This is a genomic window from Streptomyces sp. NPDC050856, from assembly GCF_040653855.1.
Classification (GTDB): domain Bacteria; phylum Actinomycetota; class Actinomycetes; order Streptomycetales; family Streptomycetaceae; genus Streptomyces.
Map to the genome: position 1 here is coordinate 57,198 of NZ_JBFAGV010000015.1, position 56,857 is coordinate 114,054.

Here is a 56,857-nt window from a genome sequence, read left to right on the forward strand (position 1 = left end):
CGATGCTGCACGGCGCCCTCACCATGCTGGTCACGGGGATCGCCCTGGTCGGCCTCAACCAGGCCGACGGCCAGACCGTGAACAACGTCAAGATCGGCGTGAAGCTCGCCCTGCTGGTCGTGATCCTGGCCCTGGTGTATGTGAAGCGGGACGAGGAGACGGTGGACAAGGGCGCCTTCGGCGCGGTCGGCGGCCTGACCGTGGTGAACATCCTCATCGCGACGCTCTGGACCTGACACCCGCACCGGCGCGTCGCTCAGGCGGGGCGCACGCTGCCGTGGACGGGCATGTAGTAGATCGACTCCTCACGGACATTGGCGCCCGGCGCCGGGGCGTGGATCATCATCCCGTCACCGAGGTAGATGCCGACGTGACGGATGTCGTCGTAGAAGAACACCAGGTCCCCGGGGCGCAGATCCTCCGTGTCCACGCGCGTGCCGACCCGCGCCTGCTCCCAGGCGGTGCGGGGCAGGTCGACGCCCGCCGCTTTCCAGGCCGCCTGGGTCAGCCCGGCGGAGTCGTACGAACTCGGGCCGGTCGCGCCCGAGACGTACGGCTTGCCGATCTGGGCGCGGGCGAAGGCGATGACCTTGTCGGCCTTGGCGACCCCGGCGGGCTTGTCGGGCGTGGCGGCCCCGGCCGGCCGGGCGCGGTCCTCGCCGGGGTGTTCCGGCTCCTGGTGCCGGTGGGCCTGGCCGGCGGCCCGCGTCGCGTCCCGGTGGCGGGCGCCTCGCGCCGGTCCTCGCTCCGGCCGGGCCGGGCGGGCGAGCTCCTCGGCGGCCAGCCGTGACAGCAGCGCGCGGGCCTCGGCCAGCTTGTGCTGCGCGGTCCGCTTGGTCACCCGCAGGGAGGCCGGTGAGGTGGTGAGCGCCTCCGTGCCCGCGACCGCTGCGTCCGGCCGGGCGGACACCGTCGCGGGCACCGCCCGAAGCGCCGGTACCGGCGCGGGAGGCTGCGCCGGGGCGACCGGGGCGACCGGGGCGACCGGGGCGACCGGGGCGACCGGGGCGACCAGGGCCGGGGCCTGGGCCAGTAGGGGGGCCTGCGCCGGTACCGGCGCGGGAGGCTGCGCCGGGGCGACCGGGGCCGGAACCAGTACCGGCGCGGGTGCCCGCCCGGTGGAGGACCGGGGGACGCCGGTGAGGCGCAGCGCCGTGGTCGGCGCGCCGGTCGGGGCTCCGGCCGCGCGCCGCTGCCGGTCGGGGGCCGGCCCGGCCGCGTCGTACGGCCGCGTCCCGCCCGTTCCGGCCTGCCGGTAGAGGTCCTCGACCTTCTTCCGTACCTCGTCGGCCGTCGGCCCGCCCTCGATGTCGCCGGCCTCGGCGGGCGTGACGGACATGGCGGACGCGCTCTGCGAGGACAGCAGGGTGACCGAGGCTATGGCTGCCGTCGTGACCCCGACGGCGGGGGCGTGGTTACGCAGGGTGGTGCGCGTGCGCGGCTTGCGATGCGACGCCAAGGCCGGCATCTCCTTCCGTGGACCGCCTACCGGGTTAGCTGTCGGGTTCGGGCGGAACGGAAGAAGTCGCCCTACGGCCGTCGCTGCTGCGTGCCGGCCGATTCACCCCGGTCGTGCGTGTGTGGGTCCCCGGTTCCGAACTTCCCTGCTGGGAAGCCGGATTCGGCGTGGACGGCCCGCTCGGCGTGGTTCACCGAAGAGGGTACGAGCCGCCTGGACGAGACGCTAGCCAAACTGTGGCGGTGCTGTGAAGGACGATGTTCGATATGCCGGATACATTTCCGTGACCTTGGCGTGATGTCGTTGTGCGGTAGCACACCGTGACGACGACGGAACGGCCACGGGTGTCAGTGGGGCGGCCTAGACTCGATAGGCGATGAGCAGCCTCTTTGACGACAGCTTCCTGGCGGGCCTCCGGAACCACACCGGAGAGGAGCCCCCGCCCCCCGAGGACTCCGAGGGACACGCCCCGGCCGCGGAGGAGGTCCCGCACGACCTCTTCGGGGACCGCTTCGACGTGCCCCCGGCCAGGGACTCCTACTACCGCGACGGCGCCCCGCGTCCCGTCGTGGACCCCGCCGCGCTGCTGGAGGGGCTGAACGAGCAGCAGCGCGCCGCCGTCGTGCACACCGGCTCACCCCTGCTCATCGTGGCCGGAGCCGGGTCCGGCAAGACCCGGGTGCTGACCCACCGCATCGCCCACCTGCTGGCCACCCGCCATGTGCACCCCGGCCAGATACTGGCGATCACCTTCACCAACAAGGCCGCCGGTGAGATGAAGGAGCGGGTCGAGCAGCTCGTCGGCCCGCGCGCCAACGCCATGTGGGTCATGACCTTCCACAGCGCGTGCGTCCGCATCCTGCGCCGCGAGTCGAAGAAGCTCGGCTTCACCTCGTCGTTCTCGATCTACGACGCCGCCGACTCCAAGCGTCTGATGGCGCTGGTCTGCCGGGACTTGGACCTCGACCCCAAGAAGTTCCCGCCGAAGTCCTTCAGCGCCAAGATCTCCAACCTCAAGAACGAGCTGATCGACGAGGAGGCCTTCGCCGACCAGGCCGCCGACGGCTTCGAGAAGACGCTCGCCGAGGCGTACCGGATGTACCAGGCGCGGCTCCGCGAGGCCAACGCCCTGGACTTCGACGACATCATCATGACCACGGTGCACCTGCTCCAGGCGTTCCCGGACGTCGCCGAGCACTACCGGCGCCGCTTCCGCCACGTCATGGTCGACGAGTACCAGGACACCAACCACGCCCAGTACACCCTCGTCCGCGAGCTGGTCGGCACCGGGTACGAGGACCTGGACCCCGCCGAGCTGTGCGTCGTCGGTGACGCCGACCAGTCGATCTACGCGTTCCGCGGCGCGACCATCCGCAACATCCTCCAGTTCGAGGAGGACTACCCGAACGCGACGACGATCCTGCTGGAGCAGAACTACCGCTCCACGCAGACGATCCTGTCCGCCGCCAACGCGGTGATCGAGCGCAACGAGAGCCGCCGCCCCAAGAACCTGTGGACCAACGCCGGCGAGGGCGCCCGCATCACCGGGTACGTGGCGGACACCGAGCACGACGAGGCGCAGTTCGTCGCGGACGAGATCGACCGGCTGACGGACGCGGGCGAGGCGAAGGCCGGCGACGTCGCCGTCTTCTACCGGACCAACGCCCAGTCCCGGGTCTTCGAGGAGATCTTCATCCGGGTCGGCCTGCCGTACAAGGTCGTCGGCGGCGTGCGCTTCTACGAGCGCAAGGAGGTCCGCGACGTCCTGGCGTACCTGCGCGTGTTGGCCAACCCCGAGGACACCGTCCCGCTGCGCCGGATCCTGAACGTGCCCAAGCGCGGTATCGGCGACCGCGCCGAAGCGATGATCGACGCCCTCTCGCTGCGCGAGAGGATCACCTTCCCGCAGGCGCTGCGGCGCGTCGACGAGGCGTACGGCATGGCGGCGCGCTCCGCCAACGCCGTGAAGCGGTTCAACGCGCTGATGGAGGAGCTGCGCACCGTCGTCGACTCGGGCGCGGGTCCGGCGGTGGTCCTGGAAGCGGTGCTGGAGCGCACCGGATACCTCGCCGAGCTCCAGGCGTCGACCGACCCGCAGGACGAGACCCGTATCGAGAACCTCCAGGAACTGGCCGCCGTGGCGCTGGAGTTCGAGCAGGGGCGGGCGGAGGAGGAGGGCTCGGGCACCCTGGCCGAGTTCCTGGAGCAGGTCGCCCTGGTCGCCGACTCCGACCAGATTCCCGACGAGGACGAGGAAGGCTCCGGTGTCATCACGCTGATGACCCTGCACACCGCCAAGGGCCTGGAGTTCCCGGTGGTGTTCCTGACGGGCTTGGAGGACGGTGTCTTCCCGCACATGCGCGCCCTGGGCCAGACCAAGGAGCTGGAGGAGGAGCGGCGCCTGGCGTACGTCGGCATCACGCGCGCCCGGGAGCGGCTCTACCTGACCAGGTCGTCCATGCGCAGCGCCTGGGGACAGCCCTCGTACAACCCGCCCTCCCGCTTCCTGGAGGAGATCCCCGCCTCGTACGTGGAGTGGAAGCGGACGGGCCGGATGGCCGCGCCGGCCGGCCCGACGTCCGGGATCGCGACCTCGCTCTCGTCGTCGCTGTCGTCCTCCCGGTCGCGGTCCGGCCCCTCGGGCTTCGCCACCCGGCGCACCACGGACAAGCCGGTGATCTCGCTGGCGGTCGGGGACCGGGTGACGCACGACCAGTTCGGCCTGGGCACCGTGATGGCGGTGACGGGGCACGGCGCGGACGCGCAGGCCACCATCGACTTCGGGGACGAGAAGCCGAAGCGCCTGCTGCTGCGGTACGCGCCGGTCGAGAAGCTGTAGCGAGAGAGACGGAAGCGGTAGCGGCGGCGTCCGGCCCGTGGGTCCACCACCCGCGGGCCCCTGCCCGTGAGCCTGCCCGCCCGTGAGCCTCCCCGCCATGGGGCGGCCGGTGGTGGCTCCGCCGGCCCGCGGGGTGCGGTCCTGGAGCGGTGTCAGCCCATGGGGTAGCAGCGCACTGGGGCGTGGCCCGTGGGTGTGTCAGCCCGTGGGGTCCACACCGTGGCTGCGCAGCCACGGCAGCGGGTCGATCGCCGCGCCGCCGCCGGGCCGTACCTCGAAGTGCAGGTGCGGTCCGGTGGAGTTGCCCGAGTTGCCGGAGTAGGCGATCACATCACCGGCCTTGACCTCGCCGGAGCGGATCTTGGTGCTGCTCAGGTGGCAGTACCAGGTCTCGGTGCCGTCCTTGGCGGTCACGATCGCCATGTTCCCGTAGGCGCTGTTCCACTGGGTGCGTACGGTGCCGTCGGTCGCGGCCATCACGGGCGTGCCGTACTGGACCGGGAAGTCGATGCCGGTGTGCAGGGACATCCAGTTGACGCCCGCCTGCCCGTAGTACGCGCTGAGCTGGTGGAGCTTGACGGGAAGCATGAACTTGGGGCGCATCGCCTCCCGGCGCGCGGCCTCTTCCTCACGCTTCTTGCGCTCCGCCTCCTGGCGCGCCTTCAGGTCGATGCGCTCCTGGGTGCGGCTGGCCCGGTCGCCGAAGTCGCGGGCGTCGGCGCTGAGCGCCGCGAGCTGGGTGTCCAGGGCGCTGTTGGCGACGACCGGCTGCACAACGCTGGCCGTATCGGCGGCGGTGACCGCCTTGCCGTCGTCCTTCTGCCCGGCGGCACCGTCGGTGAGACCGCTGACGGACGCGGCGGCGATACCGGCGACGCCCATGACGCAGGCCGACGGCACGGCCACGGTGAGCAGCGCGGAACGCTTGGCGGGGGTACGGCGACGGCCCCGGCTGCCGCCGGCGCGGCGGTTGGCGCGGGCGGCGGGCGCCGCCTCGTGCCCGGCACCGGCCTCCTCGTCGGACACGACCGGTGCGACCGCGGTTTCCGTGAACGCGGCCTCGGCGTCGGCTCCCTCGGGTTCGCCGTCGGCTCCGGCCGGATGCGACTCGGCGTGCGGGTCGGGGAATTGGTGCCCGGAAGCCGGGTAGTCGTACTGCTCCGGGACGGTGAACGTCTCGGTGGGCGCGTAGTGCCAGGCGGTGGCGTCATGGGCACCGGTGTCGAACGCGGACGTGGCCCACTCGCCGGTGGTGCCGTACCCGGTGGTCCGAGCCTGCCCTTCGGCCCGGTGCTGGGCGTCGGCCCGCACGTCGGCCTGGGCCTCGCTCCAGGCGGTGGCGTCCCACTGGCCGGTGTACTCGGAGTACTCGACGTATCCGGTGTCCCACTGCTGCGTGGTGGCGTACTGGCCGCCGTGGTCGGTGGCGTCCCCCGGCCGGCCGGTCCCGTGGCTCGCGTCGTACCCGGACCCGGCCGGGTAACCGGTCTGGTAACCGCCGGGAAGGGCGCCGAAGAGGGGGTCTGTCGCGAAGGTGCCGGTGTCGAGGCTGCCGGTGTCGAAACTGCCCGTGCTGTAGGCGTCGTCTCCGACGTACCCGGCGTGGGGGTGCTGGTCGTTCACCAACTTCTCTCTCGCCTCGGCAGCAGGACCAGTTCCGGGGCCGGCCCCGGAAGGGAGCCCCAGAGGGGGAAAGCAGTGGGCGCGACTGTACCCGGCGGTACGCGCAACCGACAATCTTCCGCGAGGTTTGGCTCTGCCTGAAACGGGCATTCGGCCGTCTTTCGCCGAAGTGTGTGCCGAGCCTTGGCTCTACGTTCGAGAGTTGTTCGAGTCCTTGTGGGTGAACGTCACGCCACGGACGCGGAACCGGTCGTTCCTGAGGGGGTGTCCCGGGGTGCGAGCGCCTGACGGATGGCGGAGGCGATCGCGGGATGGACCGGCAGGGCCAGATGGCCGATCCCGCTGACCCGTACGTTCTCCACCGTGAGGTCGGGGTGGTCGAGCCGGGCCGTCTCGACCGGGACCATCAACTGGTCCAGGTCGCTCCAGAAGCTGACGAAGCGGGTACGGCACTGCGGCGCTGGTTCGCCCAGCTCCCTCAGCAGGCTGGAGCCGGGCCGCATCTGCCGTACCAGCGGATGGGCGCCGGCGAACGGCGCGAAACTGGTGCCCGCGTGCGGGGTGCCGAGCGTCACCAGGACCCGCACCCTTCGGTCACCGCCCAGTCGCTGTGCGTAGTAGCGCCCGATCAGGCCGCCGAGACTGTGTCCGACGATGTCGACCTCGCGGTGCCCGGTGCGCGCGCAGATCTCCTCCACATGGCGGCCGAGCAGCTCGGCGGCGGTTCTGACGTCACAGGTGAGCGGGGAGTAGTTGAGCGATTCCAGGTGGTGGTGCCCGTTCCGGGCGAGGGAGCGGCGCAGCAGGACGAACACCGAGCGGTTGTCGCCGAAGCCGTGCAGCAGGACGACGGGCGGGTGGCTCAGGTCGGTGGGGACGGGGGGCCTGGTGAGGGTCCCGGCGGGCGTGCCCGTGTCGGCGTCGGTGAGCTGCGCCGGCACGGCGCCCCGGCGCTCCTGGACGATGCCGGTGGGGTAGAGGACCAGGTGACCGGCGAGGATCGCCAGCTCAAGAGCGGTGGCCTTCAGCAACGGGAGGGGCAGCGGCAGCGGCAACCGGAGCGGGAGGAGCGGCGAGAGCGAGCTGAAGGTCAGCACCCCGGTACCTCCGAACGGCATACGGGGGGCGGCTCTGCCCCCCGTATGCCCTCATGGGGCGCCGTATCGAGGGGTGGGGATGAGGCCGTACCACCGTCCCGCGCGGCTGGCGGCGCGGTGATACGACGACCTCGTTCGGCTCCCCTTTGCGATCGCCTCCGGGGACCAAGTGGCCCCTGATCCGGGGGACGACGCTCAGCGGATATGTCCCACGTGTGATTTCCCCCTCGCTGGCCACCGCGAAACGGCTGGTTGCGGGATGCTGTCGATAACGTTCGTTCACCTCCCCGGGCAAACAGGTACGGGGGACGCATGTGGAGGCACTGATGGGTGTGACCGGTCCGATCCGCGTGGTGGTGGCCAAGCCGGGTCTCGACGGCCACGATCGCGGGGCGAAGGTGATCGCGCGAGCGCTGCGTGACGCGGGTATGGAGGTCATCTACACCGGCCTCCACCAGACGCCGGAACAGATCGTGGACACGGCGATCCAGGAGGACGCGGACGCGATCGGGCTCTCGATCCTCTCCGGCGCGCACAACACGCTGTTCGCGAAGGTCCTGGACCTGCTGAGGGAGCGCGACGCGGAGGACATCAAGGTCTTCGGCGGCGGCATCATCCCGGACGCGGACATCGCGCCGCTGAAGGAGAAGGGCGTGGCGGAGATCTTCACGCCGGGCGCGACGACGGCGTCGATCGTGGACTGGGTCAACGCGAACGTCCGCCAGTCCGCCGGCGCCTAGCCCGCTGCTCCGGACGCCCCGCCGGACGGAGTGCGGCCGCGGCGCTGGGCGTGCCTGAGGCGCTGGGTGCGCCTGCGGGGCGGGCGTCCCTGAGGCGCTGGGTGCGGCTGCGGGGCGCGCGTCCCCGCGGGACCCGGCATCCCCGCCGGCCCTGGCATGCCTGCCGGACGAGCGCCGCTCCAGGAGGGAGCGTCCTTGCGGGACCGGGCGTCGTCGAGGCGCCGGGCGTCTCTGCCGGACCAAGCGTGCCTGCGGGTGTGGGCGCCGCTTCCGGACCCGGCGTCCTTGCCGGACCGGGCGTGCCTGCGGGTGTGGGCGCCGCCCCGGGAGCGTGCGTCCCTGCGGGGCCGGGCGGGCCGACTGGGCGCCCTGTGTCAGCCGGATCCGTCGCCGCTTCCAGGATCGGGCGCCTTGGCGGGACCCCGTAGTCCCGCCGGACGCGGTGTGCCTGCCGGACGGTCGCCGCTCCAGCTCCCGGTGTCCCTGCGGGACCTCCCTGCGGACCCGGCATCCCCGCCGGACCGGGCGTCCGGGAGTGGGCGCCGGCCCGGGAGAGGGTGTCTCCGAGCACGACCGGGCGTCCCTGCGGGGCCGGGCGTGCCTGCGGGAGCGGGTACCGGTCCGCGCCGGTCGCCGGCCGTGCCCGGGCGGCCGTACCTCCCGGCCCGGCAGCCGGTCCCCGGGCCGGGAGGTACGGCCGGGATCCGGGGCCGGGTGTCAGCCCGCGGGTGCCGGGCCGAGCTCCGTTCGTATCGCTTCGCGCAGCCGAAGTGTCGCCACCAGCCGGCGGAACGCCTCCGACCAGTACCCGCCCGCCCCCGGTGACGCGCCCTCGGGTTCGTCGGGGAGCGCGGTGAGGAGTTCCAGGCGGGCCGCCTCACCGGGGTCCAGGCACCGCTCGGCCAGGCCCATCACGCCGCTGAAGCTCCACGGGTAGCTCCCCGCGTCACGGGCGATGTCCAGCGCGTCGACCACGGCGCGGCCGAGCGGTTCCGCCCAGGGCACCGCGCAGACGCCCAGCAACTGGAAGGCTTCCGTCAGGCCGTGAGCGGCGATGAACCCGGCCACCCAACCGGCCCGTTCACCGGCCGGCAGCACCGACAGCAGCTTGGACCGTTCGGCGAGCGAGGAGGTGCAGGGGCCCGTCGCCGGGGGCGTGGAGGGCGGTCCGAGCAACGCGCGGGCCCATGCGGCGTCCCGCTGCCGTACCGCCGCCCGGCACCAGGCGGCGTGCAGCTCGCCGCGCCAGTCGTCGGCGACCGGCAGGGCCACGATCTCCTCGGGGGCACGGCCGCCGAACCGGGCCGGCCAGACGGTGAGCGGCGCGGCCTCCACCACCTGGCCGAGCCACCAGGACCGCTCACCGCGCCCGGCGGGGGCGTTGGGCACGACACCATCGCGCTGCATGGCCGCGTCGCACTCGTGCGGTGCCTCCACGGTGATCGCCGCACCGCCCCCTGTGAGGTCGGGGCCCACGCAGCTCACCGCGCGCCCGGCCATCCGGGCGGCGAGCGCCGAGTGCGGCAGGGCGGACAGCAGCTCGGCCGCCGTGGCGCGGACGTTGCGGCTGCGGTCGCCGAGCGCCTGTTCCAGGAAGGGTTCGTCCGCGTCGGAGAGCCCGTCGCGCAGCGAGTCCAGGAACATCAGCCGGTCCTCGGCCCGTTCGGTGGACCAGGTGGAGCGGAGCAGGTCCAGCGCGGCGGCCGGGTCGTGGGCGCGCACGGCGGACAGCAGGGCGACCCGTTCGGCGAACAGGCCCTCGTCCCACAGGCGCCGCACGGCGTCGGCGTCGTCCGGCGCGGGCAGCGTGACGCCGCCGGACCCGCCGCGCAGGGCGAACTTCCACTCCGGGTTGAGCCGGGCGAGCCACAGCCCGCGCGGCCCGGCGAAGGTGAGTGCCTGCGTCCGCAGGTCGGTGCGGGCGCGGGCGGCGTCCAGCAGGGCGGGCAGGACGGCCGCCGGTGGCCGGTAGCCGTGCTGGTTGGCCGTGGCCAGCCATTGCGGGAGCAGCTCGGTGAGGTCGGGTGTCGCCCCGCGCCGGCCGCCGCCCTGAGCGGGGCCCGAGCGGTCGGCGAGCAGTTGGACGAGCCGGCGCCCGGCCGGTTCGGGCAGTGCGGGCCGCTCGTCGGGCGGCGCCGGCGCGGGCCGCTCGGCGGCGGGCGCGGGGAGCAGCCCGGCCCTGCGCCGTACGGTGTGCAGCGCGGCCGCGTCCAACAGGGCGGCGGGCGCGTCCTTCCCGGGCGCGGCGGCCATGACGCCGGCGTCCGGAGCCCGCCGGTCGGTGCCCAGGAGTGCCGTGGTGACGAGCTCTTCCCAGGGTGTCGTGGTCATCGGGGTCCTCCGTACGTGTCAGGTGAGCGGGACCGTCCCGGACGTGTCGGCCGCCCAGGCGGTGAGCGGGTCGAAGCCGCGGTGACCGCACTCCCCGAAGACGGTGACGGGGCCGCCGCCGGACAGGGCGACCAGCCGCCACAGCCCTGGCCGGGTGAGCGCCGCCGGGGCCAGCGGCAGCGCGTTGCCGCCGTCCGCGTCCGCCAGCTGCCAGCAGCCGTCCCCCGACGGCACGGGTATGACCTCGGTCAGGGTCACCGGCCAGGAGTCCAGCCAGGGGTCCTCGCGCAGTGCCGCGCCGTACGCGCTGAGCGCGTCGGTGACCGGTCCGCCCGGGGGCGGGGTGCCGAGCGCGACCGGTACGGTGAACCGCTCGCCCAGCTCCGCGCGCAGCTGCCCGGCCCCCGGGTGGCGGGTGACCTCCGCCTCGACGACCGTCCCCACCGGCAGCGCCAGTTGGGGCGCGCGGCCGGCCGCGCCGAAGGACAGCAGCAGGGCCGTGCGCCGGCTCGCCCGCCCGTGCAGCCAGACGCGGCGGGTGGTGAGCTTGCCGTCCGACGTGTCGTACTGGGCCAGCACCGCCCAGTGGTCCCGTACCGCCGGGCCTTCGGCGGGCGCGGTCAGCCCGACCCGGGTGCGGACCGTCGCCGCCAGTGGATCCGGCAGCCGCTCGACACCCAGCCACACCTGGTCCAACAGGTGTGTCAGGGCGCACTCCTCCAACAGCCGCGCCGGCCAGCCCGGCCCCGAGCCCGGGATCGCCCCGAGCTCCCTGACCCGGCCGGCCAGGCCGGGTGCCTGCGCGTCCACCATCCGGGCCGCGGTCTCCTCCCACAGCCCGTACCCCGACCGGTCGGCCCCGGCCAGCCCGCCGCGCAGCAGGTCGGCCAGCCGCTGCTCCAACTCCCGCGCGCCCGCGGTGATCCTGGCCGCGCGCCGCTCGGCCCTCCGCCGGGCCGCCTCCGGGTCACCGCCTCCCGCGGAGGCCGCGGCGCCCGCGCCCGCGCCTTCCGTCCCCGCCGCGCGCCGCCGCCGCCCCGCCAGCCACTGCTCGACCCAATCGGGCGCCTCGCAGCCGCGCACCGTCTCCTCGTCCGCCGCCCAGAGGAGCAGCAGCCCCAGCGCGTGCTTGCACGGGAACTTCCGGCTCGGGCAACTGCACTTGTAGGCGGGCCCCGTGGTGTCGACGACCGTCTGGTACGGCTTGGTGCCGCTGCCCTTGCACAGCCCCCAGACGACCCCCGCGCCGGTGCTGCCCGCGTCCGACCACGGCCCGGCCGTGCCGAGTTTGCTGCCCGCTTTGCGTGAGGCGGCGTCAGGAGCCAGGGCCAGCACCTGTTCCGCCGTCCAGCGCACCCCCTGCTGATTCATGGGAACGACGGTACGACCCGGCACTGACAATCGCCCTGACGTGTGGATTCCCCCCGGGAGTGGCCAATTGGCTTTACGTTGTCTTTACTGTGGTGATCAGTGCGTCACCACATCCCTCTGGGGGGAACCATGAACCGCTTCAGCCGCTCCGTCGTGTCCGTACTCGCCGTCGGCGGGCTCGCCTTCGGCCTCGGCGCCTGCTCCGTCGCCGAGGAGGCCGCGAAGCAGGCCGAGAAGGAAGTGAACGAACCGTACGAGGTCACGTACGAGATCACCGGGAAGGGCATCGACTCGATCGACTACCACACCGACAACGGCGGCGCGGCCAAGCCGAAGGTGGAGACGGTGCGCAAGCCCACGCTCCCCTGGACGAAGACGGTGAAGCTCCGTGGCCTGCTGCCGCCCGGTGTCATCCCGGTCGCGGCCGACCCGGACGGCGTCGAGATGACCTGCAAGATCATTTACCAGGGCAAGGTCATCGAGGAGTCGTCCGCCAAGGGGATGGCCGCCGCGACCGGCTGCATCGCCACCTCACCGGTCGCCGGCTGACCGGCAACTGCCCCGCCGACGCGGCCGTTTCCGCTCCTGCCTGCGGAAACGGCCGATTGTCAGTGGCATGGTGCACGGTGGTTCCCACACCCGGTCGCACACGATCAGGAGGGGGAACCATGACCGTGCCCGAAACCACCCGAGCCACCCCGGACACCGGTGGCTCCACCGGCGCCGAGGCCCTGCGGCCGCATGCCGAGGACGCCTTCGCCGATGAGCTCGCGGCGCTCGCCGCCGCCGACGACCGGCCGCGGCCGGCCCGCTGGCGACTGTCGCCCTGGGCCGTCGCCACCTACCTGCTCGGCGGCACCCTGCCCGACGGCACCGTCATCACACCGAAGTACGTGGGGCCGCGCCGGATCGTCGAGGTCGCCGTCACCACGCTGGCCACCGACCGGGCGCTGCTCCTCCTCGGCGTGCCCGGCACCGCCAAGACCTGGGTGTCCGAGCACCTCGCGGCGGCCGTCAGCGGTGACTCGACGCTGCTCGTCCAGGGCACGGCCGGTACTCCCGAGGAGGCCATCCGGTACGGCTGGAACTACGCCCAGCTGCTCGCCCACGGCCCCAGCCGCGACGCCCTGGTGCCCAGCCCCGTCATGCGCGCCATGGCGGAGGGGATGACCGCCCGGGTCGAGGAGCTCACCCGCATCCCCGCCGATGTCCAGGACACCCTGATCACGATCCTGTCCGAGAAGACCCTGCCCATCCCGGAGCTGGGCCAGGAGGTCCAGGCGGTCCGGGGCTTCAACCTCATCGCCACCGCCAACGACCGCGACCGCGGGGTCAACGACCTGTCCAGCGCGCTGCGCCGCCGCTTCAACACCGTCGTCCTGCCCCTGCCCGCGACCCCGGACGCCGAGGTGGACATCGTCTCCCGGCGCGTCGACCAACTGGGGCGCTCGCTCGACCTGCCGTCCGCGCCCGAGGGCGTCGACGAGATCCGCCGCGTCGTGACCGTCTTCCGCGAACTGCGCGACGGTGTCACCACCGACGGCCGCACCAAGCTGAAGTCGCCCTCCGGCACGCTGTCCACGGCCGAGGCGATCTCGGTCGTCACCAATGGCCTGGCCCTCGCCGCGCACTTCGGCGACGGGGTGCTGCGCCCCGGCGACGTGGCGGCCGGCATCCTCGGCGCGGTCGTCCGCGACCCGGCCGCCGACCGGGTCGTCTGGCAGGAGTACCTGGAGACCGTGGTCCGCGAGCGGGACGGCTGGAAGGACTTCTACCGCGCCTGCCGGGAGGTATCGGTGTGACCGGACCCCTGCTGCTGGGCGTGCGCCACCACGGCCCCGGTTCGGCCCGTGCGGTACGGGCCGCGCTGGAGGCGGCCCGGCCCCGGGCCGTCCTCATCGAGGGACCGCCCGAAGGGGACGCGCTGCTGCCGCTCGCCGCCGACGAGCGGATGAGACCGCCGGTCGCCCTGCTCGCGCACGCGGTGGACGACCCGGGCCGGGCCGCCTTCTGGCCGCTGGCGGACTTCTCACCCGAGTGGGTCGCCCTCCGCTGGGCGCTCGACCGGGGCGTCCCCGTCCGCTTCATCGACCTGCCCGCCATCCACTCGCTGGCCATGGCGGCCGATCCCACCTGGGGCGACGAGGAGGACGAGTTCGACGGGGGCGAGCCGGACACCGGGCGGCACGGACTGCGCGTCGACCCCCTGGCGGTGCTCGCCCGGACCGCCGGATACGACGACCCCGAGCGCTGGTGGGAGGACGTCGTCGAACACCGCGGCGGCGGCGGTGACGGCACGGCCGACCCGCTGGCGCCGTTCACCGAACTCGCCGGCGCCATGGCGGCGCTGCGCGAGACCTACGGCCACGGCGGGCACGACCGCGACCTGATCCGCGAGGCCCACATGCGCCTCCAGCTGCGCGCCGCGCGCAAGGAGCACGGAGACGACGTGGCCGTCGTCTGTGGCGCCTGGCACGTGCCCGCGCTCCAGGCGAAGACGGGTGTCACCGCCGACCGGGCGCTGCTCAAGGGCCTGCCCAAGGTCAAGGCCGAGACGACCTGGGTGCCCTGGACCCACCGCAGGCTGGCGCGGCACAGCGGTTACGGCGCGGGCATCGACTCGCCCGGCTGGTACGGGCACCTGTTCAGCGCTCCCGACCGGCCGGTCGAGCGGTGGCTGACCAAGGTCGCCGGGCTGCTGCGGGAGGAGGACCGGATCGTCTCCTCCGCGCACGTCATCGAGGCCGTGCGGCTCGCCGACACGCTCGCCGCGATGCGCGGCCGGCCGCTCGCCGGGCTGACCGAGACGACCGACGCCGTACGGGCGGTGATGTGCGAAGGCTCCGACGTGCCACTCGCGCTGATCAGGGACCGGCTGGTCATCGGCGACGTGCTGGGCGAGGTGCCCGACACGGCACCGGCCGTGCCGCTGCAACGCGACCTGGCCCGGCACCAGCGCACCCTGCGCCTCAAACCCGAGGCGCTGGAGCGGGAACTCGACCTGGACCTGCGCAAGGAGACGGACGCGGCGCGCAGCCGGCTGCTGCACCGGCTGCGGCTGCTCGGCATCGGCTGGGGCGAACCGGCCGCCGGGCGCGGCGGCACCGGCACGTTCCGGGAGAGCTGGCGGCTGCGCTGGGAACCGGAGCTGTACGTGCGGGTGGCCGAGGCGGGCGTCTGGGGCACCACGGTGCTCGCCGCGGCCACCGCCAAAGCCGAGTCCCAGGCCCAGGCCGCGACCGCGCTCGGCGAGGTCACCGCGCTGGCCGAGCGGTGCCTGCTGGCCGAACTGCCCGACGCGCTGCCCGTGGTGATGAAGGCGCTCGCCGACCGGGCCGCGCTCGACGCGGACGTCGGCCACCTGGCCCAGGCGCTGCCCGCGCTGGCCCGCTCCCTGCGGTACGGGGACGTGCGGGGCACCGACACGGCCGCGCTCGGCGAGGTGGCGACCGGGCTGGCGCTGCGGATCTGCGTCGGCCTGCCGCCCGCCTGCACGGGGCTCGACGCGGACGGCGCCGCCGAGATGCGCGGCCACCTGGACGGCGTCCACACCGCGATACGGCTCCTCCCTGCCGCTGAGGGTGCCCCGGAGGCGCCGGACGTCCCACAGGCCCCGGACGTCCCGGACCCGGAGGGCACCCAGAAGGCGAAGGGCACGGGGCGCGCCCGGGACGACGTGCCGGGCGGGCGGGACGCGCGGGGTGTCGCCGGCCGGTGGGCCGCCGTCCTGCGCGGTCTCGCCGACCGGGACACCGTGCCGGGGGTGATTCGCGGGCGGGCCGCCCGGCTGCTGCTGGACGACGGGCGGCTCACCGAGGACGAGGCCGCCCGGCTGATGGGGCTCGCCCTGTCCCCGGGCACGCCGCCCGCCGAAGCGGCCGCCTGGGTCGAGGGGTTCGTCGGCGCGGCGGCGGCCCCCGGCGGATCCGGGGCGGCCGGGGGCGGCATGCTCCTGGTCCACGACGAGCGGTTGCTCGGCCTGGTGGACGCGTGGCTGACCGGCGTGCCCGCCGAGGCGTTCACCGACGTGCTGCCGCTGCTGCGGCGGACCTTCTCGGCGTACGAACCAGGAGTGCGGCGCGCGCTGGGCGAGCTGGTCCGGCGCGGACCGGCGGCCGGGACCGGCCCGGCGGGGAGCGGGGAGGCGGGGGCGCCCGGCTTCGGGCCGGGACTGGACGAGGCCCGCGCGGACGCGGTGCTGCCACTGCTGCGGCTGCTGCTGGGCGCCGGCGGGCAGGGCGAACACGACGACCTGGTGGGAGCGGGACGATGAGTGAGGACGAGCGGCTGCGGCGCTGGCGCATGGTGCTGGGCGGGGGAGCGGCCGACGGCACCGGACACGTGCCGGCCGGAACCGACGCCGCGATGGACGGCGCGCTGAGCGCGCTGTACGGCGGGGGCGGGATGCCGGGCCGGGACGGGCGGGACCGTTCGGCGGGGCTCGGCGCGTCGGCGCCGTCCGTCGCCCGCTGGCTCGGCGACATCCGCACGTACTTCCCCAGTTCCGTCGTCCAGGTGATGCAGCGAGACGCCATCGACCGGCTCGGGCTCTCGGCGCTGCTGCTGGAACCGGAGATGCTGGAGGCCGTCGAGGCCGATGTGCACCTCGTCGGGACCCTGCTCTCGCTGAACAAGGCGATGCCCGAGACGACGAAGGAGACCGCCCGGGCCGTCGTCCGCAAGGTGGTCGAGGACCTGGAGAAGCGGCTCGCCACCCGCACCCGCGCCACCCTCACCGGCGCACTGGACCGCAGCGCGCGGATCAACCGGCCGCGCCACCACGACATCGACTGGAACCGCACCATCCGGGCGAACCTGAAGAACTACCTCCCGGAGTACGGCACGGTCGTGCCCGAGCGGCTGATCGGCTACGGGCGTGCCTCGCAGTCCGTCAAGAAGGACGTGGTGCTCTGCATCGACCAGTCCGGCTCCATGGCGGCGTCGGTGGTGTACGCGTCGGTCTTCGGCGCGGTCCTGGCCTCAATGAGGTCCATCACCACCCGGCTCGTGGTCTTCGACACCGCCGTGGTCGACCTCACCGACCAGCTGGACGACCCCGTCGACGTCCTCTTCGGCACCCAGCTCGGCGGTGGCACCGACATCAACCGCGCCCTGGCCTACTGCCAGGAGCAGATCACCCGTCCGGCCGACACCGTCGTCGTACTGATCAGTGACCTGTACGAGGGCGGCATACGGGACGGCATGCTGAAGCGGGTCGCGGCGATGAAGGCCTCCGGCGTCCAGTTCGTGGCCCTGCTCGCCCTCTCCGACGAGGGCGCCCCGGCATACGACCGCGAGCACGCCGCCGCGCTGGCGGCGCTGGGTGCTCCGGCGTTCGCCTGCACCCCCGACCTCTTTCCGGAGGTGATGGCGGCAGCCGTCGAGAAGCGACCGTTGCCGGTGCCGGACACGGCGCTGCCTCACTAGGACGGGACTCGCGCGCCCGTGACACCACCCTCCCGGCCGGATGCCGGATGCCGGATGGCCGAGGGCCCCGGCGCCCCGGCCGGGGCGCGAGGGCGGACGCCCAGCCGTTCGCCGGCTGTGCGGGGGCGTGGCGGTGTGGGAGTGGGGTGGCGCGGGCCCGGGCCTTCGCGACTGGCCTCGCCGGCACCGCGCGGCCGGTCGTGCGGGTCGTGCCCGGCCGCGTCCGGCCGGCGGTGCGGGGGCCGCGCGTGGCACCACCGGGATGGCGTACCGGGTGACGGCCGAGGTGCGGCCCGCTCGCCCGGAGGTGCCGGCGAGGCGGGCCCGGGCAGGTGGGGGACCGTCTCCTGGCCACGTCGGCATCCAGCCGCCCCGCCGCGCGGCGGGGCGGCGACGCCGTCACCGCCGGGGTGGCGGGACGGCGGGGCGCGGTCGGCGCCCGGTCACCCGGACCGGCTCCGCCACGGCGGCCGGGACACGGCGGCCGGGACACGGCCCGGGAGGGCGGGCACCGGCCGGCGCGCGCAATCCGTGGGACACCGGAGTCCGCGCGTCCCGGCCACCGGCGGTAACCGGCCGGTGGCTGTGACAGGTATCACCGCTCCGGTGTGATCTGTGATTTAGGGACCTCGGTCCCACGGGGATAACCTGCGAGACGGACATGCCGCGTCCACGGACACCGTGTACGCCTCCCTTGTGACAGCGCAGTCACGTTGCCCTTCGCGGCACGCCCACGCAGACAACGAACCGCGATCACCAGAAAAGGGACGGACGCGCGTGGACCTGTTCGAGTACCAGGCGAGGGATCTCTTCGCCAAGCACGGTGTACCGGTGCTGGCCGGTGAAGTCATCGACACGCCTGAGGCGGCGCGCGAGGCCACCGAGCGACTGGGCGGCAAGTCGGTCGTCAAGGCGCAGGTGAAGGTCGGCGGCCGTGGCAAGGCCGGTGGCGTCAAGCTGGCCGCCACGCCGGACGAGGCCGTCGCTCGCGCGACGGACATCCTCGGCATGGACATCAAGGGCCACACGGTCCACAAGGTGATGATCGCCGAGACCGCGCCCGAGATCGCCGAGGAGTACTACGTCTCGTACCTCCTCGACCGCACCAACCGCACCTTCCTGGCCATGGCGTCGGTCCAGGGCGGCATGGACATCGAGGAGGTCGCGGAGAAGACCCCCGAGGCCCTCGCGAAGGTCCCGGTCGACTCCAACGAGGGCGTCACCGTCGAGAAGGCCCGTGAGATCGTCGCCCAGGCGAAGTTCCCGGCCGAGGTCGCCGACCAGGTCGCCGACATCCTGGTGACCCTGTGGAAGACCTTCGTCGCCGAGGACGCCCTCCTCGTCGAGGTCAACCCGCTGGCCAAGGTCGCCGACGGGCGCGTCATCGCGCTCGACGGCAAGGTCTCGCTGGACGAGAACGCCGAGTTCCGCCAGCCGGGCCACGAGGAGTTCGTGGACCACGCCGCGGCCAACCCGCTCGAGGCTGCCGCCAAGGCCAAGAACCTCAACTACGTCAAGCTCGACGGCGAGGTCGGCATCATCGGCAACGGTGCCGGTCTGGTCATGTCGACCCTGGACGTCGTCGCCTACGCCGGTGAGGCCCACGGCGGCGTGAAGCCGGCCAACTTCCTCGACATCGGCGGCGGCGCCTCCGCCGAGGTCATGGCGAACGGCCTGGAGATCATCCTCGGCGACCCGGACGTCAAGTCCGTCTTCGTCAACGTCTTCGGTGGCATCACCGCCTGCGACGAGGTCGCCAACGGCATCGTCCAGGCCCTGGAGCTCCTCAAGAGCAAGGGCGAGGACGTCACCAAGCCGCTGGTCGTGCGCCTCGACGGCAACAACGCGGAGCTGGGTCGCAAGATCCTGTCGGACGCCAACCACCCGCTGGTGCAGCGCGTGGACACCATGGACGGCGCGGCCGACAAGGCCGCCGAGCTCGCGGCTGCGAAGTAAGGGACGAGGTCAGAAACACATGGCTATCTTCCTGACCAAGGAAAGCAAGGTCATCGTCCAGGGCATGACCGGTGCCACGGGCATGAAGCACACCAAGCTCATGCTGGGTGACGGCACCAACATCGTCGGTGGCGTGAACCCGCGCAAGGCGGGCACGTCCGTCGACTTCGACGGCACCGAGGTCCCCGTCTTCGGCTCCGTCAAGGAGGCGATGGAGAAGACCGGCGCCGACGTCTCGGTCCTGTTCGTGCCGCCGGCCTTCGCCAAGGCCGCCGTCGTCGAGGCCATCGACGCCGAGATCCCGCTGGCCGTCGTCATCACCGAGGGCATCGCCGTCCACGACTCCGCCGCCTTCTGGGCGTACGCGAAGGCCAAGGGCAACAAGACCCGGATCATCGGCCCGAACTGCCCCGGTCTCATCACGCCGGGCCAGTCCAACGCCGGCATCATCCCGGGCGACATCACCAAGCCGGGCCGCATCGGTCTGGTGTCGAAGTCCGGCACGCTGACCTACCAGATGATGTACGAGCTGCGTGACATCGGCTTCTCGTCGGCCGTCGGCATCGGTGGCGACCCGGTCATCGGCACGACCCACATCGACGCCCTGGAGGCCTTCGAGGCCGACCCCGAGACCGAGCTGATCGTGATGATCGGTGAGATCGGTGGTGACGCCGAGGAGCGGGCGGCCGACTTCATCAAGGCCAACGTCACCAAGCCGGTCGTCGGCTACGTCGCGGGCTTCACCGCCCCCGAGGGCAAGACGATGGGCCACGCCGGTGCGATCGTGTCGGGTTCCTCCGGCACCGCGCAGGCGAAGAAGGAGGCCCTGGAGGCCGCGGGCGTCAAGGTCGGCAAGACCCCGACCGAGACGGCCAAGCTGGCGCGCGCCATCCTCGCCGGCTGAACTGACCGACGGGCGAACGGGCCCGCCCCCGGACTTCCGGGGGCGGGCCCGTTCCGTTCACACCGACCGGCCCCCGGCGCTCGCCGTCGGCACCCGCTCCCGGCACCCGTCCCCGGCCGTCGGCACCCGCCCCCGGGCACCACCCGCTCCCCGGGCAGCCCGGGCACGGCCCGCCCGCTCCTGCGCGGGCGCCGGGCGAAGTCCCGGGCGGACAGCCGGGTGGCCTCCGGCGCCCGGTCAGCGGCTGTCCGGCACCAGGCGTCCCGGGCCGGTGACCGGCTCGGCGCGCAGCCGCTCGCGCAGCGCCTCGTCCTGTGGGGTCAGCCGTTCCGGACCGCTCAGGACCGGGACGCCCGCGACCGCCTGGCCGGGCGCGAGCGGCGGCTCGTACCGCGTCGGCGCGGTGGCCAGCGTGAACGCGGTCGAGGTGACGATGAGCGCGGTCAGCGCGACCGCCGCCCGGGTGCGCAGTCCGGCACGGCGCTCACAGCCGGTGCGTACGGTGCCGGGCGGGGCGAGCACCAGGGGGGGACCGCCGGCCAGCAGCGCGGCCAGCCGTTCCTGGAGCTCCTCCGGGCCGCTCAGGTCCGGGAGCCGCTCGATCAGGGCCTCCCGGGCGTGCAGCAGGCGGCTCGCGGTGGCCGGGGTGCTCGCCTCGGTCTCGGCCGCGGTGTCGGGCAGGTCCAGGCCCAGCCCGTCGTAGAGGACCAGGGTGCGCCGGTACACCGGTGGCAGGTCCAGCACCGCGTCCCGCAACGTCTGCGCCGCGCGGTCGGTCGACGAGCCGTCGGGGTGGCGGTGGGCGCGGCGCATCCGGTGCCAGGGCGACAGGGCGTACTCGTGCACCGCGGCCCGTACCCACCCGGCCGGGTCGCGGTCGACCGCCACCTGCGGCCAGCGCTGCCAGGCCAGGTGGAAGGCGTACTCGACGGCCTCCCGCGCCAGCCGGCGCCGCCCGGTGAGCAGGTACGCCTGCTGTACGAGGACGGGGGCGGCGTACGTGTAGAGCGCGTCGAACGCCTCGACGGGCGTGGCGGGGCCTCCCGCCGCCTCCGCGACCCCGATGGGGGTGTGGGCCCGGGGGAGTCCGCGCTGCGGCGGTGTCCGCCGCGGCGGGTGCTGCCCGCGCGTCCGCTGCGGTGAGCGCCGGGCCCGTGTCCGCCGCGGCCCGCGCGGCCCCGCTCCCGTCCGCCCGTAGGGCGGCGCGTCCGGTGCCGGGGCGGGAGGCGGCTCCTGGGCAGCCTCGTCGGACACCCCCTGGGACCACCCCGGCGCGGGCCGGGACACCGGCGACGGACGGGGCTCGGAGAGCCCCGGCCATCCCCGCCGGCTCCGGGGCGCGGAGGTGGCGCCGGGCGCCCCGCTGTCTGGCCCCTCGACGCCGCCGACTCCGGAGCGGTCCGCCTCCCGGTCCGCCGGTTCCCGTCCTGCCGGCGTGAGCAGCCTGGCGTACGCCTCGCGCTTGCGTCCTCGTGGCGTCGTACGCCCGCTCTCCCAGGACCGGACCGTCGCCCGCGTGACCCCGAGCGCCTCGGCGAGCTGGTCCTCGCTCATCGACCGCGCCTCACGCAGCCGCCGCCGTTCCTTGGGGGAGGGCAGCGGGGGCGCGGGCCGGACAGGGGTGCGCTGGCTCATGGGCGAACCCCCGGGGCGCTGCACTCGGCATAAAAGTACATAACCGTATATTGGCCGACACAACGGCCATTCGCCTGTTACTTCGGGAAAGCGTGTGTCGTTGGCAGCATGGCGCCGTGACCCAGACGACCGATCCCCCTCCGTCGCCGCCGCTGTCCGCCCCGACCCTGCTGCGGGCCGGCCACGTCCCCGCCGTCCTCATCACCTGCTGTGCCCGCGGTGCCGTCGCCGCCGGGCTCGGACTCGGTGCCCTCACCGTGCTGGTGATGGTGGTGTGGATCAGCTCCCCGTATCCCGACAGCGGTCCGGCCGGGGCGCTGCACGTCGCCGCCGGGGTGTGGCTGCTCGCCCACGGCGTGGAACTGGTGCGCGCCGACACCCTCACCGGCGCCCCGGCCCCCGTGGGCGTCGTACCGCTGCTGCTGGTCGCCCTCCCGGCGTGGCTGGCGCACCGCACCGCACGGGACGCCATGGAACCCGAGGGCGGCCGGGCGGCGCCCTCGGCGCGCGGCGCGGTCGCCGCGGTGACCGGCGGATACCTGCTCGTCGCGGCCGTGGTCACCGGGTACGCGGCGGGCGGGCCGCTGGCCGCCGACCCGCTCAGCGCCGTGCTGTGGCTGCCGCTGGTCACCGCGCTGGCGTCGGCGACCGGGGTGTGGACGGCGGCCGGACGGCCCCTCGGGCCACTGCCGCCACGGCTGCCCGAGCGGCTGCGCGTGGAGCTGGCCCGCACCCGCGCCACCGCCGCCGCCCGTGCCGCGGCGGCGGGACTGACGGCCCTGCTCGGCGGGGGCGCCCTGCTGGTCGCGGTCTCGCTCGTCTGGCACGCCGGGGCGGTGCGGGAGTCGCTGCTGAGCCTGTCCGGCGGGTGGTCGGGACGGGGTGCGGTCCTGCTCCTGGCGCTCGCCCTGGCACCCAACGCGGCGGTGTGGGGCGCGGCGTACGGGCTGGGTCCGGGGTTCGCGCTCGGTACCGGGGCGACCGCGACGCCGCTCGCGGTCCTGGGGGACGTGGCCCTGCCGGACTTCCCGCTGCTCGCGGCCGTGCCGGTGGGCGGGGGCGGCACCTGGACGCAATGGACGGGGCTGGGCGTGCCGGTGGTGGCGGCAGGCGCGGTGGCGTGGCGGGCCGGGCGGGCGGACCTGCGGGGAGCGGGTGAGACGGCGCTGACGGCGGCGCTGGCCTCGGTCCTGTGCGGGCTGGGCGCGGCGGTCCTGGCGGGGGTCTCCGGCGGGGCGCTGGGCAGCGGCCGGCTGGCGGAGTTCGGTCCGGTGTGGTGGCGCACCGGCGCGGCGGCGCTGGTGTGGACGGTGACGCTGGGCGTGCCGGGAGCGCTGGGGCTGCGCGTGTGGCGGCTGCGTGACCGGACGGGGCACGGCGGGTCCGGGGCCGGTCGTGAGGCGGGGGACCGGGCGTTCGACCCCGCTGGAACCTCCGGCCACGGGTCCGGGGCGCCCGAGTCGTCCCGGACGAGCGGGGCGACCTGGGAGCCGGCCGGGAGCCAGCAGCCCGCCGAGGTCGCGGGAGGCGGCCGGGACGACTCCATGGAGGACGCGGCCCCTGGTGGGGCGGACGGCGCCGATGCGGCGGACCCGGGCCCCCACCCGTACGGCTCGCTCCCCGCCTCCTGGGAGGATTCGGCCCCTTGGCCCGACGCGGCCTGGCCGGACCCGGCGGCGCGGGAGACCCGTTGGGCGGTGCGCACGGAGGCGTCGAGCGGCCCGGTGCCGGACTTCCCGGCCGGTCCACCACCAGTCGGCGAGTCCCCCTTCGGCCCGCCGCCGATGGGTCCGCCTCCTGTCGGCCCGCCGCCGATGGGTCCGCCACCCGTCGGCGAGTCCCCCTTCGGCCCGCCGCCGATGGGTCCGCCTCCCGTCGGCCCACCGCCGGTCGGTCCGCCACCCGCCGGCCCGCCGGCGCCGGGGGAGGATCCGCCCGAAGGCCGGTGACCGGCCGGCCGGGCGCGCCCCGGCTGCTCACGGCCGGCGGGGGCGCGGCCGGCTACTCCTGTACGCCGAAGACGTCCCGCAGCGGCCCGGGCAGCAGCTCGTTGCAGGACGTCTGGCCCGTCTTGGTCAGGGCGTCGTCCACGCACGTGTAGTAGTCCCGGTAGACGAGCTGCACGGTGAACGTCATCGCCACGATCATCAGCGCCAGGGCCGCCGTGACCAGTCCGCTGACCGCGGCGGTGGTCTGCGGACGCCCCGACCCGGGAGCCGCCGCCGGGGGCGCCACCGGTGCCGGCGCGCCGGTCGTCTGCACCGGCTGCGCCGCCGGGGCCGCGGGGCGGGACCGGCCGCGCAGGGAGCTGATGCCCCAGTACAGGGCCAGGGCGCCCAGCAGCAGGGCGATCTCCGGGAAGTCGAAGACGGCGAAGAAGAACGCCCACATCCCGGACAGCAGCGCGTACCGCGCCCGGCGCTGGGCCGGGTCGGTCGGGTCCCAGCGCAGCCCCGGCTTGTCACCGGACCCACCGGGGCCACCGGGGCCACCGGACCCACCGGAACCGCCGGGGCCACCGGGCCCGCCGGAACCGCCCCGGTCGTCGCCCTGCTCGCTGCCCGGGCGGCCGCCGAAGCCCCCGGAGGAGCGGCCCGGCTGGTGCGGGCTCCACTGGCTGCCCCAGGCCGGACGGTCCCGGTCCGGGGAGTCGGAGGAACCCTCGGACGAGGAGCCGTCCCCGCTGTCGGGGCGGCGCGGCTGCCAGGGCTGGTCCGGCCGGCCCTCCGGCGGTGGCGCGAACGGGTTGTTCTCGTCCGTGGACTGGCGTTCCCGCGGCAGGAGGTGGTTGGCCGTGCGGCGGCGTCGGTCCGGCATGTGGTGAATGTCTTCCCCTCAGACCCAGTGCAGCCGGGGTCTTCTGTCGTCGTGACCGTCCATTGGGGGACGGCTCATCCCCAGACGCTACTCCCCGGCTCCTCACCCGTCCCGCGGGGGCGGGGCGGTGTGCCGGTATCGTTGCTGACGGTCGGCCCCTTCGTAGGGTTCCCCGTATACGGGGGCGCGATTCTTTCGTAGGACCACACAAAAGCGCACCGCATCGAAGAAGCCGTACACGCGAAATGAGTTCCCCTGTGGCCGCCGCCCGCCGTCTGGTCGTCCTGGTCTCCGGTTCAGGCACCAACCTGCAAGCCCTGCTCGACGCGATCGCCGCCGACCCGGACGGGTACGGGGCGCGGGTCGTGGCGGTCGGCGCCGACCGCGAGGGCACCGCCGGCCTGGAGCGGGCCGAGCGGGCGGGGCTGCCCACCTTCGTGCGCAGGGTCAAGGACTACGCCACGCGCGACGAGTGGGACCGCGCGCTGACCGAGGCGACCGCCGCCCACCAGCCGGACCTCGTCGTCTCGGCCGGTTTCATGAAGATCCTCGGCAAGGAGTTCCTGGCGCGCTTCGGGGGGCGGACCGTCAACACGCACCCCGCCCTGCTGCCCAGTTTTCCCGGTGCCCACGGAGTGCGGGACGCCCTCGCGTACGGCGCGAAGGTCACCGGATGCACCGTCCACTTCGTCGACGACGGCGTCGACACCGGCCCGGTCATCGCCCAGGGCGTGGTCGAGGTGCGGGACGAGGACGACGAAGCCGCTCTTCACGAGCGCATCAAGGAAGTCGAGCGCACGCTGCTCGTCGAGGTCGTGGGGCGTCTGGCCCGGCACGGCTACCGCATTGAGGGACGAAAGGTTCATGTCGGTGAATAAGCCCATCCGTCGAGCGTTGATCAGTGTCTACGACAAGACGGGGCTGGAAGAGCTCGCCCGCGGGCTGCACGAGGCGGGCGTCGAGCTGGTGTCCACCGGTTCCACCGCCGCGCGGATCGCCGCGACCGGGGTCCCGGTCACCAAGGTGGAGGAGCTCACCGGCTTCCCCGAGTGCCTGGACGGCCGGGTCAAGACCCTGCACCCGCGCGTGCACGCCGGAATCCTCGCCGACCTGCGCCTGGACGCGCACCGCGAGCAGCTCGCCGAGCTGGGCGTGGAGCCGTTCGAGCTGGTGGTCGTGAACCTGTACCCGTTCCGGGAGACGGTCGCCTCCGGCGCCACCCCCGACGAGTGCGTCGAGCAGATCGACATCGGCGGCCCCTCCATGGTCCGCGCCGCCGCCAAGAACCACCCCTCCGTCGCGGTCGTGACCTCCCCGGCCCGCTACGGGGACGTGCTCGACGAGGTCAAGGCCGGCGGGTTCGACCTGACCGCCCGCAAGCGACTGGCGGCCGAGGCGTTCCAGCACACCGCCGCGTACGACGTGGCCGTCGCGTCCTGGTTCGCGTCCGCCTACGCGCCCGCCGACGAGACGCGTTTCCCGGACTTCCTGGGTGCGACGTACGCGCGCAAGAACGTGCTGCGCTACGGCGAGAACCCGCACCAGGACGCCGCGCTGTACGTCACCGAGGAGGGCGGCGGCCTGGCCCAGGCGGAGCAACTGCACGGCAAGGAGATGTCGTACAACAACTACACGGACACCGACGCCGCGCGCCGGGCCGCGTACGACCACGACGAGCCGTGCGTCGCGATCATCAAGCACGCCAACCCCTGCGGCATCGCGATCGGCGCCGATGTCGCCGAGGCGCACCGCAAGGCGCACGCCTGCGACCCGCTGTCCGCCTTCGGCGGGGTGATCGCGGTCAACCGCCCGGTGTCCGTGGCGATGGCGGAGCAGGTGGCCGAGATCTTCACCGAGGTCATCGTCGCCCCCGGTTACGAGGACGGCGCCGTCGAGGTGCTCGCCCGCAAGAAGAACATCCGGGTCCTGCGCGCCCCCGGCGCCCCGTCCGCCCCGGTCGAGGTCAAGCCGGTCGACGGCGGCGCGCTGCTCCAGGTCACCGACCGGCTCCAGGCCGACGGCGACGACCCGGCCAACTGGACGCTCGCCACCGGTGAGGCCCTGTCCGCCGCCGACCTGGCCGAGCTGTCCTTCGCCTGGAAGGCCTGCCGCGCGGTGAAGTCCAACGCCATCCTGCTCGCCAGGGACGGCGCGAGCGTCGGCGTCGGCATGGGCCAGGTCAACCGGGTCGACTCCGCCAAGCTGGCCGTCGAGCGGGCCGGCGAGGAGCGCGCCCGGGGCGCGTACGCCGCGTCCGACGCGTTCTTCCCGTTCCCCGACGGGCTGGAGATCCTCACCGCGGCGGGCGTCAAGGCCGTGGTCCAGCCGGGCGGTTCGGTCCGTGACGAGCTGGTGATCGAGGCGGCCCGGAAGGCGGGCGTGACGATGTACTTCACGGGCACGCGCCACTTCTTCCACTGACCGGACGCCCGACCGGGCGCACCGTCCCGAGGCCCCGCCGGTCGCCGCCGGCGGGGCCTCGGGCTTCGTCGTGCCCGCGGCCACCGGACACGGCGAAGGCCGCGACCCCCCGCCGCCGGACGGGGAGTTGCGGCCTGGTGCGTGGCGTCCCACGGGTACGCCCTGCTGGTACGCCGTGCGGGTGTGCCGCCGAGCCGGCTCGGGCTCAGACGGCGCGCTGGCGCTGGAACCAGGCAGCGCCGTCCGACTTCGCCACGAAGACGATGATCAGAACGCCGATCGCGATGCTGACGAGGCCGAAGGGCAGCTGGAAGATGCCGCCGAGAACGATGAACGCGCCGTAGACGATGGAGCAGATGCGGACCGCGTTGCCGCCGGACTTGTACTTGGCCGCGAGGATGAAGGAGATCGCGGCCATGATCAGGGCCAGGATGCCGAAGACGACGACCATGCCGGTGGCGAGGCTGGACGCCTCGGAACCGGCGCCCGCGTCCGACAGCTGCGACTCGATGTAGGCGCCGCCGGCGAAGGAGACGATCGCGCCGATGACCTGGAAGGCACCCATCACCCAGAGCATGACGCGCGCGGCCTTCACACCACCCGGCATCTCCATCGGCGCGGCCGGGTAGCCGCCGTACGGCTGCTGCACCGGGGGCGCCTGCGGGTAGCCGTAGCCGGGCTGGCCCTGGGGCTGCCCCTGCTGCGGGTAGCCGTAACCGGGCTGCTGGCCCTGCGGCTGCTGGCCGTAGGGGTTGTTCGGGTCGCCGAAGCTCATGGTGGGTTTCCTCCGTTAAGTGTGCGGGGACGGCGCGGCCCGCGCGGAGGAACTTGCACGAATATTGAGCGGTTTGGCCCCCCGGCACTGCCCGCGGCACTGCGCGGCTCATCGTGGTCGTAACGTCGACTTTTTGTCCAGTCGGATGCGACATGCGTTGTGCAAGTGCAACCTCGCGTTCCGGTGGGTGTACGCGAATTGGAACAGGGGCGGGTTCATCCGCGAGGATGGGTCACATGACCGCCCAGATTCTCGATGGCAAGGCCACCGCCGCAGCGATCAAGTCCGACCTGACCGCCCGTGTGGCGGCCCTGAGGGCCCGGGGCATCACGCCCGGCCTCGGCACCGTGCTGGTGGGTGACGACCCGGGCAGCCAGAAGTACGTCGCGGGCAAGCACCGCGACTGCGCGGAGGTCGGCATCGCCTCCATCCAGCGTGAACTGCCCGCCACCGCCACGCAGGAAGAGATCGAGGCGGTCGTGCGCGAGCTCAACGAGGACCCCGCCTGCACGGGTTACATCGTGCAGTTGCCGCTCCCCAAGGGCATCGACGAGAACCGCATCCTGGAGCTGATGGACCCGGCCAAGGACGCCGACGGGCTGCACCCGACGAACCTCGGGCGTCTGGTGCTCAACGAGCCCGCCCCGCTGCCCTGCACGCCCAACGGCATCATCCGGCTGCTGCGCGCGCACGGCGTCGAGATCAACGGCGCCGAGGTCGTGGTCGTCGGCCGGGGGACGACGATCGGCCGTCCGATGCCGCTGCTGCTGACCCGCAAGTCGGAGAACGCGACGGTCACGCAGTGCCACACAGGCACCCGCGATCTCGCCGCGCACCTGAGGCGCGCCGACATCATCGTGGCCGCGGCGGGCGTACCGCACCTGATCAAGCCCGAGGACGTCAAGCCGGGCGCCGCCGTCCTGGACGTGGGCGTCAGCAGGGACGGGAGCGGCCGGATCGTCGGTGACGTCCATCCGGGCGTCAACGAGGTCGCCGGGTGGCGCGCCCCGAACCCGGGCGGTGTCGGGCCGATGACCCGGGCGCTGCTGCTGGTCAACGTGGTCGAGGCGGCCGAGCGCGCCGCGACCGCCGCCGCGAGCTGAGCGGGAGAGGGCGACCTCATGGGCGTACGGCCGAACGACGACCAGGCGGCGACGGGCGAGCCCCCGGTGGGTGACGCGCCGCTCGCCGGGGCGGGCGCGACGGGCGGTGGCCCGGGCGCCGCGGGGCCCGCGGCGCACCCGGACGGCGCAACCCCCGGTGCGGTCCCGGTCGGAGCCCGGCGACCCACCGGCGATGCCCCCTCCGGCCGGGACGGCCACCCCACCCGTGCGGACCGGACCGCCGAAGAAGGCCGGCCCGCCGAAGAGGACCGGCCCACCCGGGACGACCCGGCTCCGGACGAGCGCCCCACTCCCGACGACCCGGCTCCGGACGAGCGCCCCGCCCCCGGCGGCCGGTCCGAGGGGGGCGACCAGCCCGGCGTCGGGTCGCGGCGGCCGCCGGCGCTGACGCGGGACACCGCGCGGCCCGAGGGCGGCGGGCGGGCGGCTCCCGGGGACGCTCCGGCTCCCGCCCGGCAGTGGCCGCTGCTCACCGTCCTCGGCCTGGCCGCGCTCGGGCTGCTGGTCGTCGGGTTCGACGCCTTCCCGCAGGCGTCCCGCATCGGCGCCATGCTGATCGGTGTCGCCCTGCTCACCGGCGCAGGACTGCGGCGTGCCCTGCCGTCCGTCGGCATGCTGGCGGTGCGTTCCCGCTTCACCGACATGGCCATCTACGGCCTGCTCGGTGTGGTCATCGTGCTGCTGGCGCTGATGACCCAGCCCAGGCCCTGGCTGGAGATCCCCTTCCTGGAGGACGCCGTTCACTTCACGGTGCGTTAATACCCGCTCACGCGGAGGAATACTGCGGGGCGGCGCCTACTCGGGCCCGCCCCGCAGCGTGAGAGGGACGTTCCACCCCATGGCCAAGATCAAGGCAGCGAGACCCGTCGTCGAACTCGACGGCGACGAGATGACGCGGATCATCTGGCGGTCCATCAAGGAACAGCTGATCCTGCCGTACCTGGATGTCGAGCTGGAGTACTTCGACCTGGGCATCGAGCACCGCGACGCCACCGGCGACCGGGTGACCGTCGACGCCGCGCACGCCGTCCGGGAGCACGGCGCCGGCGTCAAGTGCCCCACCGTCGCCCCCGACCGGGCGCGCGTCGAGGAGTTCCACCTCAAGGCGGCGTACCGGTCGCCCGACGACACCCTCCGCGAGATCCTCGGCGGAGCCGTCTTCCACGAGCCGGTCGTCATCGGCGCCGTCCGCCGCCGGGTGCCGGGCTGGCGCGAGCCGGTGGTGATCGGCCGCCACACCTTCGGCGACCAGTGCCGGGCCACCGACCTCAGGGTGCCGGGCGCGGGCACCCTGACCACCACCTTCACCCCGAAGGACGGTTCGGAGCCGGTGGAGCTTGAGGTGTACGAGTTCCCGGGCGCCGGCGTCGCGCTGACGATGGTCAACCTGGACGAGTCGATCCGCGACTTCGCCCGCGCCTCCTTCCGCTACGGCCTGGACCGCGGCCACCCGGTGTTCCTGTCCACCAGGAACACGGTGCTGAGGAAGTACGACGGCCGCTTCAAGGACCTGTTCCAGGAGGTTTTCGACGCCGAGTTCGCGCAGAGCTTCGACGCTGCCGGCCTCACCTACGGGCACCGGTCCACCGACGACATGGCGGCCGCGGTGATGGCGGGGGAGGGCGGCTTCGTCTGGGCGTGCAAGAACCACGACGGCGAGGTGCAGGCCCGCGCCGTCGCCGAGGGCTTCGGCTCGCCGGGCCTGATGACCTCGGTGCTGGTGACCCCGGACGGCCGGACGCTGCTGGCCGGGCCCGCCCACGGCACCGTCACCCGCCACTACCGCCGGCACCAGCGGTCCCAGCCCGTGTCGACCGATCCGATCGCGTCGGTCTTCGCCTGGACCCGGGCGCTGGCGCACCGCGGGTCGCTGGACGGCACGCCCGACGTGAACCGGTTCGCCTCGGCCCTGGAGCAGGCGTGCGCGGCGACCGTGGAGGCCGGCCTGATGACCGAGGACCTGGCCCGGTCGGCCGGCCCGGGCCGGCCGTGGCTGACGACCGGGCAGTTCCTCGCGGCGGTCGACGAGAACCTCCAGAAGAGGCTGGTGGCGTTCTGAGCCCCGCGGCCGGGGCGCCGGCCGGACCGCGGGGCACGGCGGCGCCCGTCCTCTCCCCCGAGCAGGGCGGGCGCCGCCGGCTCGTGTCATCGAGCGTCATGGACGCGCCAATCCTGATCAAGTCATGTCCGGGGCCTGTGGCACGGAAGTGACCATTCCGCCATGGTGTGATCGACCCGCGACGGATGCGAAACTGGGGCGGCGATCGGAACGGGACGCGTGCGGGGGCACGCCGCCGCGCCGGAAGCGCCGTGCGCCCCGGTTCCGGGAACCGCCATCCTCACCGCACCCGTCCCACCGGGTGGTGACCCGCCGGGGGCGGCGGGAGGGACGGGCTGCGCGGGGCGGCACATCAGGCACGTACGGGGGAATGAGGGGAAGCAATGCCTCGCTGGAAGGCGCTACCGGAAGAGCTGGACCCGCAGGTCAAGGAGTTCGCGAGCCAGCTCCGCCGGCTGGTGGACCGCAGCGGGCTCAGCCTCGCCGCGGTCTCGGACCGCACCGGGTACAGCAAGACGTCGTGGGAGCGCTACCTGAACGGCCGGCTGCTCGCGCCGAAGCGCGCGGTCCTGGCCCTGGCCGAGGTGACCGGGACCAACCCGGTGCACCTCACCACCATGTGGGAGCTGGCCGAGCGGGCCTGGAGCCGCGCGGAGATGCGCCACGACAAGACCATGGAGCAGATACGGATATCCCAGGCGCGTACCGCGCTCGGGGAATCCGGCGGCACCGAGGGTCCGGCCGGCTCAGGTCCCGCCACCGGCCCCAGGGCCGGTACGACGCCCACCGCGCCCGGTGGCGCGCCCGGCACCGGCCGCAGCTCCGTCATACCGCCCGACGGCGGTCCCAACGGCCCGGCTCCCCGCGTCGCCCGCCACTCCGCCGCGCACGCCGCGCACGCCGCCCCGGCCGCGCCCGGCAGGGCGTCCGGCCCGGGCGGCGGCAGGCGCAGGACGGTCGTGTTCGTCGCGGGTGTCGTCGGCGCCCTGCTGGTGATCACCTCGGCGGTGCTCCTCGTCGGCCTCGGCGGCGAGGACGACGGGCGCGACGCCGCCCGGTCGCCGTCGCCCACGCCCACCACCAGCGCGCCCAAGCCGCTGCCCACCGGGGTCAAGTGCACCGGCACGGACTGCACCGGCCAGGACCCCCAGGCCATGGGCTGCGGCGGCCAGTACGCCACCACCGTGGCCTCCGCGACGGTCGGCACCCGCAAGGTCGAGGTCCGCTACAGCGAGACCTGTGGCGCCGCCTGGGCGCGCATCTCCCAGGCCGTGCCCGGCGACACCGTCCGCATCACCTCGGGCGGCGCGGCGCAGAACGGCGCGGTGAAGATCGACAAGGACGCCTACACGCCGATGGTCGCGGCCGCGAACGGCACGGACCCCGAGGCGTGCGCCACTCTCACGAACGGCACCAAGGGCTGCACCACTCCGCAGTGAGCCGCGACACAAGGGGCCGGGGGCCCAGGGGGGTGCGGGTCCGATAGCCTGGCGCCGGATATCTCTTCACGTCGAGACACCGATCGATCACCAGAGATGTCCCGCACCAGGGGCAGGGACCCCCACCGCCAGCTGTCTTACGGAGATCGCCATGACCCGCACTCCCGTGAATGTCACCGTGACCGGCGCGGCCGGCCAGATCGGTTACGCGCTGCTCTTCCGCATCGCCTCCGGCCACCTGCTCGGCGCGGACGTGCCGGTCAAGCTCCGGCTGCTGGAGATCCCGCAGGGCCTCAAGGCCGCCGAGGGCACCGCGATGGAGCTCGACGACTGCGCCTTCCCGCTGCTGCGCGGCATCGAGATCACCGACGACCCGAACGCCGCCTTCGACGGCGCCAACGTGGCCCTGCTGGTCGGCGCCCGCCCGCGCACCAAGGGCATGGAGCGCGGTGACCTGCTGGAGGCCAACGGCGGCATCTTCAAGCCGCAGGGCAAGGCCATCAACGACCACGCCGCGGACGACATCAAGGTCCTCGTGGTCGGCAACCCGGCCAACACCAACGCGCTCATCGCGCAGGCCGCGGCCCCGGACGTACCGGCCGAGCGCTTCACCGCGATGACCCGCCTGGACCACAACCGCGCGCTGTCGCAGCTCGCCAAGAAGACCGGCGCGGCCGTCTCCGACATCAAGAAGCTGACGATCTGGGGCAACCACTCGGCCACCCAGTACCCGGACATCTTCCACGCGGAGATCGCCGGCAAGAACGCCGCCGAGGTCGTCGCCGACGAGCAGTGGCTGGCCGACACCTTCATCCCGACCGTCGCCAAGCGCGGTGCCGCGATCATCGAGGCCCGTGGCGCCTCCTCGGCCGCCTCCGCCGCCAACGCCGCCATCGACCACGTCCACACCTGGGTCAACGGCACCGCCGATGGCGACTGGACCTCCATGGGCATCCCGTCGGACGGCTCCTACGGTGTCCCGCAGGGCCTGATCTCCTCCTTCCCGGTCGTCTGCCGGAACGGCTCGTACGAGATCGTCCAGGGCCTGGACATCAACGAGTTCTCCCGCACCCGCATCGACGCGTCCGTCAAGGAGCTCGAGGAGGAGCGCGACGCCGTGCGCGGTCTGGGCCTCATCTGACCCGCACGACCCTGTACGACTCCGCAGGACTCCGTACGACCCCGTCCTCACCGCCCCCGGTGGCCCTCGCGCTGCCGGGGGCGCGGCGTCTCCCGCGCGACTCCCGGTCCCGCTCCCGGGGCGGCTTCCGGCCCGGCCCCGGGCGGCCCGTCCGGGGCGCCCCGGTACGGCCGGCGCAGCCGCAGGAACGGCAGCTCGACGGCGTGGTACGTGAGGAACGAGACGGCCACCGTCACCGGCAGCGCCACCACCAGCGTGGTCAGGAACGCGCCCCACACCGGCGGCAGCGCCCGGGGCACCCACCCGTACTCGCAGATCACCGTCAGCACCATGAAGTGGGTGAGGTAGAGCGAGTAGCTGATCTCCCCCAGGCGGGCCGCCGTCCGGGAGATCACCCCGCCCCCGCCGCCACTTCCGTCCCCGCCGCCGCCGGCCGGGCGGGCCACCCAGGCGACGACCACCAGGGCCCACACGGTCCCCTCCACCGTGCTCCACACCAGCTTGGCCGGGCTGTCGGACACGAAGCCGTGCAACTGGTTGAACGCCCACAGCGCGCCCAGCGCCAGGGCCAGGGCGGCCGGCGGCAGCCAGCGGGCCCGCAGCCGGTCGCGGTGGTGCAGGTACACCCAGGCGGCGGCCATGCCGAGCAGGAACTGGTCGATGCGCCCGGCCAGGCCCAGGTACAGCGCCGCCGTGTGCGGCTCGGCCGCCGGGCTGCTGAACCACACCAGTGCCCGCAGCAGGGCGACGGCGGCCAGCAGGCGCAGCAGGGCGCCCGGGCCGTGGTCGGTGAGGAGCCGGTGGAGCAGCGGGAAGAGCAGGTAGAACTGCAGTTCCACGCAGAGGGTCCAGAAGACGCCCCCGTAGGGCTGGCTCGGGGTGGTGAAGGTGAGGATCCGCAGCAGGTCGGCGAAGCCCGGCAGGGTCACCTGGGTGGCCGTGCCCAGCACGGCGATGACCAGGTAGAGAGGGTAGACGCGCAGCAGCCGGTTGGTCAGGAAGCGCCCGTACCGGACCGGCCTGCCGTGCGCGCCGACGGTCAGGATGAAGCCGGACAGGACCATGAACAGGGCGACGCCGGTGTGGCCCTCGAAGACCAGGGTGGCCGCCGGATTGGCGGAGTACAGCCAGTCGCCGGCCGGTGAGAAGGCCCGCCCCTCGATCCGCGCGCTGAGGAGCTGGCACCCGTGGTAGAGGACGACCAGCACAGCGGCGACGGCCCGCAGGTGATCCACGGGGGCCAGGTAGACGCGGTCGCTGCTGCGCATGTCCCGCACCCTAGGCGCGGGCCCCGACGGGTCCGGGGAGCCGGCGGACGACGGGCCCCAATGATCAGCCATTCGGATTTACCGACCGGACGGACGCCCGGCGGGGCCCGCGGGTGCGGGGACGCGCACGCCGGCGGAGGAGGACACTCACGCCGGCGGAGGAGGAAGCGTGTGCCGACCGGGGAGAACGCGTGTGCCCACGGGGGAGGACGCGTGCGCGGACCAGGGGAGGGCGTGAGCAAACCCACTTTCGCGCATGCTTTCCGGCCACCGGGGCAGGGCTCCCGGTCGCCAGCCACCGCTGGCACGGAACGGACCGGAACCGGAAGGCAGAACGCGACGTGTCGGAGCAACAGACCATCCACGTGGGCGGAGTGTGGCGCACGGCCACCTCCGGAGCCACGCGTGACATCCTCGACCCGGCCGACGCCACGACCCTCGCGGTCGTGGCCGAGGGCGGGGCCGAGGACACCGACGCCGCGATCGCCGCCGCCCGCACGGCATTCGACGAGGGCCCCTGGCCGCGCACCCCGGTCGCCGAGCGGGCCGCGTTGCTGCGCCGCGTGGCCGACCTGCTCCAGCGCGACCGCGAGGAGATCGGCCTGCTGGAGAGCCGCGACGCCGGAAAGACCCTGGAGGAGGGGCGGGTCGACGTCGACTGCGTCACCGACGCCTTCCGCTACTTCGCCGACCTCGTGGTCAACGAGAGCGGCGGCCGGGTCGTCGACGCCGGTTCGCCCGAGATCCACAGCGTGGTGGTGCACGAGCCGGTCGGGGTCTGCGCGCTGATCACCCCGTGGAACTACCCCCTGCTCCAGGCGAGCTGGAAGATCGCCCCGGCGCTGGCGGCGGGCAACACCTTCGTCATCAAGCCGAGCGAGATCACCCCGCTCACCACCGTCGCCCTCGTCCGGCTGCTGGTGGAGGCCGGTCTGCCGGCCGGTGTGGCGAACCTGGTCACCGGCCCCGGCGACCCGGTCGGCGCCCGCCTGTCCGAACACCCCGACGTCGACCTGGTCTCGTTCACCGGCGGTCTGGTCAGCGGCACCAAGGTGATGCGCGCCGCCGCCGACACCGTCAAGAAGGTGGCCCTCGAACTGGGCGGCAAGAACCCCAACGTGGTCTTCGCGGACGCCTGCGCGACCGACGAGGGCTTCGACACCGCCGTCGACCAGGCGCTCAACGCCGCCTTCATCCACAGCGGCCAGGTCTGCTCGGCCGGTTCGCGCCTCATCGTCGAGGAGTCGCTGCGCGAGCGGTTCGTCGCCGAACTCGCCCGCCGCGCCGAGCGGATCCGGATCGGCCGGGGCACCGACCGGGGCGTCGAGTGCGGACCGCTCGTCTCCGCGCGGCAGCTCGCGCGGACCGAGGAGTACGTCGCCTCCGCCCTCGCCGAGGGCGCCGTCCTGCGCGCCGGCGGCGAACGCCCCGAGGGCCCCGGGTACGGCGCCGGCTACTTCTACCGGCCCACCGTCCTGGACCGCTGCCACCGCGGTATGCGGGTCGTGCGCGAGGAGGTGTTCGGCCCGGTCCTGACGGTGGAGACCTTCCGTACCGAGGACGAGGCCGTGGCCCTCGCCAACGACACCGAGTACGGCCTGGCCGGCGGCGTCTGGTCGGCCGACGCCGGACGGGCCCGGCGCGTCGCCGGACGGCTGCGGCACGGCACCGTCTGGATCAACGACTTCCACCCCTACCTGCCGCAGGCGGAGTGGGGCGGTTTCGGCAAGAGCGGCATCGGCCGCGAGCTCGGCCCGAGCGGACTGGCCGAATACCGCGAGAGCAAGCACGTCTACCAGAACCTCGCCCCGCGCCCCGTGCGCTGGTTCGCGGGCTGAGCGGGGGAACGAACGCAGCATGAACGACACCACCGTGTACGACTACGTCATCGTCGGCGGCGGCACCGCCGGCAGCGTCATCGCCCACCGGCTCTCCGCGGACCCCGACGTCACCGTCGCCGTCATCGAGGGCGGCCCCTCCGACGTCGACCGCCCCGACGTGCTGACCCTGCGCCGCTGGATGGGGCTGCTCGGCGGCGACCTCGACTACGACTACCCCACCGTCGAGCAGCCCAGAGGCAACTCGCACATCCGGCACAGCCGCGCCCGGGTCCTGGGCGGCTGTTCGTCGCACAACACCCTCATCTCCTTCAAGCCCCTGCCCTCCGACTGGCAGGAGTGGGAGGAGGCAGGGGCCACCGGCTGGAACGCCGCCGCCATGGACCCGTACTACGACAAGCTGCTCAACAACATCGTCCCGGTCGACGAGAAGGACCGGAACGCCATCGCCCGCGACTTCGTCGACGCGGCGCAGGCGGCGCTCGGGGTCCCGCGCGTCGAGGGCTTCAACAAGCAGCCGTTCCACGAGGGTGTCGGCTTCTTCGACCTCGCCTACCACCCGGAGGACAACAAGCGCTCCTCCGCCTCCGTGGCGTACCTCCACCCGGTCATGGACCGGCGCGCCAACCTCCGCGTCTTGCTGGAGACCTGGGCCTACCGGCTGGAGCTGGACGGGACGCGGGCACGCGGGGTGCGCGTGCGCGCCAAGGACGGGACCGAGCGGCTCATCGAGGCGCGGCGCGAGGTCGTCGTCTGCGCCGGCGCGGTGGACACGCCGAGACTGCTGCTGCACTCCGGCATCGGACCGCGGCAGGACCTCCGGGCGCTGGGCATCCCGGTGACGCACGACCTGCCGGGCGTCGGGGAGAACCTGCTCGACCACCCCGAGTCGGTCATCGTCTGGGAGACCGACGGGCCGATCCCGGAGAACTCCGCGATGGACAGCGACGCGGGCCTGTTCGTCCGCCGGGACCCCCGGTCCGAGGGCCCGGACCTGATGTTCCACTTCTACCAGGTCCCGTTCACCGACAACCCGGAGCGGCTGGGCTACCAGCGGCCCGCCCACGGGGTGTCGATGACGCCGAACATACCCAAGCCGCGCAGCCGCGGCCGGCTCTACCTGACCAGCGCCGACCCCGAGGTCAAGCCGGCCCTGGACTTCCGGTACTTCACCGACGAGGACGACTACGACGGCCGGACGCTCGTCGACGGCATCAGGCTCGCCCGCGAGATCGCCAGGACCGAGCCGCTGGCCCGCTGGCTCAAGCGCGAGGTGTGCCCCGGCCCGGAGGTCACCGGCGACGAGGAGCTCAGCGAGTACGCGCGCAAGGCGGCCCACACCGTCTACCACCCGGCCGGCACCTGCCGCATGGGCGCGGTCGACGACGAACAGGCGGTCGTCGGCCCCGACCTGAGGGTGCGGGGACTGGAGGGCATCCGGATCGCCGACGCGTCTGTCTTCCCGACCATCCCGGCCGTGAACCCGATGATCGGGGTGCTGATGGTCGGCGAGAAGTGCGCCGACCTGCTGCTGGGCGGTGATGCCCGATGAGTACCGTCAGTACCGCGCCCGTCCCCGGCCCCGCCGGATCCGGCACCGCCGCCGCTCGGCCCGTCTTCTCGGTCCAGGGCCTGTGGAAGGTCTTCGGCCCCGGGGCCGAGCGCGTCCCCGGCTCCGAACTCGCCGAGCTCTCCCCGGCCGACCTGCGCGAGCGCAGCGGCTGCACCGCCGCCGTCCGGGACGTCTCCTTCGACGTGCGCAAGGGCGAGGCCTTCGTCGTGATGGGCCTGTCCGGTTCCGGCAAGTCCACCCTCGTCCGCTGCCTGACCCGGCTCATCGAGCCCACCGCCGGCTCCGTCGCCATCGACGGCGAGGACGTGCTGTCCATGGACCGGGCCCGGCTGCGCGAACTGCGCCGGCACCGGGCCGCGATGGTCTTCCAGCACTTCGGCCTCCTGCCGCACCGCTCCGTCCTCGACAACGTCGCCTACGGACTGGAGATCCAGGGCGTCGGCCGCGCCGAACGGCGCGCCAGGGCGGCCGAGTTCGTTACCAAGGTCGGCCTCGAGGGCATGGAGGACCGGCGTCCCGGCCAGCTCTCCGGCGGCCAGCAGCAGCGCGTCGGCCTGGCGCGGGCCCTGGCCGTCGACCCGGAAGTGCTCCTGTTCGACGAGCCGTTCAGCGCGCTCGACCCGCTGATCCGGCGCGACATGCAGGAGGAGGTGATCCGCCTGCACCGGGACGAGGGCCGCAGCATGGTGTTCATCACCCACGACCTCAACGAGGCCCTGCGCCTGGGCGACCGGATCGCCCTGATGCGGGACGGCCGGATCGTGCAGCTCGGCACGCCCGAGGAGATCGTGGGCGCGCCGGCCGACGACTACGTGCGCGACTTCGTGCGCGACGTACCGCGCGAGCAGGTCATCACGGTACGCAGCGCCATGCGCCCGCCCTGCGAGGCCGACGGCGAGGCCGGGGCCGGCCCGGCCGTCGCGCCCGGGGCGACCGTCTCCACGGCCATCGAGGCCGTCGCCCGCAGCGGCGGCCCGGTGCGGGTCGTCGAGAACGGCCGGTGGATCGGCGTCGTGGACCACCTGGACCTGCTGTCGGTCGTCGCGGGGGTACCGGTGGGCACCGGGAAGGCGGCGGCATGAGCGCCACCCTCTCCGCCCCCGTGCGCGAGGCGGCCCGCAAGGCCGCCCGCACGGCCGCCGGCGGCGCGCCCGGTACCGCGCGGCTGCGCCGGTTCGCGCCGCTGGCCGCCGCGGCCGTCCTGATCCCGCTGGGCATCCTGCTCACGGGCGGCGGGAGCTGGCCCGCCGCGCTCTCCGTCGACCTCTCCGGCCCGCTCGGCTCGGCCAGCGACTGGATCATCGACAACCGGGACAGCCACCCGCTGTTCCTGTACTTCCTCGGGCACATCAGCAACGGCGTCGTGCTGTCCGTACGCGGTGTCTACCTCGTCCTGCTGGCCGCCGGCTGGGCCGGCGTAACCGCCGCCGCCGGGCTGGTCGCCTGGCGGGCCGCCGGGGTGCGCCTGGCGCTGACCGCCGTCGCCGCCTTCACCGCGTGCGGGCTGCTCGGCATGTGGGTGCCCACCATGCAGACGCTCGCCCTGATGGTGGTCGCGGTGGCCGCTTCCGTCGTCCTGGGGGCCCTGCTCGGCCTGGCCGCCGGGCTCTCGGAGCGTACGTACCGGGCGCTGCGGCCGGTGCTCGACACCATGCAGGTGCTGCCCGCCTTCGCCTACCTGCTGCCCGTGGTGCTGGTCTTCGGCATCGGCGTGCCCGCCGCCGTCCTGGCCACCGTCGTGTACGCCGCCCCGCCCATGGCCCGGCTCACCGCGCTCGGCCTGCGCGGCGCCGACGCCGGGGTGCTGGAGGCGGCCGCCTCGCTCGGCGCGACCGGCAGGCAGCGGCTGCTGACCGCCCGTATCCCGCTGGCCCGCAAGGAACTGCTCCTGGGCGTCAACCAGTCGATCATGATGGCGCTCTCGATGGCGGTCATCGCGTCCGTGATCGGCGCGGGCGGCCTGGGCGACCGGGTCTACCAGGCCCTCGCCTCCGTCGACGTGGGCGCGGCGCTGGCCGCCGGCGTCCCCATCGTGCTGCTGGCCGTGGTGCTGGACCGGACGGCCTCCGGCGCCCGAGCCGGCGGCGGCCGGCGCGGCTGGGTGCTGGCCGCGGCGGCCACCGTCGCCGTCGCCCTGGCCGGCCGCCTCACCGGCCGGCTCGGCTGGCCCGACGCCTGGTACGTCGACATCGCCGGCCCGGTGAACCGGGCCGTCGACTGGATGACCGCCCACCTCTACTCGGGCGTCCCGGTCGTCGGCGGCACCGCCGACTGGGCGGCCCGCTTCACCCACTGGGTGCTCGACCCGGTGCGCGACGGCCTCCAGGCGCTGCCCTGGTGGGCGGTGCTGCTGCTGGTCGGCGCGCTGGCCCTGCTGGTCGGCACCTGGCGCACGGCGCTGACGGCCGTCACCGCGATGGCCGCCATCGGGGTCCTGGGCGTGTGGGACGCGTCCCTCGACACCCTCTCGCAGGTGCTGGCCGCCGTCGCGGTGACGCTGGCGCTGGGCTTCGCCGTCGCGGTGGGCGCGGCCCGCAGCGCCCGGCTGGAGCGGTGGCTGCGCCCGGTGCTGGACGTCTTCCAGACCATGCCGCAGTTCGTGTACCTGATCCCGGTGGTCGCGCTGTTCGGCGTGGGCCGTGCCCCGGCGGTGGCCGCCGCCGTGGTGTACGCGCTGCCCGCCGTCGTCCGCATCACCACCCAGGGCCTGCGCGGTGTGGACCCGGTGGCGCTGGAGTCCGCGCGCTCGCTCGGCGCGACCGGCCTCCAGCAGCTCCGCCAGGTGCAGCTCCCGCTGGCCCGCCCGGCGCTGCTGCTGGCCGTCAACCAGGCCGTGGTGCTGGTCCTCGCCGTCGTCATCATCGGCGGCCTGGTCGGTGGCGGGGCACTCGGTTACGACGTGGTCTTCGGCCTCGCCCAGGGCGACCTGGCCACCGGCCTCGTCGCGGGCACGGCGATCGTCTGCCTGGGCCTGATGCTCGACCGGGTGACCCAGCCCACCGGAAAGGACGCGTGACATGGCCGCCCGTACCCGACGCCTCACCGCCGCCGCCGCCGCGCTGGGCCTGCTGGCCCTGACCGGCTGCGGCGCGGCCGACATGACCCAGCAGGCTTCCCCCTACGCCGCCGTCCAGGACGCCAGGACGGTCACGCTCTCCGTCCAGTCCTGGGTGGGAGCGCAGGCCAATGTGGCCGTGGCGCGGTACCTCCTGGAGCACGAGCTGGACTACCGCGTGGACACCGTCCAGGTGGACGAGGTGCCCGCCTGGGACGCGCTCAGCCAGGGCCGGGTGGACGCCCTCCTGGAGGACTGGGGCCACCCGGAGCAGGAGCAGCGGTACGTCCGGGAGAAGCGGACCATCACCAGTGGCGGGGACCTGGGCGTGACCGGTCACATCGGCTGGTTCGTACCGAAGTACTTCGCAGACGAGCACCCCGACGTCACCGACTGGCGGAACCTCGACAAGTACGCCGCGCGGCTCCGGACCGCGGAGAGCGGCGGCAAGGGCCAGCTGCTCGACGGCTCGCCCTCCTACGTCACCAACGACAAGGCGCTGGTGGAGAACCTGGACCTGGACTACAAGGTGGTCTTCGCCGGCTCCGAGGCGGCGCAGATCACCCAGATCCGCCAGTTCGCCAAGGAGCGCAAGCCGTTCCTCACCTACTGGTACAAGCCGCAGTGGCTGTTCGAGAAGGTGCCGATGACCGAGGTGAAGCTGCCCGCGTACAAGGAGGGCTGCGACGCCGACCCCGAGAAGGTGGCGTGCGCCTACCCGCACACCCCGCTGCGGAAGTACCTCAACACCGGCTTCGCCGAGAAGGGCGGGAAGGCGGCCGCCTTCCTGAAGAACTTCCGCTGGACCACCGAGCAGCAGAACGAGGTGGCCCTGATGATCGCGGACCAGAAGCTCTCCCCGGAGGCGGCCGCCGAGAAGTGGGTCAGGGCGAACGAGTCGACCTGGCGGGCGTGGCTGCCGAAGTGACCGCGACGGCGGTGTCCCCGGTGGCCGCGGCGGCCCGGGCGGCCCTGGCCACCCGGGCCGCGCTCCGCTCGGGGAGCAGGCTGAGCAGCCCCAGCAGGGCCAGGCCCACCCCGACCCACACCGGGCCCAGCAGCCCGAGGTGACCGATGGCCACCCCGCCGGCCGACGACCCGATGATGACGCCGAGGGTGATGAAGGAGGAGTGGACGGAGTTGACCAGCGGCCGGGCGTTCCCGATGCGCTGGACCCGGGTGATCATCGCCGGGTTCATGGTCACTCCGACCAGCCCGATGCCCGTCATCATCAGCACCGCCGGGACGGGCGCCTCGGCCAGCAGGGCGAACCCGGTCAGGAAGAGGGCGTTGAGGGCGAGTCCCCACACCAGCACGGTGACGGTGTGCCGGTCGGCCAGCCGTCCGACGACCGTGTTGCCCACGACGGTGGCGGCGCCGTACGCGATGAGCAGCAGCGGTACGGCGCCGGCGCCGAAACCGGTGACCTCGGTGAGGATCGGGTTGAAGTAGCTGAACGCGGCGAACGTGGCGCCGATGACCAGGGTGCTGGTGCACAGGGCCAGCCACAGCCGGGGTGCGCGGAAGGCGAGGAGCTCCTGCCGCACGGTCCCGCCGTCGCCGGCCCGGCCCAGGCGCGGCAGCCCCACGGCCGTGCACAGCGCGGCGAAGAGGGTGAGCGCGGAGACGGCCCAGAAGGCGGCGCGCCAGCCCAGGTGGTCACCGGTGAGGGTGGCCAGCGGCAGCCCCAGCAGGGTGCCCAGCATCAGTCCGTTCATGACGACGGCCATGGCGCGGCCCCGGACAGCGGGGCGGACGAGCCGGGCGCACAGGGAGACGGCGATGCCGAAGAAGGCCTGCGAGGCGACGCCGGTCACCACGCGGGCGACGACCATGACGGGGTAGTCCGGCGCGGCGGCGGCCAGGACGTTCCCGGCGAGGAAGACCGCGAAGACCGCCATCAGCGCGGGCTTGGGGCGGACCTTCGCCAGTGCGGCGGCCAGCACCGGCCCGCCCAGGGTCATGGCGACGGCGTACGCCGTGATGAGGTAACCGATCTGCGGAATGGTGGCGTCCAGTCCGGCGGCCATCTGCGGCATGAGTCCGGCGACGGCGAATTCACTGGTCACCATGGCGAAGACACCAAGGGCCAGGAGATACACGGCAAGGGGCATCGCGAGCTGGTCTCCCGTTTTAGATTGATCAGTACAGAATTGGGGCAGGCCGAAGCCGGCCGTGGCCCGTTCCGGGCGCGGGGGCCGGTCAGCCGGTGAGCGCGTCCATGGCGGTCGTGGCGACGGCCTCCAGGGCGGCCCGGTCGGCGCCGCCCTGGGCGGACACCCGCATCCCGCCGATCACGGCGTTGACGAAGCGGGCCAGGGACGCGGAGTCACGCGGTGAGGTGATGTCGCCGTCCCGGCGGGCGGCCTCGATCGCGGTCCGCAGGGAGGCCAGCCGCCGGGCCAGATCCCGCTCCAGCAGGCCGGCGATCTCCGGGTCGCGCCCGGCGAGCTCCACGGTGGTGTTGACCGTGAGACAGCCCCGGCTGGACCCGTCCGGCGGGCGGTCGGCGAACTCGTCCTCCACGATCCGCGCGAGCAGGGCCCGCAGCCGCTCCACCGCCGGACGCTCCTCGTCCTCCAGCAGGGCGAGCTGGGTGCCGGTCATGGTGTCGACGTACCGGGTCAGTGACCGCTTGAAGAGGTCGTGCTTGCTGATGAAGGTGTTGTAGATGCTGCTGCGGCCCAGTCCGGTGGCCTCGCACAGGTCCTGGGTCGAGGTGGCGTCGTAGCCGTTGGCCCAGAAGGCGTGCATCGCCGCCTCCAGGGCCCGCTCCTCGTCGAATGTCCGCGGTCGGGCCATGGCGGTACGCTAACCGTTTTGGACCGCCCGTTGCAATACGGTGGGGCGGCCGTCCCTCACACCCCGGTCGTCCCGTCGACGCCCTCGCGCAACAGGTCGGCGTGGCCGTTGTGGCGGGCGTACTCGTGGATGACGTGCAGCATCACATGGCGCAGCGATACCTCCACCCCCCACCTGGCGCTGTAGGCGGTGACGTCGAGCGACCGCGCCGCCGACTCGACGCGGCGGGAGTGCTCGACCTCCGCGCGCCAGGCGGCGAACGCCTCCTGGCCGGTGGCGGAACTCGCGTCGTAGGCCGCCTGGTAGTCGCCGTCCGGCGACCAGACCAGCGGCACGTCCTCGCCGTCGATCGTCCGGCGGAACCAGGCGCGTTCCACTTCGGCCATGTGGCGCACCAGACCGAGCAGGGTCAGCGTCGACGGGGGCATCGCGCGGCGGCGCAACTCCTCGTCGGAGAGGCCCTCGCACTTCATGGCGAGGGTGGCGCGGTGGAAGTCCAGGAAGCCGCGCAGCGTTTCGCGCTCGCCGCCGGTGCGGGGCGGGCCGACGCGTTCGGTGGGCATGTGCGAAGTCCTCTCGTGGCGGGGGCCGTCGGCGTGTGCGAAGCCCCCGTCACGCTACCGGGGCGGTCCGGCCCGGAACACGGCCTCGTCCCCCCGGCCGCTCCGCCCGGCCCCCGGCCCGGGCCGGGGGCCGCGCCCGGGTCACCCGGAGCGCACCTCGTCGGCGATGTCCCGCACCGCGGCCAGCGCGCGGCGCAGCAGGCCCGGTCCGAAGGTGACCCTTGTGGCGCCCAGCCGGCCCAGTTCGGCGACGGCCGGGCCGCCGGGCACGGCGACCGCGTTGAGCGGGGCGCCGATCTCGGCGCGCAGCCGCGGCAGGTGCTCGGGCGGCGCCATGATGGGGTAGACGCAGTCGGCGCCCGCCGCCCGGTACAGCCGGCCCCGGACGATCGCGTCCGCCGGGTCGGCGCCGTCGTGCAGGAAGGTGTCGACGCGGGCGTTGACGAAGAGCCGGTCGCCCGCCTCCGCCCGTACCCTCGCCAGCCAGTCGGCGTGCGCCGACGGGTCCTTGAGGGCGCCGTCCTCGGAGTCCTCCAGGTTCACCCCGACCGCGCCCGCCGCCAGGACGCGCGCCACCAGCTCACCGGGCGCGAGCCGGTAGCCGCCCTCGACGTCGGCCGAGACCGGGACGGACACCGAGCGGGTGATACGGGCCACGGCCGCGAACATCTCGTCCGCGGGGGTGGCCCCGTCCTCGTACCCGAGACAGGCCGCGACGCCGGCGCTGGGCGTGGCCAGTGCCGGGAAGCCCGCCGCCGCGAAGACCCGGGCGCTCGCGGCGTCCCAGGGGCCGGGCAGCACGAGGGGGTCATCCGGCGCGCGCCCGTGGTGCAGCGCGCGGAAGGTCTCCACCGGGGTGGGCTCCACAGGAATGCCTCCGGGGTAAGGGGCGGCCGGTCACCCGGGGACCGGCCGGCGGGGCGTCAGCTTTGGAACCGGCCGGGGCTGTAGTGCCCCGGGACCGCGCGGGTGGTGACCGCCACCCGGTTCCAGGCGTTGGTGACCGTGATCGCCGAGATCAACCGGGCCAGCTCCGGCGCGTCGAAGTGCGCGGCGGCCCGGTCGTACACCTCGTCGGGCACGAAACCGTCCGTCAGCAGCGTCATCGCCTCGGTCAGTTCCAGGGCGGCTAGCTCCCGCTCGGTGTAGTAGTGGCGCGACCCGCGCCAAGCGCCGAGCTGGACGATCCGGTCCACCGTCTCACCGGCCGCGAGGGCGTCCTTGGTGTGCATGTCCAGGCAGAAGGCGCACTGGTTGAGCTGCGAGGCGCGGATCTTCACCAGCTCCGTCACCACCGGGTCCAGGCCCTCCCGGGCGACCGCGTCCAGCCGCATCATGGTCCGGTAGACCTCGGGCACGTGCTTGGCCCAGGCGAGCCGGGGCGGCTGCTCCGGCACCTTCTCGTCGTCGTTCCTCGTGGTCACGGCCACGACCGTACGCGCGCCGTGGCGCAGAGGTATGGTCCACTTCCGTGACGGAAACCCGGGCCACTTTCGGCGCCGACCTGCATCTGGAGCTGCGCGGGCCCGGGCTGCGCGCGGGCCTGGCCGAGGCGCTGCGGGAGGCCGTACGCACCGGGCGGCTGGACCCCGGGACCCGGCTGCCGTCCTCCCGGTCGCTCGCCGCCGACCTGGGCATCGCCCGCAACACGGTCGCCGACGCGTACGCCGAACTGGTCGCCGAGGGCTGGCTCACCGCCCGGCAGGGCTCGGGCACCCGGGTGGCCCGGCGCGCCACCCCGCGCGGGTCCCCGGCGGCGCGGGCGCCGTGGCCGCACCGGGGCGACCCGGCCCGGACGGCGTGTCCGGCCGAGCGGGTGCACCCGGCCGAGCGGGTGCGCCCGCGCGACCCGGTGTACCCACCCGATCAGGTGTACCCGCGCGATCCGGGGTGCGCGGCCGGTCCGGCGGATCCGGCCGGCACGCCGCACCGCGCGCCGGAGGAGAGCCGGCGCCCGACGGCCCCGCGCGAGGGCCCGGGCCCCGCGCCGCGGCGCACGGCCGTCCACAGCCTCCACCCGGGCGCCCCCGACCTCGGCTCCTTCCCCAGGGCCGGCTGGCTCAAGGCGGCCCGGCGCGCCCTGACCACCGCACCGCACGAGGCGTTCGGCTACGGCGACCCGCTCGGGCGGGTGGAACTGCGCACCGCGCTGGCCGAGTACCTGGCCCGCGCCCGGGGCGTGTACGCCGACCCGGGCCGGATCGTGATCTGCTCCGGCTTCGTGCACGGCCTGGCCCTGCTGGGCGAGGTGCTGCGGGCGCGGGGGGCGCGCGAGGTGGCCGTCGACTCCTACGGCCTCGACCGGCACTGGGAGCTGCTCGGCCGGGCCGGCCTGCGCACCCCCGCCCTGCCCTTCGACGCGCACGGCACCCGCACCGGCGACCTGGACCGCCAGGGCGCGGTGCTGCTGACGCCCGCCCACCAGTTCCCGCTCGGGGGCGCGCTCCACCCCGACCGGCGCGCCGCGGCCGTGGACTGGGCGCGGCGCCGCGGCGGGCTGGTCCTGGAGGACGACTACGACGGGGAGTTCCGCTACGACCGCCAGCCCGTGGGCGCCCTCCAGGGCCTGGACCCGGAGCGGGTCGTCCACCTCGGCACGGCCAGCAAGTCCCTGATCCCCGGCCTGCGGCTGGGGTGGATGGTGCTGCCCGGGGACCTGGTGGGCCCGGTGGCCCGGGCGAAGGGCGACACCGACTGGACCGGCAGCGCGCTGGACCAGCTCACGCTCGCCGAGTTCCTCACCTCCGGCGCCTACGACCGGCATGTCCGGGGCATGCGGCTGCGCTATCGCCGGCGCCGCGACCAGTTGGTGGCCGCGCTCGCCGCGCGGGCGCCGCACGTCCGGGTGAGCGGCATCGCGGCGGGCCTGCACGCCGTACTGGAACTCCCGCCGGGCACCGAGCGGTCGGTCGTCCGGGCCGCCGCCCGGCAGGGCCTGGCCCTCGGTGGCCTGGACGGGTACCGCCACCCGGACGTGGCGCCGGGGCGCGGTGACGCGCTGGTGGTCGGGTACGCCACCCCGCCGGACAGCGCGTGGGCGGGCGCGCTGGACGCGCTGTGCCGGGTGCTGGCCCGGCCGGGCGCGGCGGCCCGGCCGGACCGGCCTCACCGGGGCGCGGGGCGGCCATCTAATGTGTGCGACGGTTCAGGTCCATCGGAGGGCCTTGGTGACGACGGGGAGGACGGCGGATGCGCAGGCTGAGGTCGAGCACGGTGGTGCTGGGCGGCATGGGGGTGCTCGCGGCGACGATCACGTCCTGCGGCTCGGAACCCGACAAGCGCTGCGTCGACCCGGTGACGCGCAAGGAGCTGCCCAGCTACAAGTGCAAGGGCGGCAGCGGCGGCGGGACGTACTACTACGGGGGCCGGTCCAGCGACGGCAAGGTCAGCGGCGGCAGCTTCGACAAGGCCGCGGTCGACCGGGGCGGTTTCGGCTGCTCCGGCTCCGGCGGCGGATGACCGGGCCCGCCGATGAAACGTCACACCATCGAACCCCGCCCCGGCTGGCAGCGGACCGTGGAGGAGCAGGGGCTCATCTACCCGCTCACCCGTTACCCGGACGGCTCACTGCGCCCGTACTGGGACGAGAGCGCCTACTACGTCTTCTCGCTGCCCGAGGTCGAGGCGCTGGAGGAGGCCGTGGAGGAGCTGCACGCCATGTGCCTGGCCGCCGCCGGGCACATCGTGGAGCACGACCGCTTCGCCGACCTCGGCATCACCGACCCCCGGCTGGCCTCCCTGGTCGCCGAGTCGTGGCGGCGCCGGGCCGAACTGCCGACCGTCTACGGCCGCTTCGACCTGCGCTACGACGGCACGGGCCCGGCCAAGATGCTGGAGTACAACGCCGACACCCCGACCTCACTGGTGGAGGCCGCCAGCCCCCAGTGGTTCTGGATGGAGGAGCGCTTCCCCGGCGCCGACCAGTGGAACTCCCTCCACGAGCGGCTGGTCGACGCCTGGAAGCGGCAGGCCCCGCTGCTGCCGCCGGGACCGGTGCACTTCGTCCACTCCGACGGCGACGAGCTCGGCGAGGACCTGATGACGGTCGCCTACCTGCGTGAGACCGCCGAACAGGCCGGGCTCGACACCGAGGCCCTGTCGGTGGAGCAGATCGGCTGGGACCGGCTGTCCGGGCGCTTCGTCGACGACCGGCTGCGCTTCATCCGCAGCTGCTTCAAGCTCTACCCGTGGGAGTGGCTGACGACCGACCGGTTCGGGCCGCACGTCCTGGACACCCTCGACAACGGTGGCGGCACCGGCACCACCTGCTGGATCGAGCCGGCGTGGAAGATGCTGCTGTCCAACAAGGCGCTGCTGGCGGTGTTGTGGGAGCTGTACCCCGGCCACCCGAACCTGCTGCCCGCCTACCTCGACGGCCCGCGCGAACTGGCCGACACCCGCGGCTACGTCGCCAAACCGCTGCTCGGCCGGGAGGGCGCCGGGGTCACCGTCCACGAGCCCGGGACCGCCCCCGTCGTGCGGGAGGAGCCGTGCTGCTACCAGGAGCTGGCCCCGCTGCCCGCCTTCGACGGCAACCGCGTGGTGCTCGGAGCCTGGGTCGTCGGCGACGAGGCGGCGGGGCTGGGCATCCGGGAGTCGGCGGGGCTGGTCACGGACGAGTACGCCCGCTTCCTGCCGCACGTCATCCTCTGACGGCGGCCCCCAGCACCTGGCGCAGCTGCTCCAGGCCCCAGTCCAGGTCCTCCTTGCTGATGACCAGCGGTGGGGCGATCCGGATGGTGGAGCCGTGGGTGTCCTTCACCAGGACCCCCCGCTCCATCAGCCGCTCCGAGATCTCCCGCCCGCTGCCCAGGCCCGGCGCGACGTCCACCCCGGCCCACAGGCCGCGGCCGCGCACCGCGTCCACGGTCCCGCCGCCCACCAGCAGCCCCAGCTCCTGGTGGAGGTGGTCGCCCAGCTCGGCCGCCCGCTGCTGGTACTCGCCGGTGCGCAGCATGGCGATCACCTCCAGCGCCACCGCGCACGCCAGCGGATTCCCGCCGAACGTCGAACCGTGCTCGCCCGGCCGGTGCACCCCGAGCACCGCCGCGCTCGACACGACCGCCGACACCGGCACCACGCCGCCGCCCAGCGCCTTGCCCAGGACGTACACGTCCGGCACCACGCCCTCGTGCTCGCAGGCGAACGTGCGGCCGGTGCGGCCCAGACCGGACTGGATCTCGTCCGCGACGAACAGCACGTCCCGCCGCCGGGTCAGTTCGCGGACCCCGGCCAGATACCCGTCCGGCGGCACCAGCACCCCGGCCTCGCCCTGGATCGGCTCCAGCAGCACGGCCACCGTCTCGTCGGTCATCGCCGCCTCGAGCGCGGCCAGGTCCCCGTACGGGACGACGTCGAACCCCGGTGTGTAGGGGCCGTGGTGGTCGCGGGCCTCGGGGTCGGTGGAGAAGCTGACGACGGTGGTGGTGCGGCCGTGGAAGTTGCCGTCCGCCACGATGATCCTCGCCGCGCCGTCCGGCACGCCCTTGACGCGGTAACCCCACTTGCGGGCGGTCTTCACGGCCGTCTCCACCGCCTCCGCCCCGGTGTTCATCGGCAGGACCATCTCCATGCCGCACAGCTCCGCGAGCCGGTCGCAGAACTCCGCGAACCGGTCGTGGTGGAAGGCGCGGGAGGTCAGCGTCACCCGTTCGAGCTGCGCCTTGGCGGCGTCGATCAGCCGGCGGTTGCCGTGCCCGAAGTTCAGCGCCGAGTAGCCGGCGAGCATGTCCAGGTAGCGCCGCCCCTCGACATCGGTCATCCACGCCCCGTCCGCCGAGGCGACCACGACGGGCAACGGATGGTAGTTGTGGGCGCTGTGCGCCTCCGCGGAAGCGATCACGTCTTGCGTTCTCGACACGGGATCTCCGTTCGTCCTGCGGCCGGGGGCGGGAGTCGCGCCCCTTCCTATCGTCGCTCGCGGCGCGGGCGGGGAAACCTCCGATCCGGGGGCGGTGACCGGGGCGGTGACGCCGGCCGCGGGCCCGCCGGCGGCCCCCCGGCTGTGTTCCTCGTCTCATTCCCGCCGGCGCTGCGCCATGGGGGCGCTCGGTTCCGGAGCTGTCCGCGGTACCTGAGAGAATGATGGGCATGGCCTCCGATCGCCCGCCCGTCGCCCTCCACCACCCCGAGGGGAATGCCTCCGCCATGCAGCGTCGCCCGCGTGTGCTCTCCGGTATCCAGCCCACCGCGGGCTCGTTCCACCTCGGCAACTACCTCGGCGCGGTCCGGCAGTGGGTCGCCCTGCAGGAGACCCACGACGCCTTCTACATGGTGGTCGACCTGCACGCGATCACGGTGCCGCAGGACCCGGCGGAGCTGCGCGCCAACACCCGGCTCGCCGTGGCCCAGCTGCTCGCCGCGGGGCTCGACCCGGAGCGGTGCACGCTCTTCGTGCAGAGCCACGTCCCCGAGCACGCCCAGCTCGGCTGGGTGATGAACTGCCTCACCGGCTTCGGCGAGGCCAGCCGGATGACCCAGTTCAAGGACAAGTCCGCCAAGCAGGGCGCCGACCGGGCCACGGTCGGCCTGTTCACGTACCCGATCCTCCAGGTCGCCGACATCCTGCTCTACCAGGCCCACCAGGTCCCGGTCGGCGAGGACCAGCGCCAGCACATCGAGCTCACCCGCGACCTCGCCGAGCGGTTCAACGCCCGCTTCGGTGAGACGTTCACGGTCCCGGCGCCGTACATCCTGAAGGAAACGGCGAAGATCTACGACCTCCAGGACCCGGCGATCAAGATGAGCAAGTCGGCGTCCACGCCGAAGGGGCTGATCAACCTGCTGGACGAGCCGAAGACGACCGCGAAGAAGGTGAAGAGCGCCGTCACGGACACCGACACCGTGATCCGCTTCGACCCGGAGCACAAGCCCGGCGTCAGCAACCTGCTGTCCATCATGGCGACCCTCACCGGCAAGCCCGTCGCCGACCTGGAGCGGGACTACGAGGGCAAGCTGTACGGGGCGCTGAAGACCGACCTCGCCGAGGTCATGGTGGACTTCGTCACCCCCTTCCGGACCCGTACGCAGGAATACCTGGACGACCCCGAGACGCTGGACTCCATCCTGGCCAAGGGCGCGGAGAAGGCGCGCGGAGTCGCGGCCGAGACCCTGGCGCGGACGTACGAGAGGGTGGGCTTCCTGCCCGCCAAGCACTGACGCCGCGCACCTGCCGAGCGCCCTGGCCATACGGGGGGTGCAGCCGCCACACTGGCGCTGCGCCCGACCACCGGACCGACCGAACGAACGAGGAGTGAGGAGAACGACGTGGGGACCGTAACGCTCGGCGTTTCGATCGCGGTCCCGGAGCCCTACGGCAGCCTGCTCCAGGAGCGGCGCGCGGGCTTCGGGGATCCCGCCGCTCACGGCATCCCCACCCACGTCACCCTCCTGCCGCCGACCGAGGTGGAGGCGGCCCGGCTGCCCGCGGTCCGGGCGTACCTGGCCGAGGTCGCCGCGGCCGGCCGGAGCTTCCCGATGCGGCTGAGCGGCACGGGCACCTTCCGTCCGCTGTCACCGGTGGTCTTCGTCCAGGTGGTGGAGGGCGCCGCGGCCTGCTCCTGGCTCCAGCAGCGGGTCCGTGACCCGCGGGGCCCGCTCGCCCGCGACCTCCAGTTCCCGTACCACCCCCATGTGACCGTGGCGCACGGCATCGCCGAGGAGGCGATGGACCGGGCGTACGAGGAGCTGGCCGGCTTCGAGGCCGCCTGGGACGTCGCCTCGTTCGCGCTCTACGAGCAGGGCGCCGACGGGGTCTGGCGCCAGCTGCACGAGTACGAGTTCGGTGCCGGCCGGGCGGCGGCGGGTGTGCCCGCGCAGGGCTCACCCCTGGACGAACCGGCCGCCACCCGCACCTGAGGCGGTGCGGCCGGCCGGCCGCGCGGTCGGCTCACAGCCGCCGGCCCGCAATCGCCGGCTCACAGCGGCAGGCGGCGGAAGAGCGGGCGCGGCAGATGGCGCAGCGCCGACATCACCACACGCAGCACGCCCGGCACCCAGACCACCTCCGCGCGCCGCCGCAGGCCCCGCTCGATCGCCTCGGCCACCGCCTCGGGGGTGGTGGCCAGCGGCGCCTCCGGCAGAGCGGCGGTCATCCCGGTCCGCACGAACCCGGGCCGGACGACCATCACGTGGACGCCCGAACCGTGCAGCGCGTCGCCCAGCCCCTGGGCGAAGGCGTCCAGGCCGGCCTTGCTGGAGCCGTACACGAAGTTGGCGCGGCGGACCCGCTCCCCGGCCACCGACGAGAGCACCACCAGCGAGCCGTGACCCTGGGTGCGCAGGGCGTTCGCGCAGACCAGGCCCGCCGATACGGCGCCGGTGTAGTTGGTCTGGGCCACCCGGACGGCGGCGCACGGGGTGGCCTCGTCGTGGGCCTGGTCGCCCAGGACGCCGAAGGCCAGCAGCACCATGTCGATGTCGCCGTCGGTGAACAGCTTGGCCAGGGTCTCCTCGTGCGAGGCCGGGTCCAGGGCGTCGAAGGGCACGGTACGGACGGTGGTGCCCGGCCCGCCGAGCTCCCGCAGGGAGTCGGCCGCCGCGTCCAGCGCCGGCGAGGCGCGCCCGGCCAGCCACACCGTACGGGTGCGGCGGGCGACCAGCCGGCGGGCGGTGGCCAGGGCGATCCCGGACGTACCGCCCAGGACGAGCAGGGACTGCGGGGTGCCGAAGGCGTCCTTCACTGCTGTGCTCCTTACAGGGCGAGGCGGCGGGCGAGGTCGGAGGTGAAGACCCCGCCGGGGTCCAGCGCGGCGCGCAGCGCGCGGAACTCGGGCAGGCGCGGGTACATCGCGTCCAGCAGTTCCGGCCGCAGCCGGGAGTCCTTGGCGAGGTAGACCCGGCCGCCGGCGGCGACCACCTCCTCGTCCAGCTCGTCGAGGAACGCGCCCAGGCCCGGCAGCCGGGCCGGGATGTCCAGCGCCAGCGTCCAGCCGGGCACCGGGAACGACAGCCAGCCGGGGTCGGACTCGCCGAACCTCTTCAGCACCGCGAGGAACGACGGGCAGCCGCGCCGGGCGATCCGGCGCACGATCCGGCGCAGGGTCTCCTCCTGGCCGTACCCGACGGCGAACTGGTACTGGACGAACCCGCCGCGCCCGTAGACGCGGTTCCAGTGCGGCACACCGTCCAGGGGGTGGAAGAAGGTGGAGATCCTCTGGAGCTCGTCGGTGCGGCGGCGCGGGGCCGCGCGGTACCACAGCGCGTTGAACAGGCCGACGGTGGCGCGGTTGAGCAGTCCCTCCGGCAGCAGCTCGGGGGCGGCGGGGAGCCGGCCGGGCCGGAAGGCCAGCGGCGCGCCGCGCGCCCGGCGCGGCAGCGCCTCGCATCGGGCGTGGTCGCCGCGCGTGAGGACCGCGCGGCCGGTGGCGGCGCCGCGCGCGAGCAGGTCGACCCAGGCGACGGAGTAGCGGTAGCGGTGGTCGGTGGTGGTGAGCCGGGCCAGCAGGTCGTCCAGGTCGGTGGCGCGTTCGGTGTCCACGCTCATCAGCGACGTCTCGACGGGCAGGAGCCGCACGGTGGCCGAGAGGATCACCCCGGTCAGGCCCATGCCGCCGGTGGTGGCGTCGAAGAGGTCGCTGCCGGCCGGGACGGCACGGACCTCCCCGTCGGCGGTCAGCAGGTCCAGGGCGGTGACATGGCGGCTGAAGGACCCCGAGACGTGGTGGTTCTTGCCGTGGATGTCGGCGGCGACCGCCCCGCCGACGGTGACGTACCGGGTGCCGGGGGTGACCGGGACGAACCAGCCCAGCGGCAGCAGCACCTCCATCAGGCGGTGCAGGCTCACCCCGGCGTCGCAGACGACGACACCCGCCTCGGCGTCGATGGAGCGGATCCCGGCCAGGCCGGTCATGTCGAGCACGGCGCCGCCCGCGTTCTGCGCGGCGTCGCCGTAGGACCGGCCGAGGCCGCGCGGGATGCCGCCCCGGGCGCCGCAGCCGCGTACCGCGGCGGCGACCTCCCCGGGGCTGCGGGGGCGCAGGACGCGGGCGGCGGTGGGGGCGGTCCGGCCCCAGCCGGTCACCGGCTCGGTGGGGGGGTCGGCTGCTGGCATGGGAGCGAAGGTATCGCCGTATATGGCTGATTTGCGGGGTTTGTGGGCTGACTCGCCGAAATGGGTGATTAAACGAGTGTCATGAAAGATTGCCGCGCCACCAGCGGCGCGGCGCGCGAGAGTCGCCCCTGGTGCACGTCGTCGTGCCTGAAAGGGGTGGTGCAGATGCGATACGCCGGCCATGCGGGCGCCGACCACCGGCTGCTCGCCGCCGTGCGCGGGTACGGGCGCCGCCGGCCCGTCGCGCTGGCCGCCCGGGCGCTGTCGTACGGCGGCGAACACGGCGCGCTGTGGCTCGCGGCCGGGTGCGCGGCGGCGGCGACCGACCGGCCCCGGCGCCGGGCCTGGCTGCGCGGTACGGCGGTGATCGGCGCCGCCCATCTGACCAGCATGGGGCTGAAACGGCTGGTGCGCAGACCCCGGCCGGGTGGGGTGGCCAGGCCCCTGGTGCGCACCGCGGGACGGCACTCCTTCCCCAGCTCGCACGCCGCATCGGCGGTCGCCGCCGCGGTCACCTTCGGCGCGCTGCACCCGGCGGGCGGGCGCGTGGCGGGGCCGCTGGCCGCCGCCATGTGCCTCTCCCGGGTGGTGGTCGGCGTGCACTACCCGACGGACGTGGCGGCGGGCGCGCTGCTGGGCGCGGTGACGGCGCGGCTGGGTCTCGGCTGGACGCGGCGGGGGGCCGGGGCGCATGCCTGAGCTGCCCACCCACCCGCCGTCCGCCGCCGGCCCGCTGGCCCCCCGCACTCCCCGGGCCGCCGGCCCGCCGCCGGCGCCGCCGGCCGCCCGGGCGCTCCGCACCCCGCCCGAGCTCCGCGCCCCCCTCGGCCGGGGCCCGCGTCCGCCCCGGACGGCGGCCGGAGCCCCGCGCCCGGCGGGTCTGGGCGTGCCGCTCGGGCTGCTGCGCGCCGCGCGGCCCCGCCAGTGGGTCAAGAACGTCCTCGTCGTCGCCGCGCCGGCCGCCGCCGGGGAGCTGGTGTCGTGGCCCAGCGCCCTTCGCCTGGGCGTGGTCTTCCTGCTGTTCACCGCCGCCGCGGCGGCGGTCTACCTGGTCAACGACGCGCGGGACGCCGACGCCGACCGCGCCCACCCCGTCAAGTGCCGCCGTCCGGTGGCCGCCGGTGACGTGCCGGTACCGGTGGCGTACGCGGCCGGATGCGCCCTGGCGCCGGCCGCCGTGGTGGGCGCGGCCGTCCTGTGCAACGCCATGACGGCCGCGCTGCTGGCCGCCTACCTCGTCATGCAGTTCGCCTACTGCCTGCGCCTCAAGCACGTCCTCGTGGTGGACCTGGCCGTCGTCACCACCGGGTTCCTGATGCGGGCGATGGTCGGCGGGGTCGCGCTCGACATCCCGCTGTCGCGCTGGTTCCTCATCACCACCGGCTTCGGCGCCCTGTTCATGGTCTCCGCCAAGCGGTACTCGGAAGCCGTGCAGATGGCCGGCCGCGACGGCGCCACCCGGGCCCTGCTCACCGAGTACACCACCGGATACCTGCGCTTCGTCTGGCAGCTGGCCGCCGGGGCGGCCGTACTGGGCTACTGCCTGTGGGCCCTGGAGAGCGGCGGCACCGCCAACGGCTCCCTGCTGCCCTGGCGCCAGCTCTCCATGATCGCCTTCATCCTGGCCGTCCTGCGGTACGCCGTCTTCGCCGACCGGGGCACCGCCGGCGCTCCCGAGGACGTCGTCCTGCGCGACCGCGCCCTGACCGTCATCGGGCTCGTGTGGGCGTCGATGTACGGGATGGCGGTCGCCGACCTGTGAGCGTCACCGGACGCGAACTGGCCTGCTTCCTCGGCGTCGGGCTGGTCGCGTACGCCACCGACCTGGCCCTCTTCCTCCTGCTGCGCGGGCCGCTCGGCCTGGACCCGCTGACCGCCAAGGCGCTGTCCTTCCTGGCCGGCTGCACGGTCGCCTACCTCGGCAACGCCCGCTGCACCTATCGGCGCCGGAGCGTACGCGCCGGCGAGTACGGCGTGTTCTTCGCCGTCAACCTCGCCGGGGCCGCCGTCCAGCTGCTGTGCCTCGGCGTGTCGCACTACGGGCTCGGGCTGACCTCCGCCCGCGCCGACACCGTCTCCGGCCTCGGCGTCGGCATGGTGCTCGCCACCTGCCTGCGCTTCTGGGGCACCCGTACGCTCGTGTTCGCCGGCCGGGGGTAGGCGTACCGGCATGGACTGGCTGACCAAGCTCCCCGTCATCGGCCCATGGGCGGCCCGGCTCATGCGCACCCACGCCTGGCGTTCGTACGAGACCCTCGACCACGTCCACTGGACGCGGCTGGCCGCCGCCATCACCTTCACGAGCTTCGTCGCGCTCTTCCCGCTGATCACCGTCATCGCCGTCGTCGGCGCGGCGCTGCTCAGCGAGGAGCAGGTCCGCACCATCGAGCGCACGCTCAGCGACCAGGTCCCCGGCATCTCCGACCAGCTCGACATCGACGGCCTGGTGTCCAACGCCGGCACGGTCGGGCTGGTCGCCGGTGGCGTGCTGCTGTTCACCGGCATCAACTGGGTCGGCTCCATGCGCGACTGCCTGCGCGCCGTCTGGG

Annotated in this window: 47 protein-coding genes, 1 pseudogene and 1 riboswitch (2 of these 49 only partly in view); of the genes and pseudogenes, 31 read left to right on the forward strand and 17 right to left on the reverse strand. The window is 74.1% G+C overall.

The features are described 5' to 3' along the window. Positions 1–236 carry the 3' portion of a hypothetical protein gene (locus AB0H53_RS16165; protein ID WP_362112612.1) on the forward strand. Its footprint begins 118 nt before the window's first position, so the window shows 236 of its 354 coding nt (coding positions 119–354); its start codon lies off the left edge, out of view; the stop codon is at positions 234–236. Between the two features lie 20 nt (positions 237–256). Here AB0H53_RS16165 and AB0H53_RS16170 read toward each other — a convergent pair whose 3' ends face one another. Further along, the gene (locus AB0H53_RS16170) at positions 257–1,468 is read right to left on the reverse strand and encodes a C40 family peptidase (RefSeq protein WP_362112615.1); all 1,212 of its coding nucleotides are present in this window, start codon (positions 1,466–1,468) and stop codon (positions 257–259) included. Then, positions 1,467–1,637, reverse strand: a riboswitch (cyclic di-AMP (ydaO/yuaA leader). Its footprint overlaps the gene before it by 2 nt. A gap of 198 nt (positions 1,638–1,835) precedes the next feature. Between AB0H53_RS16170 and pcrA the strand changes: the two genes are divergently transcribed. After that, positions 1,836–4,298: a DNA helicase PcrA gene (pcrA, locus tag AB0H53_RS16175; protein WP_362112618.1), complete on the forward strand. Its 2,463-nt coding sequence runs from the start codon at positions 1,836–1,838 to the stop codon at positions 4,296–4,298. A gap of 198 nt (positions 4,299–4,496) precedes the next feature. Here the strand turns inward: pcrA and AB0H53_RS16180 are convergent, their stop codons facing one another. Together AB0H53_RS16180 and AB0H53_RS16185 are read right to left on the reverse strand one after the other, a co-directional pair. Beyond that, positions 4,497–5,921: a M23 family metallopeptidase gene (locus AB0H53_RS16180; RefSeq protein ID WP_362112620.1), complete on the reverse strand. Its 1,425-nt coding sequence runs from the start codon at positions 5,919–5,921 to the stop codon at positions 4,497–4,499. Between the two features lie 227 nt (positions 5,922–6,148). Continuing rightward, positions 6,149–7,039, reverse strand: a complete 891-nt coding sequence (locus tag AB0H53_RS16185) for an alpha/beta fold hydrolase (protein ID WP_362112623.1) — start codon at positions 7,037–7,039, stop codon at positions 6,149–6,151. A 305-nt stretch (positions 7,040–7,344) separates the two neighbouring features. Between AB0H53_RS16185 and AB0H53_RS16190 the strand changes: the two genes are divergently transcribed. Further along, positions 7,345–7,758 carry a cobalamin B12-binding domain-containing protein gene (locus AB0H53_RS16190; RefSeq protein WP_362112626.1) on the forward strand — a complete coding sequence of 138 codons (414 nt, stop codon included), beginning with the start codon at positions 7,345–7,347 and terminating at the stop codon, positions 7,756–7,758. 717 nt (positions 7,759–8,475) lie between these two features. Here AB0H53_RS16190 and AB0H53_RS16195 read toward each other — a convergent pair. Beyond that, positions 8,476–10,089: a DUF5691 domain-containing protein gene (locus AB0H53_RS16195; RefSeq protein WP_362112629.1), complete on the reverse strand. Its 1,614-nt coding sequence runs from the start codon at positions 10,087–10,089 to the stop codon at positions 8,476–8,478. An 18-nt stretch (positions 10,090–10,107) separates the two neighbouring features. After that, positions 10,108–11,460: an SWIM zinc finger family protein gene (locus tag AB0H53_RS16200; RefSeq protein WP_362112632.1), complete on the reverse strand. Its 1,353-nt coding sequence runs from the start codon at positions 11,458–11,460 to the stop codon at positions 10,108–10,110. A gap of 129 nt (positions 11,461–11,589) precedes the next feature. Between AB0H53_RS16200 and AB0H53_RS16205 the strand changes: the two genes are divergently transcribed. The 6 genes from AB0H53_RS16205 to sucD all read left to right on the forward strand — a co-directional run bounded on the left by AB0H53_RS16205 (position 11,590) and on the right by sucD (position 19,747). Next, the gene (locus tag AB0H53_RS16205) at positions 11,590–12,009 is read left to right on the forward strand and encodes an MmpS family transport accessory protein (protein ID WP_362112635.1); all 420 of its coding nucleotides are present in this window, start codon (positions 11,590–11,592) and stop codon (positions 12,007–12,009) included. 119 nt (positions 12,010–12,128) lie between these two features. Further along, positions 12,129–13,262, forward strand: coding sequence for an AAA family ATPase (locus AB0H53_RS16210; protein WP_362112638.1), 1,134 nt, complete (start codon positions 12,129–12,131; stop codon positions 13,260–13,262). Continuing rightward, a complete protein-coding gene (locus AB0H53_RS16215; RefSeq protein WP_362112641.1) occupies positions 13,259–15,733 on the forward strand; it encodes a DUF5682 family protein in 2,475 nt (824 codons plus the stop codon). The genes AB0H53_RS16210 and AB0H53_RS16215 overlap by 4 nt, the downstream gene beginning before the upstream one ends. After that, positions 15,730–16,887, forward strand: coding sequence for a VWA domain-containing protein (locus AB0H53_RS16220; protein ID WP_362112645.1), 1,158 nt, complete (start codon positions 15,730–15,732; stop codon positions 16,885–16,887). The genes AB0H53_RS16215 and AB0H53_RS16220 overlap by 4 nt, the downstream gene beginning before the upstream one ends. 777 nt (positions 16,888–17,664) lie before the next feature. After that, positions 17,665–18,843, forward strand: a complete 1,179-nt coding sequence (gene sucC, locus AB0H53_RS16225) for an ADP-forming succinate--CoA ligase subunit beta (RefSeq protein WP_362112648.1) — start codon at positions 17,665–17,667, stop codon at positions 18,841–18,843. Between the two features lie 19 nt (positions 18,844–18,862). Then, on the forward strand, positions 18,863–19,747 hold the full coding sequence (gene sucD, locus AB0H53_RS16230) for a succinate--CoA ligase subunit alpha (RefSeq protein WP_362112651.1): 885 nt from the start codon (positions 18,863–18,865) through the stop codon (positions 19,745–19,747). Between the two features lie 237 nt (positions 19,748–19,984). Here the strand turns inward: sucD and AB0H53_RS16235 are convergent, their stop codons facing one another. Beyond that, positions 19,985–21,382, reverse strand: a complete 1,398-nt coding sequence (locus AB0H53_RS16235; protein WP_362112654.1) for a helix-turn-helix domain-containing protein — start codon at positions 21,380–21,382, stop codon at positions 19,985–19,987. 167 nt (positions 21,383–21,549) lie between these two features. Between AB0H53_RS16235 and AB0H53_RS16240 the strand changes: the two genes are divergently transcribed. Next, positions 21,550–23,331, forward strand: coding sequence for a DUF6350 family protein (locus AB0H53_RS16240; RefSeq protein WP_362112849.1), 1,782 nt, complete (start codon positions 21,550–21,552; stop codon positions 23,329–23,331). 52 nt (positions 23,332–23,383) lie between these two features. Here the strand turns inward: AB0H53_RS16240 and AB0H53_RS16245 are convergent, their stop codons facing one another. Next, on the reverse strand, positions 23,384–24,199 hold the full coding sequence (locus tag AB0H53_RS16245; RefSeq protein ID WP_362112656.1) for a hypothetical protein: 816 nt from the start codon (positions 24,197–24,199) through the stop codon (positions 23,384–23,386). A 245-nt stretch (positions 24,200–24,444) separates the two neighbouring features. On the opposite strand from AB0H53_RS16245, the gene purN reads away from it, so the two are divergent. Next, positions 24,445–25,077: a phosphoribosylglycinamide formyltransferase gene (purN, locus tag AB0H53_RS16250; protein WP_362112659.1), complete on the forward strand. Its 633-nt coding sequence runs from the start codon at positions 24,445–24,447 to the stop codon at positions 25,075–25,077. Beyond that, positions 25,064–26,620 carry a bifunctional phosphoribosylaminoimidazolecarboxamide formyltransferase/IMP cyclohydrolase gene (gene purH, locus AB0H53_RS16255; RefSeq protein WP_362112662.1) on the forward strand — a complete coding sequence of 519 codons (1,557 nt, stop codon included), beginning with the start codon at positions 25,064–25,066 and terminating at the stop codon, positions 26,618–26,620. Before purN ends, purH begins: the two co-directional genes overlap by 14 nt. A gap of 205 nt (positions 26,621–26,825) precedes the next feature. On the opposite strand, the gene AB0H53_RS16260 is transcribed toward purH, so the two are convergent. Then, positions 26,826–27,395, reverse strand: coding sequence for a hypothetical protein (locus AB0H53_RS16260; RefSeq protein ID WP_362112665.1), 570 nt, complete (start codon positions 27,393–27,395; stop codon positions 26,826–26,828). A gap of 236 nt (positions 27,396–27,631) precedes the next feature. Between AB0H53_RS16260 and AB0H53_RS16265 the strand changes: the two genes are divergently transcribed. From AB0H53_RS16265 to AB0H53_RS16285, 5 genes are all read left to right on the forward strand, one after another. Further along, positions 27,632–28,498: a bifunctional methylenetetrahydrofolate dehydrogenase/methenyltetrahydrofolate cyclohydrolase gene (locus AB0H53_RS16265; RefSeq protein WP_362112668.1), complete on the forward strand. Its 867-nt coding sequence runs from the start codon at positions 27,632–27,634 to the stop codon at positions 28,496–28,498. Positions 28,499–28,516: 18 nt separating this feature from the next. Continuing rightward, on the forward strand, positions 28,517–29,278 hold the full coding sequence (locus AB0H53_RS16270) for a DUF3017 domain-containing protein (RefSeq protein WP_362112670.1): 762 nt from the start codon (positions 28,517–28,519) through the stop codon (positions 29,276–29,278). A gap of 79 nt (positions 29,279–29,357) precedes the next feature. Further along, positions 29,358–30,578, forward strand: coding sequence for an NADP-dependent isocitrate dehydrogenase (locus AB0H53_RS16275; RefSeq protein ID WP_362112673.1), 1,221 nt, complete (start codon positions 29,358–29,360; stop codon positions 30,576–30,578). A gap of 383 nt (positions 30,579–30,961) precedes the next feature. Further along, complete coding sequence (locus AB0H53_RS16280; RefSeq protein WP_362112676.1) at positions 30,962–32,017, forward strand: DUF2690 domain-containing protein; 1,056 nt, start codon at positions 30,962–30,964, stop codon at positions 32,015–32,017. A 151-nt stretch (positions 32,018–32,168) separates the two neighbouring features. Then, complete coding sequence (locus AB0H53_RS16285) at positions 32,169–33,158, forward strand: malate dehydrogenase (RefSeq protein ID WP_362112679.1); 990 nt, start codon at positions 32,169–32,171, stop codon at positions 33,156–33,158. A gap of 47 nt (positions 33,159–33,205) precedes the next feature. Here AB0H53_RS16285 and AB0H53_RS16290 read toward each other — a convergent pair whose 3' ends face one another. Then, entirely contained in the window at positions 33,206–34,426 is a 1,221-nt protein-coding gene (locus tag AB0H53_RS16290; protein ID WP_362112682.1) for an acyltransferase, read from the reverse strand. Between the two features lie 341 nt (positions 34,427–34,767). On the opposite strand from AB0H53_RS16290, the gene AB0H53_RS16295 reads away from it, so the two are divergent. From AB0H53_RS16295 to AB0H53_RS16315, 5 genes are read left to right on the forward strand one after another with little or no spacing between them, the layout of a single operon-like run. Then, entirely contained in the window at positions 34,768–36,264 is a 1,497-nt protein-coding gene (locus AB0H53_RS16295) for an aldehyde dehydrogenase family protein (protein WP_362112685.1), read from the forward strand. 19 nt (positions 36,265–36,283) lie between these two features. Further along, positions 36,284–37,816, forward strand: coding sequence for a GMC oxidoreductase (locus AB0H53_RS16300; RefSeq protein WP_362112688.1), 1,533 nt, complete (start codon positions 36,284–36,286; stop codon positions 37,814–37,816). Next, a complete protein-coding gene (locus tag AB0H53_RS16305; protein ID WP_362112691.1) occupies positions 37,813–38,919 on the forward strand; it encodes a betaine/proline/choline family ABC transporter ATP-binding protein in 1,107 nt (368 codons plus the stop codon). Before AB0H53_RS16300 ends, AB0H53_RS16305 begins: the two co-directional genes overlap by 4 nt. Then, the gene (locus AB0H53_RS16310; RefSeq protein ID WP_362112694.1) at positions 38,916–40,853 is read left to right on the forward strand and encodes an ABC transporter permease subunit; all 1,938 of its coding nucleotides are present in this window, start codon (positions 38,916–38,918) and stop codon (positions 40,851–40,853) included. Before AB0H53_RS16305 ends, AB0H53_RS16310 begins: the two co-directional genes overlap by 4 nt. Position 40,854: 1 nt before the next feature. Then, positions 40,855–41,820: an ABC transporter substrate-binding protein gene (locus tag AB0H53_RS16315; RefSeq protein ID WP_362112697.1), complete on the forward strand. Its 966-nt coding sequence runs from the start codon at positions 40,855–40,857 to the stop codon at positions 41,818–41,820. Here AB0H53_RS16315 and AB0H53_RS16320 read toward each other — a convergent pair. The 5 genes from AB0H53_RS16320 to AB0H53_RS16340 all read right to left on the reverse strand — a co-directional run bounded on the left by AB0H53_RS16320 (position 41,777) and on the right by AB0H53_RS16340 (position 45,681). Then, entirely contained in the window at positions 41,777–43,006 is a 1,230-nt protein-coding gene (locus tag AB0H53_RS16320) for an MFS transporter (protein WP_362112700.1), read from the reverse strand. The genes AB0H53_RS16315 and AB0H53_RS16320 overlap by 44 nt on opposite strands. An 88-nt stretch (positions 43,007–43,094) precedes the next feature. Continuing rightward, positions 43,095–43,694, reverse strand: coding sequence for a TetR/AcrR family transcriptional regulator (locus tag AB0H53_RS16325; RefSeq protein WP_362112703.1), 600 nt, complete (start codon positions 43,692–43,694; stop codon positions 43,095–43,097). 56 nt (positions 43,695–43,750) lie between these two features. Next, entirely contained in the window at positions 43,751–44,257 is a 507-nt protein-coding gene (locus AB0H53_RS16330) for a DinB family protein (protein WP_362112706.1), read from the reverse strand. Positions 44,258–44,398: 141 nt separating this feature from the next. Then, positions 44,399–45,124: an isocitrate lyase/phosphoenolpyruvate mutase family protein gene (locus AB0H53_RS16335; protein WP_362112709.1), complete on the reverse strand. Its 726-nt coding sequence runs from the start codon at positions 45,122–45,124 to the stop codon at positions 44,399–44,401. A 56-nt stretch (positions 45,125–45,180) separates the two neighbouring features. Further along, positions 45,181–45,681 (reverse strand): carboxymuconolactone decarboxylase family protein, encoded by a 501-nt coding sequence (locus tag AB0H53_RS16340; RefSeq protein WP_362112712.1) that lies wholly within the window; start codon positions 45,679–45,681, stop codon positions 45,181–45,183. Positions 45,682–45,728: 47 nt separating this feature from the next. Between AB0H53_RS16340 and AB0H53_RS16345 the strand changes: the two genes are divergently transcribed. The 3 genes from AB0H53_RS16345 to AB0H53_RS16355 are packed head-to-tail and all read left to right on the forward strand — an operon-like array spanning position 45,729 to position 48,910. Then, a complete protein-coding gene (locus tag AB0H53_RS16345) occupies positions 45,729–47,459 on the forward strand; it encodes a PLP-dependent aminotransferase family protein (RefSeq protein ID WP_362112715.1) in 1,731 nt (576 codons plus the stop codon). Continuing rightward, complete coding sequence (locus AB0H53_RS16350; RefSeq protein WP_362112718.1) at positions 47,447–47,716, forward strand: hypothetical protein; 270 nt, start codon at positions 47,447–47,449, stop codon at positions 47,714–47,716. Before AB0H53_RS16345 ends, AB0H53_RS16350 begins: the two co-directional genes overlap by 13 nt. 12 nt (positions 47,717–47,728) lie before the next feature. Further along, entirely contained in the window at positions 47,729–48,910 is a 1,182-nt protein-coding gene (locus tag AB0H53_RS16355; protein WP_362112721.1) for a glutathionylspermidine synthase family protein, read from the forward strand. Here AB0H53_RS16355 and rocD read toward each other — a convergent pair. Beyond that, positions 48,900–50,117, reverse strand: a complete 1,218-nt coding sequence (rocD, locus tag AB0H53_RS16360; RefSeq protein WP_362112724.1) for an ornithine--oxo-acid transaminase — start codon at positions 50,115–50,117, stop codon at positions 48,900–48,902. The two genes, AB0H53_RS16355 and rocD, sit on opposite strands and share 11 nt — an antisense overlap. 287 nt (positions 50,118–50,404) lie before the next feature. Between rocD and trpS the strand changes: the two genes are divergently transcribed. Together trpS and AB0H53_RS16370 are read left to right on the forward strand one after the other, a co-directional pair. Continuing rightward, on the forward strand, positions 50,405–51,415 hold the full coding sequence (gene trpS / locus AB0H53_RS16365) for a tryptophan--tRNA ligase (protein WP_362112852.1): 1,011 nt from the start codon (positions 50,405–50,407) through the stop codon (positions 51,413–51,415). 108 nt (positions 51,416–51,523) lie between these two features. Then, the gene (locus AB0H53_RS16370) at positions 51,524–52,114 is read left to right on the forward strand and encodes a 2'-5' RNA ligase family protein (protein WP_362112727.1); all 591 of its coding nucleotides are present in this window, start codon (positions 51,524–51,526) and stop codon (positions 52,112–52,114) included. 59 nt (positions 52,115–52,173) lie between these two features. On the opposite strand, the gene AB0H53_RS16375 is transcribed toward AB0H53_RS16370, so the two are convergent. After that, the gene (locus tag AB0H53_RS16375; protein WP_362112730.1) at positions 52,174–52,938 is read right to left on the reverse strand and encodes a decaprenylphospho-beta-D-erythro-pentofuranosid-2-ulose 2-reductase; all 765 of its coding nucleotides are present in this window, start codon (positions 52,936–52,938) and stop codon (positions 52,174–52,176) included. Between the two features lie 11 nt (positions 52,939–52,949). Next, positions 52,950–54,308 carry an FAD-binding oxidoreductase gene (locus AB0H53_RS16380; protein WP_362112733.1) on the reverse strand — a complete coding sequence of 453 codons (1,359 nt, stop codon included), beginning with the start codon at positions 54,306–54,308 and terminating at the stop codon, positions 52,950–52,952. 165 nt (positions 54,309–54,473) lie between these two features. Between AB0H53_RS16380 and AB0H53_RS16385 the strand changes: the two genes are divergently transcribed. From AB0H53_RS16385 to AB0H53_RS16400, 4 genes and pseudogenes are all read left to right on the forward strand, one after another. Further along, on the forward strand, positions 54,474–55,007 hold the full coding sequence (locus tag AB0H53_RS16385; RefSeq protein ID WP_362112736.1) for a phosphatase PAP2 family protein: 534 nt from the start codon (positions 54,474–54,476) through the stop codon (positions 55,005–55,007). After that, positions 55,000–56,070, forward strand: coding sequence for a decaprenyl-phosphate phosphoribosyltransferase (locus AB0H53_RS16390; protein ID WP_362112739.1), 1,071 nt, complete (start codon positions 55,000–55,002; stop codon positions 56,068–56,070). Before AB0H53_RS16385 ends, AB0H53_RS16390 begins: the two co-directional genes overlap by 8 nt. Then, positions 56,067–56,491: pseudogene (locus tag AB0H53_RS16395) on the forward strand (GtrA family protein). Before AB0H53_RS16390 ends, AB0H53_RS16395 begins: the two are co-directional and overlap by 4 nt. Beyond that, on the forward strand, positions 56,479–56,857 hold the start of the coding sequence (locus AB0H53_RS16400; protein WP_362112742.1) for a YihY/virulence factor BrkB family protein. Its footprint extends 533 nt past the window's final position; 379 of the gene's 912 nt are visible here — the first part of the coding sequence; it begins with the start codon at positions 56,479–56,481; the stop codon falls past the right edge of the window. Before AB0H53_RS16395 ends, AB0H53_RS16400 begins: the two are co-directional and overlap by 13 nt.

Bases quoted from the DNA above. Each gene is read 5' to 3' on its own strand.
- AB0H53_RS16245 (WP_362112656.1), bottom strand. From the start codon at position 24,199: ATGCCGGACCGACGCCGCCGCACGGCCAACCACCTCCTGCCGCGGGAA.
- AB0H53_RS16325 (WP_362112703.1), bottom strand. From the start codon at position 43,694: ATGGCCCGACCGCGGACATTCGACGAGGAGCGGGCCCTGGAGGCGGCG.
- AB0H53_RS16270 (WP_362112670.1), top strand. From the start codon at position 28,517: ATGGGCGTACGGCCGAACGACGACCAGGCGGCGACGGGCGAGCCCCCG.
- AB0H53_RS16355 (WP_362112721.1), top strand. From the start codon at position 47,729: ATGAAACGTCACACCATCGAACCCCGCCCCGGCTGGCAGCGGACCGTG.
- AB0H53_RS16390 (WP_362112739.1), top strand. From the start codon at position 55,000: ATGCCTGAGCTGCCCACCCACCCGCCGTCCGCCGCCGGCCCGCTGGCC.
- AB0H53_RS16195 (WP_362112629.1), bottom strand. From the start codon at position 10,089: ATGACCACGACACCCTGGGAAGAGCTCGTCACCACGGCACTCCTGGGC.
- trpS (WP_362112852.1), top strand. From the start codon at position 50,405: ATGCAGCGTCGCCCGCGTGTGCTCTCCGGTATCCAGCCCACCGCGGGC.
- AB0H53_RS16235 (WP_362112654.1), bottom strand. From the start codon at position 21,382: ATGAGCCAGCGCACCCCTGTCCGGCCCGCGCCCCCGCTGCCCTCCCCC.
- AB0H53_RS16260 (WP_362112665.1), bottom strand. From the start codon at position 27,395: ATGAGCTTCGGCGACCCGAACAACCCCTACGGCCAGCAGCCGCAGGGC.
- AB0H53_RS16170 (WP_362112615.1), bottom strand. From the start codon at position 1,468: ATGCCGGCCTTGGCGTCGCATCGCAAGCCGCGCACGCGCACCACCCTG.
- AB0H53_RS16205 (WP_362112635.1), top strand. From the start codon at position 11,590: ATGAACCGCTTCAGCCGCTCCGTCGTGTCCGTACTCGCCGTCGGCGGG.
- AB0H53_RS16350 (WP_362112718.1), top strand. From the start codon at position 47,447: ATGCGCAGGCTGAGGTCGAGCACGGTGGTGCTGGGCGGCATGGGGGTG.
- AB0H53_RS16305 (WP_362112691.1), top strand. From the start codon at position 37,813: ATGAGTACCGTCAGTACCGCGCCCGTCCCCGGCCCCGCCGGATCCGGC.
- AB0H53_RS16265 (WP_362112668.1), top strand. From the start codon at position 27,632: ATGACCGCCCAGATTCTCGATGGCAAGGCCACCGCCGCAGCGATCAAG.
- AB0H53_RS16280 (WP_362112676.1), top strand. From the start codon at position 30,962: ATGCCTCGCTGGAAGGCGCTACCGGAAGAGCTGGACCCGCAGGTCAAG.
- AB0H53_RS16290 (WP_362112682.1), bottom strand. From the start codon at position 34,426: ATGCGCAGCAGCGACCGCGTCTACCTGGCCCCCGTGGATCACCTGCGG.
- AB0H53_RS16310 (WP_362112694.1), top strand. From the start codon at position 38,916: ATGAGCGCCACCCTCTCCGCCCCCGTGCGCGAGGCGGCCCGCAAGGCC.
- AB0H53_RS16380 (WP_362112733.1), bottom strand. From the start codon at position 54,308: ATGCCAGCAGCCGACCCCCCCACCGAGCCGGTGACCGGCTGGGGCCGG.
- AB0H53_RS16220 (WP_362112645.1), top strand. From the start codon at position 15,730: ATGAGTGAGGACGAGCGGCTGCGGCGCTGGCGCATGGTGCTGGGCGGG.
- AB0H53_RS16330 (WP_362112706.1), bottom strand. From the start codon at position 44,257: ATGCCCACCGAACGCGTCGGCCCGCCCCGCACCGGCGGCGAGCGCGAA.
- AB0H53_RS16190 (WP_362112626.1), top strand. From the start codon at position 7,345: ATGGGTGTGACCGGTCCGATCCGCGTGGTGGTGGCCAAGCCGGGTCTC.
- sucD (WP_362112651.1), top strand. From the start codon at position 18,863: ATGGCTATCTTCCTGACCAAGGAAAGCAAGGTCATCGTCCAGGGCATG.
- AB0H53_RS16320 (WP_362112700.1), bottom strand. From the start codon at position 43,006: ATGCCCCTTGCCGTGTATCTCCTGGCCCTTGGTGTCTTCGCCATGGTG.
- AB0H53_RS16285 (WP_362112679.1), top strand. From the start codon at position 32,169: ATGACCCGCACTCCCGTGAATGTCACCGTGACCGGCGCGGCCGGCCAG.
- AB0H53_RS16185 (WP_362112623.1), bottom strand. From the start codon at position 7,039: ATGCCGTTCGGAGGTACCGGGGTGCTGACCTTCAGCTCGCTCTCGCCG.
- AB0H53_RS16200 (WP_362112632.1), bottom strand. From the start codon at position 11,460: ATGAATCAGCAGGGGGTGCGCTGGACGGCGGAACAGGTGCTGGCCCTG.
- purH (WP_362112662.1), top strand. From the start codon at position 25,064: ATGTCGGTGAATAAGCCCATCCGTCGAGCGTTGATCAGTGTCTACGAC.
- AB0H53_RS16385 (WP_362112736.1), top strand. From the start codon at position 54,474: ATGCGATACGCCGGCCATGCGGGCGCCGACCACCGGCTGCTCGCCGCC.
- AB0H53_RS16275 (WP_362112673.1), top strand. From the start codon at position 29,358: ATGGCCAAGATCAAGGCAGCGAGACCCGTCGTCGAACTCGACGGCGAC.
- pcrA (WP_362112618.1), top strand. From the start codon at position 1,836: ATGAGCAGCCTCTTTGACGACAGCTTCCTGGCGGGCCTCCGGAACCAC.
- purN (WP_362112659.1), top strand. From the start codon at position 24,445: ATGAGTTCCCCTGTGGCCGCCGCCCGCCGTCTGGTCGTCCTGGTCTCC.
- AB0H53_RS16210 (WP_362112638.1), top strand. From the start codon at position 12,129: ATGACCGTGCCCGAAACCACCCGAGCCACCCCGGACACCGGTGGCTCC.
- AB0H53_RS16300 (WP_362112688.1), top strand. From the start codon at position 36,284: ATGAACGACACCACCGTGTACGACTACGTCATCGTCGGCGGCGGCACC.
- AB0H53_RS16315 (WP_362112697.1), top strand. From the start codon at position 40,855: ATGGCCGCCCGTACCCGACGCCTCACCGCCGCCGCCGCCGCGCTGGGC.